The sequence below is a fragment of the Arsukibacterium sp. genome (assembly GCF_033721375.1).
In the GTDB taxonomy this organism is placed as follows: Bacteria; Pseudomonadota; Gammaproteobacteria; order Enterobacterales; family Alteromonadaceae; genus Alishewanella.
Map to the genome: position 1 here is coordinate 230,137 of NZ_JAWWAP010000006.1, position 57,671 is coordinate 287,807.

Genomic DNA, 57,671 nt, shown 5'->3' on the forward strand with positions numbered 1-57,671 from the left:
GCATTCAGGCTGGATGATACCAGTATCAGCAGCGCCCGCTTCGCCGATGCCAGCAATGTTATCAGTGTTGATGCCGCCAGCTATAGCTTGCAGGTTACCGAAACCGGTGGTAGCAGCCCGCTGCTGTCTGACGATATCACGCTGAACCCGGATCAGAAGCACCTGTTTATCCTGACCAGTGCCGATGAGCAGTTCGATTATCTGAGCCTGAGTTTTGCGCGCGAGAAAGAACTGGAAGATAAGTTTGATTTGTATCTGACTAACCTGGCAGCCAGCCAGCCACTACTGGATATTTATCTTAGCGCCGCGACAGAAACCTTTGCTGATGCCACCCTGCTCGACAGTGTCGCGTTGCACGAAATCAGCAGCGAAGCCAGCCGCAACGCTACTGGCAACTATAACGTGTATCTGGCTGAAGCGGGCGCTGATAGCCCGCTTTTTATAGGCAAAAACCTCAATTTTGCTTATGAGAATACCTATGTACTGGTGGTACGTGATCAGCACGGCCCCATTGCCGGCCAGTTAGCAGTCGATGTCATTTTAAATTCCAGCAGCGTTGCCCGCCACACCCATCAGGACGCTCAGGCGCAGTTTCGTTTATATAACAGCTGGTCACAGCCGGTGCAGGTAGCATTGGATAACAGCACGGTCACCATGCTGGCAGCAGGTAGCCTTGGCAACTACCACACTCTGACTAAAGGCGACTACAGCTTGTCAGTGCGCGATACCGATGGCCAGCTATTGCTTAACAGTGCCTTGCTGACCGCCACGGCCGGTGAGAGTCAGTTGGTTCTGTTATATCAGACCGAAGATAACCTGCTGCAAGCCCTGGCTATTAAAGAAAGTGACAAGCCGCAGCTGCAGGCGAACGATGTTATTGTCAGCAACTTAGTTGCTGACTTTGCCCGGCTGAATATTTATTTTGTGCTTCAGGACGAAACCATTGCTACTGCCAGACACCATGTTAAAAACCTGGAATTTAAGAAACAGCAAAACCTGAATTTACCAAAAAACTACTATAGTATTGCTCTGGTGCATGTCGCTGATAACGGCAGCACAACCTTACTGGACAAAACAGACAGCCTGATGCTGCAGCCAGGCGAGCGCTATCTGCTTAGTGCCGAAAAAGACGATTCAGCCCCTTCTGGCTACCGTCTTAACCTGACATTCTGATGTCATATCCCCCCGGCAGATTGCCGGGGGTGTCACCAAAAAGCTGACAAAGCCCTTTTTTTAGTAAATACTTAGCCGTTTACCGAACTCATATTCAAGTAAGGTATTGCGAATACTTATGGCTTTATTAAAATCAGCAATCTGCTTTATCATTTTCAACAGTATTGTAGTTGCCTCAGGGATATCCGCTGACAAGCCGCAACTGCTGCAGGGCGGCGTTGTTCAGTCCTTCCCGGGGATCAGCGTTATTGACGGTAACATCCAACCAGAGCCCTTCTATGGTCATGCTGAAATAATTACCTGTATTGAATCTGCGCTGGACGCGACAATTGTCTGGCAAAGTCTGCCGACCGATCGCCTGCTGAAATTAACCAGAGAAAATCAACTGGATATAATCTATCCGATGGGATACACCCTCGAGCGCGACAGCTATCTGCAAGCCAGCGTCTGGTTGACCAAAGATGATGACTATTTTGTGTTTAAATCAACCGTGTTGCAACCCGACATGCTCCGGCAGGAACAGGGTAAAAGTAAATTTGTTGGGGTAAAGCGTGGTTCCCCGCAACTGCATTATCTGCAAAGCAACGGTTACCAGCATATCCATCAGGTTTATGATTATCAGCAGTTATTGCCGTTGCTTAAAATGGATCGGGTAGAGATGCTGGCCGTTCCGCAACCATTAGCAGAACAGTTGCAGGCAGAAATGCTGGCAGATCCGATGACAGGTAATTTACAGCTGTATAATTACTTCACCCGCGACGCCGGCTTTTATCTGTCACCGGCCTTCGCCAGCAAGCATCTCGATCAAATGAATTCAGCAGTGGCTGACTGTCGCCGCCACACCAAAACAGCAACAGCTATAAAGTAGAAAGCTGACTTTTCGTCAGCTTTTCAGTCACTATTAATCAGCTGCTATGCTCAGGCACTGCCTATCATCCTGCGCAATACATAGTGTAAAATACCGCCGTGCTGGTAATAAGCCAACTCATTACCGGTGTCTATCCGGCAAAGCATCTCTATTTTCTGTTGGTCGCCATCGGCATAAGTTATCATCACTGCCACTTTTTGTTTTGGCCGCAGATTATTCAAACCACTGATAGTAAAGGTCTCTTCACCGGTTAAACTTAAGTGCTTACGATCAACCCCAGCCAGAAACTGCAACGGCAACACGCCCATGCCAATCAGATTAGAGCGGTGGATCCGCTCATAGGATTCCGCCAGCACCGCCCGGACTCCCAGTAACAGGGTACCTTTGGCTGCCCAGTCCCGGGACGACCCGGTACCGTATTCCTTACCAGCAACCACCACCAATGGCGTTTGCTGCTGCCGGTAGCGCTCTGCAGCATCATAAATATCCATCTGCTCTTTTGAAGGCTGATGCAAGGTCACGCCCCCCTCTGTGCCCGGCACCATTTCATTACGGATCCGCACATTGGCGAAGGTACCGCGCACCATGACTTCATGATTACCGCGGCGCGAGCCATATGAATTAAAATCAGCCTGGCTGATACCCAGCTCTTTCAGATAACGTCCTGCCGGACTACTGGCTTTAATACTGCCTGCTGGTGAAATATGATCGGTAGTCACCGAATCACCCAGTAATGCAAGTACCCTGGCCTCTTGAATGTCCTGCACCGGCTCAGGCTCCCGGCCCATGCCCTGAAAAAAGCTGGGCTGGCGGATATAGCTCGACTCCGGCCAGGTATAGGTTTTGTCCTTTGGTACCTCAATATTCTGCCAGGTCTCATCGCCACTGAACACATCGGCATATTCGCTTTTAAACATGCTGCTTTGTACTTTGGCAACTTCATCAGCGATCTGCTGATTATCCGGCCAGATATCCTGCAAATAAACCGGATTACCGTCTTTATCTTCACCAATAGCGTCTTTGCTTAAATCAATGTTGACCGTGCCCGCCAACGCAAAAGCCACGACTAACGGCGGCGATGCCAGCCAGTTCGATTGCACCAGCGGATGGATCCGGCCTTCAAAATTACGATTACCGGACAGCACTGCTGACACGTTTAAATTATTTTCACTGATCGCTTGCTCTAACTGTTTTGCCAGCGGCCCGGAGTTGCCAATACAAGTGGTACAGCCGTAGCCGACCAGATGAAAACCCAGTTTTTCCAGCGGGTCCATCAAGCCGGCTTTTTCCAGATAACGGGTTACCACTTTAGAGCCAGGGGCCAGCGAACTCTTCACCCAGGGTTTGCGGCTCAGGCCCTTAGCCAGGGCATTTCTAGCGAGTAAGCCCGCTGCCATCAGCACACTCGGGTTAGAGGTATTAGTACATGAAGTAATTGCAGCAATCACCACCGCATGATGATCAAGCTTAATTCGCTGACCGTTCAGGTCCATATGGTCATCATTATCCTCCGGCTGCGGCTGACCACCACCTTCTTCAACCATTTTTGCTTCACGCTCTGACGCTGATTTACGTTCCAGGGCCAGCATATCGTCGCAGTGCTGCTTCAGTTCACCCAGACTGACTTTATCCTGTGGCCGTTTCGGCCCCGCCAGTGACGGCACCACTTTTGCCAGATCCAGATGTAATACATCGGTGTAAATTGCTTTATGGCCGGGTTTGCGCCACAGACCCTGCGCCTGGCAATACGCTTTCACTCTGGCAATAACGCTGTCATCCCGACCGGTTAACGCCATGTAATCCAGGGTAACCTGGTCTACCGGGAAAAAACCACAGGTGGCGCCATATTCAGGCGCCATATTGGCGATAGTCGCCCGATCAGCCAGGCTCAGATGATCCAGACCGTCACCAAAGAACTCGACAAACTTACCGACCACGCCGTGCTTCCGCAGCAGCTCGGTTACCGTTAACACTAAATCAGTTGCGGTAATGCCGGCAGTAAGCTTGCCGGTAAATTCCAGCCCGACCACTTCCGGGATCAGCATCGATACCGGCTGGCCCAGCATAGCGGCTTCGGCTTCAATGCCGCCAACCCCCCAGCCTAACACTCCCAGCGCATTAATCATGGTGGTATGGGAATCGGTGCCCACCAGCGTGTCGGGATAAGCCTCGGTGCCATTATCGGTTTCTCGTGCCCAGACACTTTGCCCCAGATATTCAAGATTGACCTGATGGCAGATACCGGTACCCGGTGGCACTACTTTAAAGTTAGCGAAGGCTTGCTGGCCCCAGCGCAAAAAAGTATAGCGCTCAAAATTGCGCTCCATTTCGATCTCTACATTCTGCTTAAAAGCGTCATCAGTGGCGAAATGGTCCACCATCACCGAATGGTCAATCACCAGATCGACCGGTGACAACGGATTAATCTTTTGCGGATCTTCCCCAAGCTCGGCTACCGCAGCGCGCATTGCGGCCAGGTCAACCACTGCCGGTACCCCGGTAAAATCCTGCATCAGCACCCGGGCTGGCCGAAAGGCAATTTCCCGATCAGCATGGCCATGCTTCTGCCAGTCAATCAGTGCCTGAATATCCTGCTCGGTTACGGTGTCAGCATCAAGATTGCGCAGCAGGTTTTCCAGCAACACTTTTAAGCAGAACGGTAAACGGTCAACGGTGCCATGGGTGGTTGCAGCTTTTGCCAAACTGAAGATTTGATATTGCTGATCAGCGACTTTCAGCTTGTCTGCATAGGGGTTGTTCTGGCTCATAACATTCCTCGTTGATTACGTATTCTCCAAGTGTAGTGCATCGGGGCGCAGATGCGAAAATGCAAGGCGAGGCTTTTTACAATTTTAGCCGGAAGCGGTTACCAGAACGAAAAAGCCCAAAACGAAAAAGACCGCACAACGGCGGTCTGTTTACAGCGGATACAGCAGGTCAGAAAACGATTTTACTCCAGGGTTACCCGGGCGAACTTGCGTTTACCCACCTGGTAAATCTCTGTGCTGCCATTGGCAATTTCCAGTTTGCTATCATCAATTCTGGTCTCACCGTTCAGTTTTACCGCCCCTTGCTTAATCATCCGCAGTGCTTCGGACGTGCTGGCAACCAATCCAGCTTCTTTTAACAGGTTGGCGATTGGCATAGCACTGCCGTTACATTGCAGCGTCAGTTCAGGGATATCATCCGGCAGCGCATTTTTGCTGAAGCGCTGAATAAAATCCTGATGTGCCGCTTCTGCTGCTGCAGTATCATGAAAGCGAGCGATAATTTCCTTGGCCAGCGTTATTTTAATATCACGCGGGTTGGCACCTTCAGCCATCTGCTGCTTTAATGCGGCAATCTCAGCCAGTGGTCTGAAGCTGAGTAAATCGTAGTAGCGCCACATTAATTCATCTGAAATCGACATGATTTTGCCAAACATCTCAGTCGGCGCATCGGTAATACCGACGTAGTTACCCAACGACTTTGACATCTTTTGCACACCGTCAAGCCCTTCCAGTAACGGCACCATCATTACCGTTTGTGGCCGCTGGCCTTCATCTTTTTGCAACTCGCGGCCCATCAGCAGATTAAACCGCTGATCGGTACCACCCATTTCGATGTCGGCCTCAAGCGCGACCGAATCCCAACCCTGCACCAATGGATAAAGGAACTCATGAATGGCAATCGACTGATTGTTGGCAAAACGCTTTTTAAAATCATCCCGCTCCAGCATCCGGGCTACAGTCTGGCGCGACGCCAGCTTAATCATCCCGGCAGCACCAAGCTCGCCCATCCACTCCGAGTTAAAGGCTACCCGGGTTTTCGCCGGATCAAGAATTTTAAAAACCTGTTCTTTATAGGTTTCTGCATTGGCCAGCACATCTTCCCGGCTCAGCGGTTTGCGGGTGACATTTTTGCCACTGGGGTCGCCTATCATGCCGGTAAAATCACCAATTAAGAAAATAACCTCATGGCCAAGCTGCTGAAAAGTGCGTAATTTGTTGATCAGTACGGTATGACCTAAATGCAAATCAGGCGCCGTTGGATCGAAGCCAGCCTTCACTTTCAGTGGCTTGCCTGTTTTTAACTTGGCAATTAGCTCATCTTCCAGCAAGATTTCCTCGCAGCCGCGTTTTAATTCAGCTAACGCCTGTGCCCAATCGGCCATTTTAAACTCCTGACTTAGTGCAAATTTGTGTAAACAACCGCCATTCTATAGCATGTTCCAGCCAGGGGAAACGCACAAAACTCTGGTATCTTCGAAAAAAAACGTTTATGCTCGGTTTTTGTGCGTTTCCAACAGATGACGGGGCTTATGCGGCAACTGGTAGCAAAAATTCCTTCTCAACACCGGGCATTGATCCTTGGCGTGTCGGTATGTTTAGCCATTATTTTGTTACTTCCATCCGAGCAGGCCGCGGCTTCCAAAAGCAGCAACACGAGCGCGCTGGAAGTAGGCAAGCGTTACAGTCTTGATATTCCTCAGAATGAACAACAGTTTAGTGAAGATTTAGCCAGTGAAGCTTTGGAACCTGAATTCAACGATGAATTTGCGGTTGATGACACGCTGCAATGGTCAAGCCTGCAGGTACAACGTGGCGATGTGCTGTCTAATTTATTTAAAAAAGCCAACGTCAGCCAGCAAACCATGCTGGCCATTCTGGCGTTGGGTGACAGCACTAAAACCCTGACCCGCCTTTTCCCCGGTGAAATCCTGGAGTTCGGTCTGGACCAACAGGGCGAGCTTACTGAATTACGTTACGCTATCAATAAATTAAAAACATTAAAAATCAGTCGTGATCAGACAGGCAATTTTGTCGCCGCAGAGCTGGAAAAAACAGTAGAACATCGTCAGCAGTTTGCCAGTGCAGAAATAAAATCCAGTTTCTGGAGTGCCGGTATTGAAGCAGGGTTATCGGAAGCGCAGATCATGAATCTCGCCGGTATCTTTGGCTGGGATATCGACTTTGGCCTTGACCTGCGGGCCGGTGACAGTTTCAGCGTGCTGTATCAGGCGAATTATGTGGACGGTGATTTTGTTGGCTATGGCACCATCATCGCTGCCCAATTCCAGAATCAAGGCCAGATTATTCAGGCAGTGCGCCATACCGATGGTAACTATTACAAACCTGATGGTGCCAGTATGCGGCAGGCCTTTTTGCGGGCGCCGGTTAGTTTTCAGTATGTCAGCTCCAATTTTAATCCGCGGCGGTTGCATCCGGTTTTAGGTAAAGTGCGGGCGCATAACGGCGTAGACTACGTCGCGCCGGTAGGTACGCCGATTATGGCTGCCGGTGATGGCAAAGTAACGCACTCTGGCTACAACAACCTTAATGGCAACTATGTGTTTATTAAACACGCCAATAATATAGTGACTAAGTATCTGCATTTGTCTCGCCGCAATGTCAAAATTGGCGACAGAGTAAAACAGGGTGAGACCATTGGCCGGCTTGGTGCGACCGGCCGGGTAACCGGTGCTCACCTGCACTATGAGTTTTTATTAAATGGCGTGCATCGCAACCCGCGCACCGTCAAACTGCCGCAGGCTACGCCTTTACTGGGTGAAGAGCGCGATTTATTTATCGCCAGCGCCAGCCCTGTGCTGGCCGAGCTGCAGACAAAAGAACGGGTGTTATTAGCAAAAGCCGCGCCCTAAGGCAGCAATCTGATGTATTACATTGGCATTATGTCCGGCACCAGCCTTGATGGCATAGATCTGGTGCTGGTAAGCTTCAGCCCCCAGCCGAAACTTATCTGCAGTCAGTTACATCCTTTCCCGCCAGCCCTTAAACTGCAACTTCAGCAACTTTGCCAACCCGGCGATAACGAAATTGAATTGCTTGGCCCTGTCGAGCAGCAACTGGCGCAGTGTTATGCCGCCGGCGTAACCACATTACTTGCCAAAGCAGGGGTGGCAGCCAGTTCGGTTGCCGCTATCGGCTGCCATGGCCAGACTATCCGCCACCGGCCGGATGGCCGTTTCCCTTTTACCTTGCAAATTGGCGATATGCATAAGCTGGCAATGCTTTGTCAAATTCCGGTCATTGCTGACTTTCGGCGCAAAGATATTGCATACGGCGGCCAGGGCGCGCCGTTAGTGCCCGCTTTTCACCGGGCAGTATTCCGACAGGATGGCAGGCAGCGGGCTATTGTCAATATCGGTGGTATTGCTAATGTTACGGTACTGGCAGCGGACTCAGCGGTAACCGGTTTTGATACCGGCCCGGGTAATGCTTTGCTGGATAACTGGGTAATGCACTGTCATGGCCAGCCTTTTGACCATAATGGCGGGTTGTGCAGCCAGGGTCAGCTGTTACCTGAACTGCTGACAGCAATGCTGGCCGATCCTTATTTCGCCAGGCCGGCGCCAAAAAGCACCGGTCGAGAATATTTCAATTTTGAGTGGCTGCAACAGTTTAAGCCAGATCAATACCAGCCGGCAGATGTCCAGCGCACCCTGTGCCGTTTAACGGCACGAACCATCACCGACGCCCTGAGTACCTTTGAAGTGGAGCAGTTGTTTGTCTGTGGCGGTGGTGGGCATAACCCGGTATTGATGCAGGATTTAGCCTCATTATTACCCGAATGCAGTGTCAGCATTACCGATACACTGGGGGTAGACGCAGATTGGGTGGAAGCGATGGCCTTTGCCTGGCTGGCCTGGGCGTATCAGCATCAGGTAACCGGTAACCTGCCAGAGGTTACCGGTGCCAGTAAAGCCTGTGTGTTAGGGGTTGCTTACCTGCCTTAACCAGGCAAATAACTGCCCCCTGTCCTGCAGCTACTTTGCTAGCCAACCAGCGCCAGCAGAATACCGGCAGCGACGGCTGAGCCGATAACACCGGCCACATTAGGCCCCATTGCATGCATTAACAGGAAGTTATGAGGGTTCGCCTGCAACCCGACTTTATTAACTACCCGGGCCGCCATTGGCACTGCAGACACCCCAGCCGCCCCAATTAACGGGTTAATCGGCTGTTTTGAGAATTTAGCCATCAGCTTAGCCATTAATACCCCGGTAGCTGTGCCTATAGCAAACGCTATTGCCCCCAACACCAGAATGCCCAGGGTCTGGGTGGTTAAAAACTTATCGGCGCTGAGCTTGGAACCCACAGCCAGACCAAGGAAAATGGTCACAATATTAATCAGCTCATTCTGTGCTGTTTTACTTAAACGCTCTACCACCCCGGCTTCACGCATCAGGTTACCTAAGCAAAACATACCAATCAGCGGGGCGGCAGTTGGTAACAATAAAATGGTCAGTAGTACCAGCATTAACGGAAACAGCACTTTTTCCCGCTTACCAACGGACCGAAGCTGGGTCATTTGAATTTCACGCTCAGCTTTACTGGTCAGCGCCTTCATAATGGGCGGCTGAATAATAGGAACAAGCGCCATATAAGAATAGGCCGCAACCGCTATTGCCCCCAACAGATCGGGTGCCAGCTTTGACGCCAGGAAAATCGCGGTCGGACCATCCGCCCCGCCAATAATGGCGATAGCTGAAGCTTCTTTCAGGGTAAAACTTAACCCTGGCACCCAGTTCAGGGCAATGGCGCCAAATAGGGTAGCAAAAATTCCAAACTGGGCCGCGGCGCCCAGTAACAACATTCTGGGATTGGCTATCAGCGCACTGAAGTCGGTCATCGCCCCTACCCCCATAAAAATGAGTAAAGGGAAAATGCCGGTACCAATGCCGACTTCATAAATCATATACAGCAAGCCACCTGGCTCACCCATTCCCGCCAGCGGAATATTGGTTAAAATGGCACCAAAACCGATGGGCAGCAATAAAAGTGGCTCAAAGCCACGGGCAATGGCCAGATACAGCAGCAGGAAACCCACCAGCATCATCACTACCTGACCCACAGTAAAATGCACTATGCCGGTCGAAGCAATCAGGGTATTAAGCTCGTCCATCAAAATTCCTTAAGCCGGTAGTACTACTCAAAACTAATCAGTACGTCACCGGTACTGACCGCATCACCTGCCGCAACATGAATGTTAGCGATAGTGCCGTCAGCAACTGCCCGCACCTCGGTTTCCATTTTCATCGCTTCCATAATGATGACGACATCACCCCGTTTAACGGTTGCGCCCACTTTCGTGGTAATTTTCCAGATATTTCCTGCCAATGGTGCATTTAAGGTCGCACCACCGGTTACTGAGGCACTGCCCGGAATATTCTCTGATACCACCGGCTTTATACTATTAAGCTCGCCGCTGGGGGCGACTTCCACTTCAAAGGCTTTGCCATCTACCCGCACACTGTAAGCAACCGGACCACTGGTTGGTGTCCGGGTTTTGGTTTTCGCGGTTGAGCTTTCATCTTCATTGTCATCGGGTGCCGGCTCAAACGCTGCAGGATTATTGCGGTTTTTCAGAAACTTCAGACCAACCTGCGGAAATAACGCATAGGTCAGCACATCGTCGATGGTATCTTTTGCTAAGTCTATCGATTCAGCTTTGGCGATATCCAGCAATTCGCTGTTTAGTTTATCCATCTCTGGCTCGAGCAAATCAGCCGGCCGGCAGGTTATCGGTTCAGCGCCGTCCAGCACCTTTAGCTGCAACTCGCGGTTAACCGCCGCCGGGGTCGCGCCGTACTCGCCTTTTAATACACCGGCAGTTTCTTTGGTAATACTTTTATAACGCTCACCGGTAAGGATATTCAGCACGGCCTGGGTACCGACAATTTGTGAGGTTGGGGTAACCAGCGGTAAAAAGCCCAGATCTTCGCGCACCCTGGGGATTTCCTTTAACACCTCATCCAGCTTATCCAGTGCGCCCTGCTCTTTTAACTGGCTTTCCATGTTGGTCAGCATGCCGCCGGGTACCTGGGCCAGTAAAATCCGGGCGTCGACCCCTTTTAATGAGCCTTCAAAGCGGGCATATTTTTTCCGGACATCGCGGAAATAGGCCGCGATTTCGGCCAGCAACTCCAGGTTAAGGCCGGTATCCCGTTCAGTGCCTTCTGTAATCGCTACCATGGTTTCAGTCGCACTATGGCCATAGGTCATACTCATTGACGAAATGGCGGTATCCAGCATATCGATACCGGCGTCAATCGACTTCTGGTAGGTGGCGGTACTGAGCCCCGTGGTCGCGTGACATTGCATCGCCAGTGGAATATTGGTGGCTTCTTTGATCCGGGTCACCAGCTCTTCTGCCACATAGGGTTTAAGCAGGCCGGCCATGTCTTTAATAAAAATTGAGTCGCAGCCCATATCTTCCAGCTGCCGGGCCATATCGACCCACATATCAATGGTGTGCACCGGACTGACGGTATACGAAATGGTGCCCTGGGCATGCGCGCCAACACTGATCGCAGCCTGCACTGCGGTTTGCAGGTTGCGGATATCATTCATCGCATCAAAAATCCGGAACACGTCCACGCCATTGGCGTGGGCCCGCTCGACAAAGGCTTTTACCACATCGTCTGCATAATGGCGGTAACCGAGTAAATTCTGACCGCGCAACAACATTTGTTGTTTGGTGTTTGGCATCGCTTTTTTAAGCTCACGGATCCGATGCCACGGGTCCTCGCCCAGATAACGAATACAAGAATCAAAGGTGGCGCCACCCCACGACTCCATCGACCAATAACCCACCTGATCAAGCTTGCCGGCGATGGGTAACATATCTTCCAGACGCAGGCGGGTTGCCAGTAATGACTGGTGCGCATCGCGCAACACTAACTCAGTTAATAATAAAGGCTTCGTCATGCCAGCTTCCTCTTATTTATGTTGTTGGCGATACTGGTGTACTGCAGCACTGATGGCGGCGACGACAGCAGGTGACACGCCGTTGCCCGCGACATCAGTTTTCGTGGTTTTGTCAGCAACTTTCACCGGCGCATAACGCTTTAATAAGCCACTCATCACCGTCATTAATAACACCAGCAGTAACAGAAACGTAAACACACTTATCATGCCTATCAGCATTAACGACGCCGACTCGAGCAATAAATCAGATACCATCTGTGTGTTCTCCTTTACTTGTCTGAGTTTTCAGACAACCAGTGTTTCATGACAACAAAACCAATGCAAACAGCATAGTTTACCAATGGCGGCGCTGCCGGGCTAATTCAGGCATTATGGAGGCAGAAGCGCCGGCTGAATAATAAAACTGAGTGATGCCAGTCATTTCGGTGGCGAATCACCAAAGACTTATTAACGTCTAGCCGTCCAGAAAGATAACGTGAAGCGGGGTTAATTACAAGTCCCGCTGGTTAATATCGGTAATCAGCTCGCTGATTAATTGCTGCAAGCCTGTGCTTAGCGCACTAACCAGCGCCGGGTAACCATCAGCAGTCAACGGTTGCTGATAGCTAAACGCATGGCTTGTCTGCTCACTGCCTGCGCCTAACGTATAGTAACCACTGATAATAGCCACGCCATTAGCCTGCGCATGAAAGCGGTCGATAGTCAGCTGCAATTGCCGATCAGCAGCGCTATGGCCCCGGACCAGCTGAAATGCCGGCAATCTGGCTTGTAACTGCTCGGCTAACAGCCGGTATAGTTGCTGATCAAGCGCATCAGCCCACAAATGACGAGAGGCAATCAGCAGTTCGACATCTGAGCGTTGCATCACCAGGCCTGAGCCATTTAAATAGTTAGCCACCCTGACAGGCTGCAGTTGCAACGTCCTGGTTGGCTGTACCTGTTCAGCCCGATCTGGCCGGGCCGGCATTGGTATCGCCAGTTGGTAATAGCTTACCGGCGGCGGACTGCTGCACGCCGTTAAACCAATGGCAAAAACAATGGCAAGTGATATCAGTAACTTCATAATCTGGCTTTCCTTGGTTCAGCTTCTGGTTGATCACTGGCATTAAAAATTAATGAATTGCTTTGCTGATTCAGGGTTTTAATGACCGGTTGCAGTTCTCTCAGCACCTGCTCCAGCGCCTGCAAATTGGCGTTGACGCTGCTGTATGCCGCAGCATCCGGGCTAAAGCCCTGTAGCGTGGTACGAAGCTGCTGTAAACTCAGCTGAATGTCTGCCGGTAACTGTTGCAGCTGCGGCTGATCCATTAACGCCTGCATGCTCTGCACCAGCTGCTGGGCATTTTGCATTACTTCATTAGTCGCGGCCAGGGTTTGCTCACCTTGCGCCAGCATTGATTCAACGGGTAAATTATTAATTTTATCCAGGGCCATCAGCAGCTTTTGTTCCATATTACTAAAGCCACTGCGTGCCGAGGGCAACGCCGGATAACCAATCGAAGTACTTAGTTGGCGCTGCTCACTAAACAGTTGCTGTAACGCATTATCCTGGCGCCAGCTGCTATTCATATCCAGGTCGATATATAAGGCGCCGGTAATTAAATTGCCGGTTTTTAATACGGCATGCAGGCCGTCTTCAATTGCCTGCTGCAATTCGGTATCCAACTGTGTCAGATTTAATTTCTCATACAACCGGGCAGATTCAATCCGGATTAATACCGGCACGCCTTGTTGTAACGACACTTCAAACGGCTTATCAATGGCAAAGAAAAACGGCACTGTTGCCACTGTTCCAACCCGCACGCCACGATATTCAACCGGCGCACCGGCCTTCAGGCCACGTACCGACTCATCAAAAAATACCAGATATTCAATATACTGGCTGTATAACCCGTCCTGAATACTTTGTTTGTCCGGATACAGCTGAAACTCGGTGCCGTCTGCAGCCGGCTCCCCCGCCGGCCAGCCGTCCATTAAATCAAAACTGACGCCACCGGTTAACAAGGTGGTCGCCGAGCCAATATCAACACTTAAGCCCTCGGCCGATAAATCGAATGCCAAACCACTGCTTAACCAGAACCGGACATTGTCCGTCACCAGTTCATCATAGGGTTCGCGGATAAACAGCTGAAAGCGGGTACGCCGCTCAGACACGTTAAATTCACTGAGTTCTACCGTGCCAACTTCATAACCGCGGTACAACACCGGGTCGCCTACTGCCAGGCCGGTGGTATCGGCCGAATTTAACTTTACCCGCACCCCAGGCGCATCGGCCGGCGCAGCCGGTGGCGAATTTAATAGCGGATGGCTCAGCTGGGTCTCGCCATTGTCACCGGGCTGCAGCTCAATATAGACGCCTGACAGCAGGGTATTAAGTCCTGTTACGCCACCACGGCCAACCTGAGGTTTTACCACCCAGAATTGTGAGCCTTCATTTAACAGCGGTGTCATATTAGGTTTCATCCGAGCCTGAATTAACACCTTGGTTAAGTCTTCACTCAGTTCAACTGATACAACCTGCCCGACATCAACACTACGATTTTTGATCTGGGTTTTGCCGGCGACAATGCCCTCGGCATCTTCGGCTACCAGCAGCAACATTACGCCCTGATTCTGGAAGTGACTGAACAGCATCCACAGGCCAATTAAAACAGCAGCTATTGGCACTACCCAGATAGGTGACCACTGCTTTATTACTCTGACATTTGCTTTAGGCGCTGCCGACTCTGTCACGTTGTTACTCCTTCTGCTGTCCGGTTCGAAAAGCGGTTATCCCCCTGCTGGTTATCACCCTGTTGGTCATCCCTCTGCTGGTTATCCCCCTGCTGGTTATCCCATAGCAGTCGCGGATCAAAACTGACCGCCGCCAGCATAGTAGTGATAACGACCGCTGCAAACAGCACAGCGCCGATACCCGGATAGACGCTGGCCAGCAAACCAAACCTTACCAGCGCCGCCATAAAGGCGACCACCAGTACATCGACCATAGACCAGCGCCCGACCCAGTCAACCAGCCGGTATACATTACCACTATACTTGCCGCCAATCTGCCTGGTCGCACCAGCCAGATAACATAACCAGAACATTACAACAATTTTGACAATAGGAATAACCACACTGGCCAGAAAAATGACGATTGCAACCGGATACTCGCCATCCTGCCACATTAAAATAAAGCCACTGATAATCGTTGAATCTGTGACCTCACCAAACGACACTGTACGCATAATCGGCAAAATATTGGCCGGTATATAAAGCACGCAAGCGGTCACCAGCAACGCCAGGGTTTTCTGTAAACTTGCCGGTATACGGGCTGTTACCCGGGTATGACAACGACTACACTGACGCTGCTGTAACGGCACCACAGCGGTACAGCATTGGCATAACTTTAGCTGCTGTTGCAGGCCGGTACTGCCGGCATTAATTGGTGCTGCCGGCTGCGGGCTTGGCGCAATACTGGCCCACAGGGCATGCCGGTCCAGTACCTGAAAGGTCCGCAGATGCAACAGACAGAACAGACAAAAGGCCCAGAAACTCATACCCAGTGAGATTTCTGCCGTAGCGACCAGTTTGACAAAGCTTATAAGTAAGCCCATCAGGAATATATCAACCATACTCCAGGGTTTAAGCATATACAGCACCCTGGCCACCCAAATGCGGGCGGGTAAGGGATAACGCATACCCAGCTTTAAATAAATAACAGCCAGCATACAAAATGCCGGCACCGCCTGAATAAATAGCCAGATCAGAATGGCCAGCACTTGCTGATATTCAGTGAATAGCACTGCCGAGGTATCAAAAAAATGAATTTCACTGCGATTACCGGCAATCGCCATACTGACAAAGGGGAACAAATTTGCCAGTACTAACATCAGTAATGCCGATCCCGCATATAATGCCGGACGCATAACCGGGTTATGCTGGCGGGCGTCCAGCTGATGCTGACAACGCAGACAATGCGCTTCCTCGCCGGGTGCCAGTAACGGCAAATATTGCGATAAATCACAGTGCGGACACAGGACCAGCTCATCGCTACCGGTATTGGCAATGTGCCTGGAACAGCCAGTTTGCGGTGCTGCGGTGTCGGCAGTTTTATTCACGGGATACCCTAAGCTGCAGTGTAAAGGTAGAAGGTGGCGCCAGCTGCCTTAACGTCAGCTGCGTTACAGAAAGTTACCTTATATAATCAGCAGTATATATCACTTTAAAGATAAGCCGCTGCTGAACAGCAAAGAAAATATTATCAGGAAAAGCAAAAACCCGCTAAGGCATTAACCGTAGCGGGTTCTTCGTATGTGGTGGACGCAGGAGGATTGCAGGCGGCTTTCCTGCCGCCTGCCCTGCGGGTCAGCTGACGCTGCGCCAATTTGCTCCCGGCAAATTGGTCGAACCTGACGGAGCTTCTCACCCCCAGCGTCTGTTCAGCATATAGCATTTAAGCAAAAACCCGCTAAGGCATTAACCGTAGCGGGTTCTTCGTATGTGGTGGACGCAGGAGGATTCGAACCTCCGACCGCTCGGTTCGTAGCCGAGTACTCTATCCAGCTGAGCTATGCGTCCGCTCTATAAAAAATGGCGGAGAAAGAGGGATTCGAACCCTCGATAGAGTTTCCCCTATACACCCTTAGCAGGGGTGCGCCTTCAGCCACTCGGCCATTTCTCCGCTCTGTGTTGCGGCGTGTATATTAATGTCTCAGGAAAATAAGTCAAACAATTTTTAGGACAGTAAAGTCTGTTTGCCGACCTTTTAAACAATTCGTTCAATATTTACCGGCTATTGTTTAAAACAGGCAATTTGGTAACCAGCATCCTGCCGGTTATTTTTATTCGGCTTCGTTAAAGCCGCCACCAGAGGTATCTTTCTCAGCCTGGATCCGCATATAAATTTCTTCACGATGGACTGATACTTCTTTTGGTGCATTCACACCGATCCGCACCTGATTTCCTTTCACCCCTAACACAGTCACAGTGACTTCGTCACCGATCATCAGAGTCTCACCAACCCGACGGGTAAGAATTAGCATTCGCTTGCTCCTTTTCCTTGCATTTACAGTGACCTTTCACCGTTGTTTTCGATAAAACGCCGTATAGTAACTCAGCTGGCCCCTGCTTGAAAAGCCAACACCTGATATTTATAAAACAGCCGACACCTGTTCCTGGCAAAGTGTAGCAACTTTGCCACTGGCCCGGGTAATTTCGCGATATAACACAGCTTTCAGACGGCGAAGCGGCGCTATGCTAAATTTACGCCGCAAGCGCCTTGTGCGATCAGCTGTTCAGTTGCTCGCTGATATGTGACTGAGCGCTGCTAAGTACGGCAGGTAAAGCACTGGCATCAGTTCCCCCGGCCTGGGCCATATCAGGCCGGCCGCCGCCTTTGCCGCCCAGCTGCTGTGCCGCCCAGGCAACCAGTTGCCCGGCATGAACCTTAGCGGTCAGCTCACTACTGACACCCGCTATTAAACTAACTTTAGCATCATTCACAGTAGCCAGCAGAATAACCGCCGGGCTCAGTTTATTTTTCAGCTCATCGAGCATGGTTCTTAAGCTTTTCGGATCAGCCTGCTCAACGGCGCTGATTAACACATTAACACCAGCTATCTGCTGTACCTGGCTTTCCAGTGACGATCCCGCCTGACTGGCCAGCTTCGCCTTCAGTTGTTCAATATCTTTCTCCAGGCCACGGCTTTTATCCAGCGCTTGCTGTACTTTATCGGCCAGACTGAACAAATCGCCTCTTAACAGCGCAGCGGCCTGAGCCGCCTGTTGCTCAAGCTGCTGAATATACTGCAGTGCACCGTTGCCGCTGACAGCTTCAATCCGCCGGATACCAGAGGCAATACCGGCCTCGGCCACGATTTTAAATAGCCCGATATCACCGGTTCGGCTGACATGCGTGCCACCGCACAGTTCAATCGAGAAATCGCCCATGGTCAGCACCCGGACTTCTTCATCATACTTTTCGCCGAACAGCGCCATCGCCCCTTCGGCTTTCGCTTGCTCTACCGGCATTAACCGGGTTTGCAACGCGTGGTTCAGCTGAATTTGCTGGTTCACCAGCAGTTCAATTTGCCGCAGTTCGTCAGCGGTAACCGCTTCAAAATGACTGAAATCAAAGCGTAACCGATCCGGCCCGACCAGAGAGCCTTTCTGGGTCACATGCTCACCTAATATCTGGCGCAGTGCAGCATGCAATAAATGGGTGGCCGAATGGTTTTGTTTAATGGCTGCACGGCGCTCACTGTCAATCCGGGCGGCAACTTTATCGCCGACTCTTAAATCAGCGGTGGCCTGGCCCTTATGAGCAAAAGCTTTACCCAGTTTAATGGTGTCGCTAACGTCAAACTCACCACCCTTTGCCAGCAGTAACTTTCCGCTATCACCCATCTGGCCGCCTGACTCCGCATAAAACGGGGTTTGATCCAGCACCACTAAACCACTGGCGCCTGCAGATAGGCTGTCAACCGCCTGGCCTTCACTGAAAATTTCCACCACAGTGGCATCGCCAAATTCATGCTCATAGCCGGTAAAGGCTGTCTGCTGATGTGAGCTTAAGGTCGCATTATAATCCGCACCGAAATTAGACGCCTGCTGTGCCCGCTTCCGCTGGGCCGCCATTGCCGCTTCAAAACCCGCCTGATCAATGGTCAGATTGCGCTCGCGCGCCACATCATTGGTTAAATCGACCGGAAAACCATAAGTGTCGTATAACTTAAATACAACGTCGCCCGGGATCACGGTGCCGGTTAAGCTGGCCAGCTCATCATCCAGAATCGTCAGGCCGCGCTCCAGCGTTTTGCCAAACTGCTCTTCTTCCAGGCGCAGCGCTTTTTCAATCACCGCCTGTTTTTCTGCCAGTTCGGGATAGGCTTCGCCCATTTGCTCTACCAGGGCACGGACCAGCTTGTAGAAAAACGGGCCCTTTGCCCCGAGTTTATTACCATGACGTACTGCCCGGCGAATAATCCGGCGCAGCACATAGCCCCTGCCCTCATTAGCAGGCAACACACCATCGACAATTAAAAACGCACAGCTGCGAATATGATCACTGACTACCCGCAGCGACTTATCATTTAAGTCGGTGGCGCCGGTAATCTCTGCGGCGGCTTTGATCAGTGCGGCAAAGGTATCAATTTCATAGTTGCTGTGTACGCCCTGTAAAATAGCGGCGATCCGCTCCAGCCCCATGCCGGTGTCAATACTGGGTTTTGCCAGCGGCTGCATGTCGCCATTAGCCTGGCGATTAAACTGCATAAAAACGATGTTCCAGATCTCGATAAAACGATCACCGTCTTCTTCCGCTGAACCCGGCGGCCCGCCCCAGATATGCTCGCCATGATCGTAAAAAATTTCAGTACAGGGGCCGCACGGGCCGGTATCACCCATCGCCCAGAAATTATCTGACGCATAAGGTGCGCCTTTGTTGTCACCAATCCGGACGATTCGTTCAGCCGGCACCCCAATTTCGTTCTGCCAGATATCGTATGCTTCATCATCGGTGGCATACACTGTTACCAGCAGTTTTTCTTTTGGCAGCTTGACCACTTCAGTTAAAAACTGCCAGGCATAGCCAATGGCTTCGCGCTTAAAATAATCGCCAAAACTGAAGTTACCCAGCATTTCAAAAAAGGTGTGATGGCGGGCGGTATAACCGACATTTTCCAGATCGTTATGCTTACCACCGGCCCGAACACAGCGCTGGGCAGAGACTGCCCGGCTGTAGCTGCGCTTGTCCTGGCCTAAAAACACATCTTTAAACTGCACCATACCGGCATTGGTAAACAATAAGGTGGCATCATTACCCGGGATCAGCGAGCTGCTGGCAACTACCTGATGTTGTTTACTGGCGAAATAATCAAAAAAAGCCTGTCTGATCTTGGCCGAAGTCATGGTCATGAAACTATCCTGTCCGCTTGGGTTGGTTCGTTAATTCAGTAAAGACCGCCTTAATCTGCTCGCTGCTGAAACCGCGGCGTTGCAAAAAGGCCATCCGTTTAGTTTTTTCTTTATAATCAGCTATCGGGCTGTCGCCATATTTCTTCTGGTAGGCCTCAGTAGCCAGCGCCCACCAGTCAATATTCAGCGCAGCGATACAGGCATTTAGTTGTTCTGGCCTGATGTTCTGCGCCCGGCATTGCTGTAGCAGGTAATTGTAGCCATAGCCCTGGCGCGCCCTGCTGCGTACCAGCATACTTAAAAAACGGCTTTCATCAAGATACTGCTGGGCTTTGCACCAGCTGATGACTTCTGCCAGCTGCTCTGGCAACGCCCCTTTCTGCCGCAGTTTCTGGCTTAACTGGGCTTCGCTGTAATCACGCCGGCTAAGCCAGTTTAATGCGTTTTTTTTCAGCCCGGCGATGTCAGCCATCATTACACCTCTAATACTCCGTCATCTGCTGCATTCACCTGCAGCGCAAACACGTCGTTAAACGACAGAAAAAATGCAATTTGCAACAGCGGAGCCACCACAATGATACCCAATCCCAGGGTCGGCAAGGTTAATAACAACAGTGCCATACTGATTAGGCCGTACAGCAGCAGCGCGCCAATATTGCGCCAGCAGGCAATAAAGCTGGTTTGTAATACCACCAGAAAGCGATGCTCTTTTAAAAAGTAGGCAATGGCTACGGCATAGGCAAATAACATCAGCACCAGGGTAAATAATGCCACCATCGCCAGCAATTGCAGCATAACGCTTGTTTCGATGCCAGCTTGCGCCTCTAACGCAGCCGACATCGTTGTTTGCAGCTGTTCAGCAAAAGCAAGCAGTGGCGTAAACATAACAAATTTAACGGCGCCAATTGTCATCAGAATCAACCGGCAGGACGGTTCTGTCAGCGGTTGAAACAGCCAGTCGATGCCCACCTTCTGTTGTTGCTGTACGCCAACAATGGTTTTATAAAACCCGGCTGTTAAAAACGGACTGAGAAATACCCAGATAAGCGTTGTCAGCTGATGCTGTTGTAATAAAAAGCTGATAATGGCCATTAAACAAAACATAGCAATAAACAGCAATGGCAGCCGTTTAAACAGTTGCCAGGCGCCAGAGAGCCATTGCAGCGCAGCGGTGAATTTAACCCGCCTGATAATCAGTTTCAGTTGAAACGGCTTTTCCACACTTTCCCCTTGCCGACATCAGCAGCCATAGCGGCTTTTAAAGGCCGCTATCATACTGCAAAACCCGTTAAAATAAGAGAGCTGAGGCAAAACTTCAGCTGCTGGTACAAAAAATGGCCAATTACCGGCGTTCAGACTTGCTTTGCAGCAGACCGGCCGCATAATAGCAGCATCATATTTGTGAGGCTGTGCTATGGAAAAGTTTGTCGAAAATCTTATTTACTCTGCCCGTTGGATAATGGCGCCGATTTATCTGGGCCTCAGCCTGGCCCTGATTGCCCTGGCGATTAAATTTTTTCAGGAAATCATTCATATCGTTCCGATTATCTTTAGCATGAAAGAAGTCGAATTAATTTTAGTGGTGTTGTCGTTAATTGATATTGCCCTGGTCGGCGGCCTGTTAGTCATGGTGATGTTTTCCGGTTACGAAAACTTTGTTTCAAGGCTCGATCTGGAGGGCAACGACGATAAGTTAAGCTGGCTGGGTAAACTCGATGCAGGTTCGCTGAAAAATAAAGTGGCAGCGTCAATAGTGGCGATTTCATCAATCCATTTACTGAAAGTGTTTATGAACACTGAAGTGATCGCCAATGACAAAATAAAGTGGTATCTGCTTATCCATATTACCTTCGTCCTGTCTGCGTTTGCGATGGGCTATCTGGATAAACTGTTGCGGGACGAAAAAGCCAAGGCACTTTAATCATCTTCACATAGCAGGCTGTGCTGCAGGGTCTGGTTTACTTCACCAAAATATTTGCGTTGCAAACGCAGGTACCAGCTGTCCAGCATAACACTGAGCAACGCGCGGTCAAATGCGCGCTGTATCGCCGCATCCCGGAATGCGGCCCGGTAAAGGGTGGTATCGAACAAAGCATGAACCGCCAGCTCATCGTTACTATCTTGCTGTAACCGGTAATGATTAAAAATATTACGATCCATGACCACTACCTGTACCCGACGTGACAATAACATTTTCAGTTGCGCCTGCTGGTCGACCGTTTCCCGGTAATCAGCCGAGATCCTCGCCATATCGGTAAAATCAGGCCCCAGCACGGTGCGGGCATTTTGAAACGCCAATACCGGATAGCGGCCCAGATCACTGCTGTGGCTGATCATCAACTCATCAGCTGCCCGACTAACCGCAATGTTCTGATAGCGAATATAGGGGTCAGAATAAAATAATCCTGTTTCATTGGTGGTTACAGGCTGCAAACTGGCAATATCTCCCTCGCCCTGCTCCAGCAACGGTTTAATCCGGGCATTCGGGACAAAGACAAACACCGGCTCATACCCCATCCGGTTCACTACCTCTGCCAACAGCTCAACCTCATAACCCGAAATATTGGCCGTATTGATATAAGGCGGCTTCTGCTGACCGACCAGCACCGTTAACGGCGCCGCCGTCACCAGAGTACTGGCCAGCAGCAACAACAGACTGACTATCCAAATTTGCCGCATCTGTTCTCATCCTCAACCCGCTTTGTATTCAGCATAACGGTTTTTCCAAAAACTGACAGGAAATATTGTTAACATTCTATGCGCTTAGCAGCTGCAATGGTGCCTGGGGGCATTTTACGCCTGCCAGAGAAGCAGAATGCTTGGCCGGCACCGAGACAGCGGTTAAGATGGTCTGCTCGTCAGTCTGCCAGCAACGAAATGGAGTTCACTGTGTCCGACGTTATTATGTTCTTCGCCCGCAACTATCGTCTTGCGGGCGTCGTTATGCTGTTAAGTACTGTAGTCGCGCTGCAGCTGCCTGCGCTGGCGGCAACTTTTGAGCATGGTATGCCGATGCTGCATAACCTGAAACCGAAAGACTACCATGCCGGCACCCAGAACTGGGCATTACTGCAGGATCAGCGTGGGGTGTTATACGTTGGTAACAATGTCGGTGTGCTGGAATATGATGGCCATAACTGGCGCACGCTGCAAACCAGCAATAAATCGGTTGCCCGTTCACTTGCCCTGGCAGACGATGGTCGGGTCTATGTCGGCGCGAAAGGTGATATTGGCTACATCGATCACAGTGCAGGCCAATCCCGTTTTCAATCTCTACTGCACCTGGTCCCCGCCAGCTTTCGTGACTTTCGTGACGTCAGACAAACCTTTGTCAGCGGCGACAGTGTGTACTTTGCCAGTCGCGATTATGTTTTCCGGCTGCGCAATGAAAAAATCGATGTCTGGCGCAGCAACAGTAGTTTTTTAAAGGCATTCTGGGTTAATCAGCAGCTTTACATCCGCGAAGAAGGCACCGGCTTACTGGTGCTGCAGCAGGACAATTTTCAGTTGGTTCCCGGTGGCGAACATTTTGCCAATGAAAGTCTGTTTGTGCTGGAGCCATTTGACGACAATACCTTACTGGCCGGCAGCCGGGAAACCGGCTTGTATCTGCTTAACAATAAAGGCGTGCAGCGCTTTGCTACCGCTTATGATCAGCAACTACAAGAGGCAGTTCTTTACAGTGGCCTGACCCTGAATAACGGTGATATTGCCGTTGGCACCGTGCAAAACGGCGTTTTTATTCTCAGTAAACAGGGCAAGCTGGTTGGCCATTATAATCGCAATTCAGGCTTACTTGATCAGAATGTCAGAGCCCTGTATCAGGATCATCAGGGCGGACTCTGGCTCGGTCTGGATCATGGGCTGGCCCGGATCGCATTACATTCTGCTATCACTGCCCACCACCGGGCCAGCGGTCTGGCTGGCAATGTGCTGGCACTAACCCGCTATCAGCAGCAACTTTATGCCGGGACCAGTCTGGGATTATTCCGGCTGCAGTCCGGGGAAGACGGCACCGGGCAATTTGTAAAGATGGCACCGCTGCAAAAACAAACCTGGGGCTTTGCTGATTTCCAGGATCGTTTGCTGATTGCCAATAACGAAGGGGTTTATCAGCTGGCAAACGGCCAGCTTAGCCTGATCCGACCGTCAAACCTGGCCAGCAAGATTTTACAGGTGTCGGCCCTCGACCCCAGCCGGGTGTATGTCGGGCTGCAGGACGGCCTGGCAACAATGCGCTATATAAATGGCCAGTGGCAGGATGAAGGCCGGGTGCCGGGCGTTGAAGGAAACTTAAACAGTATTGTCGAACTGGCCAATGGTCAACTGTGGTTAGGTACCCTGGCGCATGGCGTCTACCAGCTGCAATTGCCGGCCGCCTGGCAGGGCGGTGCCTCAGTACCGCTGGCAATTACCCGCTTTAGCAAAGAGCAGGGCTTACCCAGCCTGAACAGAAATTCTGTTCACCTGTTTGAGCAGCAACTGATTATTGCCTCTGTTCGCGGCATCCTCAGTTACAACAGCGCTTCGCAGCAATTTGAACTGGCCCCCGCCTTTAAAAACCTGTTCAGCGGTGAGCAACCCTGGGTGCGAAATCCCACCATCGATCAGCAAGGCCGGGTCTGGATGCTATTGTGGGATAACGTCACCGGCAAACGCTCAGCCGGTGTGGCGCAAGCCGATGCCAGCGGCCAGTATCAATGGCACGGCAACGCGTTGCAGCCCTTAGCCGACATCCCGCTGGATACGATGCTGGTTGAGCTGCCACTGGTCTGGTTTGGCGGGGCTGAGGGCATTTTCCGCTTTGCTGATGATCAGTATCAGCAGCACCGGCCCAAACCGCCGTTGCTTAGAAAAGTGCTGGTTGATCAGCAGCAAGCCGTCTACTCCGGTGGCGACTTACCGGAATTAATTCAACTTGGCAGTGAGCAACGAAACCTGCGTTTTCAGTTCAGTAGCCCAAATTATAACCCGCTGCAACCCGATTTGTTGCAGGTGCGGCTGCTTGGCCACGATAAGGACTGGTCCAGCTGGCGGCATGAACATTATCGCGACTACACCAACCTGCAAAGTGGCCACTATCAGTTTCAGCTCAGGGCGAAAAGTGTTACCGGCCAGATAAGTAGCGCAGACACCCTGCATTTTCAGATTGCCAGCCCCTGGTACTGGCACTGGAGCATGCTGCTTAGCTACCTGCTGCTGAGTATCACCCTGCTGTACTTACTGCACCGCTGGCGGATGCACAGCGCCATTGTCGAGCAACAGCGGCTGAGCCAGCAGGTCACTTTGCGCACAGCGCACCTGGAGCAGGCGATGCAACAATTGCAGCAGGCCCGCCAGACAGCAGAAGATGCCACTAAGGCCAAAGCACAATTTCTGGCCAATATGAGCCATGAATTACGCACGCCACTGAATGCGGTGCTGGGCTTCGCCGAGCTGGCCGAGGGCACCCCCGGCATAAAGGAAAAACAGCACTATCTGCAAAAAATCCGCTCTGCCGGAAAAATATTACTCAGCATTATTAATGACATTCTGGATTTTTCTAAAATTGAAGCCGGTAAACTGGAACTGGAACACACTGCCTTTTCGCTGCGCGAGACGCTCAGTCAGGTTGAAGATCTGTTCAGTAATCAGATTGCCGCCAAAGGCCTTAGTTATCAACGCGTGCTGGCCGCCGATATCGCCGACTGGCGCTGCGGCGATCCGCTGCGCTGCAGTCAGGTTTTAATGAACCTGCTAAGCAATGCGATTAAATTCACCGAACAAGGCAGTATCCGGCTGCAAATCACCGCGCCCGCCGCCGATAAGTTGCATTTCGCCATATCGGATACCGGTATTGGCATCAGTGCCGCCGGGCAAGCCCAGCTGTTTCAGCCGTTCCAGCAAGCTGATAATTCTGTCAGCCGCAAATATGGTGGCACTGGCCTTGGTCTGACAATCTGCCAGCGTCTGCTACAGATTATGGGCTCAGAGCTTACATTAAGCAGTGAACCTGGCGTCGGCAGTACCTTCAGCTTCAGCCTGACGCTACCGCTGGCTGACAGCCAGCAGCCGGTCTCATCAGCGTCAGCGTCGCTACCAGAGCCGCTACTATCACCACAGCCAGAGCCGCTGCCAAAGCAGCCGGCAGCATCGGCCTCTGCCGCCGCAAGCACTGGTACGCCGGAGCGCCGTCGCCAACCGCAGCAAATTTTAGTGGTTGATGACAATTATTTTAATCAGAATCTGCTGAAACTAATGCTGGAAAAACTCGGCTATCTGGCGCATGTGGAAAGCAGTGGCCAGTTGGCGCTGGACTGGCTGGAGCAGCAGCATCCGGCGCTAATTTTACTGGATATTGAAATGCCCGGCATCAACGGTTTTGCCACGCTTAAGGCAATCCGGCAGCGTCCGGAACTGGCTCAGGTGCCGGTCGTCGCCCTGACTGCCCATAATTCGTCAGATCTGCTTAACCAGATCCAGCAAAGCGGCTTTAACACTACCCTGATCAAACCGATAGAATTGGCAGGCCTGGCCGCTACCCTGCAGCAGCTATTGCCGTAAAGCGAAGCCGGCATCACAACTGCCGGCAAGCTGCTACTGCCAACAGTGCAGTGCCGCTCAGCGAATATTGGGTGCCAGCCAGCTTTCTGCCTCAGTGCGGCTCCAGTCTTTTTTGGCGGCATACTCGGTAAGTTGATCTTCAGCAATTTTGCTGACCGCAAAATATTTGCTGTCAGGATGGCCAAAATACCAGCCACTTACCGCGGCGCCCGGCCACATCGCATAACTTTCGGTAAGAGTAATACCGGTTTGCGCTTCAACATCCAGCAGCTGCCATAAAGTGCCTTTTTCAGTATGCTCCGGGCAGGCCGGATAGCCCGGTGCGGGCCGGATCCCCTGATACAGCTCACGGATCAGCTGCTCGTTACTCAAGTCTTCAGTGGCGGCATAGCCCCAGAACTCGCGCCGCACTTTTAAATGCAGGTATTCGGCCAGGGCTTCCGCTAAGCGGTCAGCCAGTGCTTTTACCATGATGCTGTTGTAATCATCATGCTCGGCGGCAAATTTGGCAGCCAGTTCATCGGCACCAAAACCGGTGCTAACGGCAAAAGCGCCAATGTAATCTTTTACGCCGCTCTCCAACGGCGCAATAAAATCGGCCAGGCTGCAATTAGGCGCATTGTTTCTAAGCTGTAATTGCTGGCGCAGGTTATATAAACGGGCTTTTTCGACCTGTCGCGATTCGTCGGTGTACACCACAATATCGTCACCGTCACTGTTGGCCGGAAATAAACCAAACACCGCTTTGCCTTTAACATGGCCGTCGTTAATCATGGTATCGAGCATGGCATTGGCGTCTTTAAATAATTTGCGCGCCTCTATGCCCACTTCGGCATGGTTTAAAATAGCCGGGTATTTGCCCGATAGCTGCCAGGTTAAGAAAAACGGCGTCCAGTCGATATAGTCACGCAGCAGGTTTAAGTCGACATCCTGCCATAAGTGCACGCCGGGCTGCTTCGGCGCGGGGGCGACTTTCGTTAAATCAAGCTGAAATTTATTGGCTTTCGCCTCAGCGAAACTGAGCAGCTTTTCACCGGGCCGCGAACGGGCATGCTGCTCGCGCGCCACCACATATTCATTTTTAATCCGGCCTAAATAATCCGCTTTGCTGTCCGGGGTAATTAAAGACTGCACCACTGACACACTGCGCGAGGCATTCGGCACATACACCACGCCGTTGGCGTAATTGGGCTCAATTTTTACCGCCGTGTGCGCTTTTGAGGTAGTGGCACCACCAATTAACAATGGCTGAGTAAAGCCTAGCCGGGTCATCTCTTTGGCGACATGAACCATTTCATCTAAAGAAGGGGTAATCAGACCGGATAAACCGATAACATCAACGTCGCGCTCTTTGGCTACCCTGAGCAGTTCAGCGCACGGCACCATTACGCCTAAATCGATGACTTCAAAGTTATTGCACTGCAGCACCACCCCGACAATATTTTTGCCGATATCGTGCACGTCGCCTTTTACCGTTGCCAGCAGCACCTTACCCTGGGCGCGGCCGCCTTCCTTTTCCTGCTCAATAAAAGGCTGTAAATAAGCCACCGCTTTTTTCATTACCCGGGCCGATTTAACCACCTGCGGCAGGAACATTTTGCCTTCGCCGAATAAATCGCCGACCACATTCATGCCGTCCATTAACGGCCCTTCAATCACATGCAGCGGTTTTGCTGCGTGCTGCCGTGCTTCTTCGGTGTCCGATTCGATAAAGTCGGTAATGCCTTTTACTAAGGCATGTTCCAGCCGTTTATTGACCGGCAGGCTGCGCCAGGCATCATCCATTTTCTCGGCGACGCTGCCATCACCTTTAAACTGGGCAGCAATTTCCAGCAGCCGCTCGGTGGCATCATCACGCCGGTTTAAAATAACATCTTCTACCCGCTCTTTTAACAGCGGCGGAATATCGTCATAGACGGTAAGCTGGCCGGCATTAACAATACCCATATCCATGCCGGCTGCAATGGCATGGTATAAAAATACTGAGTGAATGGCCTCGCGCACGGCGTCATTGCCGCGAAATGAGAACGACACATTAGACACGCCGCCGGAAATTTTCGCATGAGGGCATAAGCGTTTTATCTCACGGGTAGCTTCAATAAAATCGACCGCGTAATTGTTGTGCTCTTCAATACCGGTGGCGACCGCAAAGATATTCGGGTCAAAAATAATGTCTTGTGGCGGAAAACCGATTTGCTCAGTCAGAATTTTATAAGCACGCTGGCATATTTCGACTTTACGGGTTTTAGTATCGGCCTGGCCCTGTTCATCAAAGGCCATTACCACTACCGCAGCGCCATAGCGGCGCAGTAACCGCGCCTGCTGTAAAAACGGGGTTTCGCCTTCTTTTAGCGAAATAGAGTTAACCACCGCCTTGCCCTGAATGCACTTCAGCGCCGCTTCAATAACCTCCCATTTCGACGAGTCGACCATAATTGGCACCCGCGAAATATCCGGTTCAGAGGCCAGCAAGGTTAAATAACGCACCATGGCAGCTTTGCTGTCGAGCATCGCCTCATCCATATTGATATCGATGATCTGGGCGCCGTTTTCTACCTGCTGGCGGGCAACATCAAGCGCGGCCTCATAGTCGCCGTTTAAAATCAGTTTTTTAAATCTGGCCGAGCCGGTAACATTTGTCCGCTCGCCTACGTTAATAAATCGGGCCTGTTGCTGCATTACCACTCCAGAGAAAAGGCTTCAAGGCCGGCTAAATGAAAACTGTGGCCCGGCGCTTTGGGCTGACGGGCCGGCGCCTGTTTTACCGCATTATAAATCGCTTTAATATGCTCGGGCGTAGTGCCACAGCAGCCGCCGACAATATTTAAAAAGCCCTGCGCGGCCCAATCGGCAATTTCTGCTGCCATCTCTTCGGCGCCCAAATCATACTCACCAAACTCATTGGGCAAGCCGGCATTGGGGTGCACCGAGACATAAGCTTCAGATATACCCGACAAGGTTTCAACATAAGGGCGCAGTAAATCGGGCCCAAGCGCACAGTTAAGGCCAAAACACACCGGCTCAATATGGGCCAGGCTATGATAAAACGCCTCGGTTGTCTGGCCGGATAATGTCCGGCCGGAGGCATCGGTGATGGTACCGGAGATCATTACCGGCAGCTTAAAGCCCACTTCATCAAAGACCTGCAGTACGGCAAAAGCGGCAGCCTTGGCGTTTAACGTATCAAAAATGGTTTCCAGCATAATAATGTCGGCGCCACCCTCGATTAACGCATGGGTTGACTCGGTGTAAGCATTTACTAACTCATCAAAACTGACATTGCGAAAGCCCGGGTCATTAACATCAGGCGATATCGACGCAGTGCGGTTAGTGGGGCCAAGCACGCCGGCAACAAAGCGCGGTTTATCTGGCTCAAGCGCGGTTATCTCATCGCATACTTTACGGGCCAGCGCCGCCGCTTCACGGTTAATCCGGGCTGACAAGCCTTCCATCTGATAATCCGCCATCGCTATGCTGGTCGCATTAAAGCTGTTGGTTTCAACAATATCAGCGCCGGCCAGCAGATACTGACGGTGAATATCGGCAATTAAATCGGGCTGGGTCAGCACCAGTAAGTCGTTATTGCCTTTGACATCACTCGGCCAGTTGGCAAATTCGCTGCCGCGATAGTCAGCTTCTTCTAACCGGTGCTGCTGGATCATCGTGCCCATGGCGCCATCGAGGATAAAAATGCGCTCAGCGAGCAGTTTACGAAAATGGTCCGGAGTCAGTCTTGCGCTCATAAAGTACTCTTAATAGTTTGCAATAGCCTAAACGATATTTCGGGATAGCCTAAACGTTGCGGCCAATCTGGCTCAGCTCAAACGGCGTTGCCTGGTACACATAATAGTTCAGCCAGTTGCTGAACAATAAAAAGGCATGGCTTTGCCACAGTTTTTGCGGCCCCTGCAACGGGTCGTTATTGCGAAAATAGTTTTCCGGCAGCTTAGGCGCCGCGCCAGCGGCCAGATCGCGCTGATATTCTTCATCCAGCGTGGTTAAATCGTATTCCGGGTGGCCGGTCACAAACACCCGGCTGCCACTGCTGTTCTGCAGTAAATAAGCACCGGTCACATCGGCTTCGGCCAGAATATGTAAATCGTCATGCTGCTGGTACTTTTGCTTCGGCACCTGAGCATAGCGTGAGTGCGGTACTAAAAACTGATCATCAAAGCCGCGCACCAGCGGGCACAGTGGCTGGGTAACCTGTTGCCAGTAAACACCGGATAATTTTTCGCCGCGGATTTCCCGCTGCAGCCCATAGTGCTGATACAGCGCAGCATGGGCGGCCCAGCATAAATACAAGGTCGAGGTAACATTGTTATCGGCCCAGCGCAGAATATCGCCAAACTGATTCCAGTAGGTAACATCTTCATAATCGACCAGCCCCAGCGGCGCGCCGGTAATAATTAAGCCATCGTACTTTTGCTGCTGCACTTCTGAGAAATAGCGGTAAAAGCAGTTTAAATGACTCGGCGGGGTATTTTTGCTGACATGATCATCAATCCGCAGTAAATCGACATCCACCTGCAATGGGCTATTGGCCAGTAAACGCAGCAGCTGCACTTCGGTCGCTATTTTATTGGGCATTAAATTTAAGATAGCGATTTTCAGCGGCCGGATATCCTGCGACTGCGCCCGGCTCTCGGTCATCACAAACACGTTTTCGGCCGACAGCGCTTCCACCGCCGGCAACTGATCGATCACTTTAATAGGCATAGCCACACCCGGTTAACTGACATAGTGGCTATGTTGCGTAAAACCACCGGCAATGTCAACTTCTATACGTTTAGATGGCTAAATAAACTGACGGGTTTTGCTGTATTATTAAAATACGAACGCCAATTGCGCGCCTATCGTTGTCCGGCTCAACCGGCGGTTTTCAGCGTAGTTAGTTATGTTTCCCGGTTTAATCAGGTCGTAATGCCACTTATATCTTAAGTTGTACCAATTGCCATACAGGTCAAGCCGGATATTGTCATGTAGTTTAAACTCCAATCCTGTTTTAAGCGTGGCATTACAACAAGACTGGTCTGTGTCATCAAACCACTGTTTAACACTGCCGTTCAGATCAATGCCAGCTTGAAAATAAGGGCTTATTTTCCAGTCCATACCAAGCCGTCCATACAAGAACAACGGTCTGATCCGGCCATCGGTATAATCAACCGGCTGCTGTGTTAATGTGATCCGCTGATAACTTAAACCAAGCTGCAGATAGAAATCATTTCTCTCCACTTTACGTAAACCAATAGCGAAACCGCTGGTTTCAGCTTTATCCCCTTGTTCTGTAAACACAGATAATACTTTCTGACTATCACTGAATACGGCCTGAGCGCTGGGTATAACTGTCATTCCGGCCAGCGCCACTGCTGCCGTAACTAATTTAAACATAGCTCACCTGCTATTTTTATTAACATAATTAACAAAGGACGCAGATATTACGGGAAAGGTTTAACTAAAGGAAGCAAAAGAGCCAGTGCAGCATTCCTGCAATCCACAAACTATGCATTTTTCTGGGCGTTATCGGCTGCGGTTGGTTCAGCATTTGGTTTGGGTTTATCTTTGCCATCCTGCAGCAGCATATTGATTTCAGAGCCTAGCAACAGCACTAAACCTGATATAAATAACCAGAGCATTAAACTGACCACAGCACCAATGCTGTCGTAGATTGCACTGTAATTAGCAAAATTCCCGGCGTACCAGGCAAACGCCAACGATGCCAGGATAAACAGCAAGACGCCGACCAGCCCGCCGGGCGTAATAAACCTGAATTTATGTTCTACATTAGGGCCATAGCAGTAAATAATGGCAAACCCCAGCAGCAGCACCACCACTATAGTTACCCAGCGAAACGCCGTAAACAGCAACACCAATACACTATCAAGACCAACATAATTGCCGAGCCAATCTTCAACAATGCCGCCCAGCACAATCAGGGTAAACGCACTGATAATAAGAATGCCAAACACCAGGCTAAGGGCTAAAGCAGTCAGCCTGGCCCGCAGGAAGCTACGGTTCTCGCCAGCGTTATAGGTAACATTCAACTGGCGCATTATTGCATACATACCGGTAGAGGTTGCCCAGACCGTAAACAGAATACTAAAAGACAGCAAGCCGCCACGCCGATCTTCAGTTACATCGTCCACCACCCCCGATACCAGGCTATAGGCTTCTTGCGGCAAAGCCCGGCTGAAGGTATCCATCATGGTTTGGCCAACATCACTGACTGGCAGGTAGGGAATAATGGTCATCATTAACGTCAGCGCCGGAAAAATCGCCAGCGTCAGATAAAAAGCCAGCGCCGCTGCCCCGTGAACCACATTGTCCTGCTGCAGATTGTCGTTTAACTCCACTATAAATTGCTTTGCCCGCTTCAGTTTAGCCCCTGGCATCGTAACTGGCCCCCACCATTGCTGAATTATCCAGACGCCTGCGTTCCGCGCCGGGCGTCTGTCGTTCCTTAACTATAGTCAGCACTCAGCGGATGTAAAAATACCGGATACAATGCTGTTCCTCACTCGCAGGCTCTTTCAAAAGAGGTTCTATCCTTTACTACACTTAGCTGTACCCATAAGTTATTGTAAATAAGCCAAAACCGATGTAACTTCATAAACATTGAATTTACAAAGCCAGAGAAGTCTGTGTTTAAATACGAAACTGCCCTTAGGGGTCAGCACCTCGATGGAGAGTCATTATGCTTAGCTGCTTGGCATGTATTTGACGTTAGATTGGCATACAAATGTCGTATTAAAATGAGGAGGTTGTGCCTTAAAGTCAAAGCTGACAATTCGAAAGGTGCTTAAAAATGGAAATGAAAATTAACTCTGAAATCATTGTAAATAAGAGAAAAGACAAAGCGTGGAGCCAGCAGCATCTAGCTGATGTCTGTGATGTAAGCTTAAGAACTATTCAACGAGCAGAAAATGATGGCAATGCTTCCTATGAGACACAAAAAGCCCTTTGCTCTGCCTTTGAAATAGATGTAAAAGACATTGCTTTTAGAGAAAAAAGAGACGACGGTAAAAATCGTCCTACAAAGAAGCCTCTCTTTATTCTGAGCTTTATATTTATACTGTTTGGTAGTGCTCTGGTAACTACAGTCTCAATCGCGTCTACAGGTGTTACAGTTCAAGCAGAATCTGTAGTGGTATCGCGGGATCAAAACACCGTAACTTATTCTGGTGATGTTACTGTGTTCATTCCTGAAGAAGAGCCTTTCGAAATGTCCCTTTTAAAAAGTGATAACGTTACGGATGGGCCTAATCAATTCAATTTGAGAATCGTCAATAATAAAATGGTGTTACTGGTCGCAGACCCCAAAATAACAAAGGTAGACAAGAAAATTAAGATTACCACTTCAAAGTTACAAACAACTCGTCTTTAAAATTTTGGAGCTACCGCAAGCCCTCAGGCTCAGGTATTGTCTTTTAACTTCGGGGCGGGTGGCAAAAAGAAAAACCTGACCATGAGGTACTAAGTGGGGCATTAAAAGGGAGCCTTAGCTCCCTGATTGGATTAGGTTATATTTAAGACCTTCTGAATCGGAACATAGCAATAAGCAGTAGGCACATTAAGCTAAGAGTTGTAGGCTCGGATACTTGTATAGTTTCAAATTGAATAAAATCGAACTCAAGTGTTTCAACTGAATCAACACTAAAAGAAAGTGATGAAATGTTTACGTCTGAGATACCGAAGAACCCAGCCGTTACAGAATTATTGCTTGGAAATATATTAGTAAAGCTATTTCCTTCGCTATCTGAATAATCAAGCGAACTCCGCGAACTTTCTAATGACGACCAATCTATTCCAAACGCTGAAATATTTTCCAAAAAACTAAATGTCAAAACAGCCGAAGAGGAAAAACCAAGTGCATTATTGCCCTCAGTTCGAGTTGACGGGTTTGCACCAGAAAATTGCATTAGGGAAGGTCCACCTGAAATACTGACGATGAAACTACCAAAATCGATACTATTCGAGACAGTAAAAGCCCCTTCAAAACCTTCAGTTATTAGTGAATTCAGACCGGAGGCCCAGATGGCTCTTTCTGCTTGCAATGTCGGAACCCCTCCAGGCATATCAACTTCAACAGTGTTGATCAGAGTTGCATGAGCAGCATAATTAACACTACAAAGTAGCGCTCCAATGACTAAGTATTTAAATTTCATTGCACGATTCCTTTTGCAAACTTGATTGATATTAAATTTTATATTGACTATTTTTGATAGTGAAGCAATGCTTAAAGCAAGGATTATGCCACGCATTTTTTTCATAAATTTCAGCGGCGTATGGAAAAGTTAAACTCCGGAAAATTTAAAGTGTAAAAAAACCTGATACCAAAAAGTAGGTTTATGCTTAAAAAAACAGTTAATAAAGAGCCAGCACCTCGCTTCCTTGAGGTTGCTTACCCCCATTGAAGAAAAAATTGCCCTCAGGGTCATGACCCTCAGGTACAGTTGCCTTACGGCAGGGGCTCAGACGCTCCCCGGCTCTTTCAAAAGCGGTTCTATTCTTTACTGACCTTAGCTGTACCCACAAGTTATTGTAAGTAAGCCAAAACCGATGTAACTTCATAAACATCGAATTTACAAAGGTGGAAAACTCCGTTTTTACATACTGATCTTTCCGCCCAAGAAATGTTATGAGTTTAAAGCATGAGCAATGATCTTGAGTTTCACAATAGCTGGCTCGGCGGAGAGAAACTTGAAGCCGTAAAGTTTCTCCACAACGATTACGTTCATGTAATTTCGGCGAAATATTTTGGAGAGCAGGGAACGGTCGTATCAATTGTAAAGATTGAACCAAACCCTTCATACATCGTGGAAACCGAATCCGGAAAAGACATTGAGGTCAAGGAAAGTGAAATTGCAAACGTCAACAATTAACCCAGTGCATCAATTCGCTAGAGCCCTCAGGGTCGCGCGCATACGAACGGCGTTATGCAGTTTGATGCATTGTCAGTGGTATCAGGAATAACTACAGTGACACAAGGAAAGTAAATGTCAGTTTTTCTTAAGTTTCGACTGCTCATTTTAGCTTGCTTAAGTTTTATTCTTTCGGGCTGTGTTACTTTGCCTGGGCACAGGCAAACTATTGATGAAGATAATTTTTTCTTGCATATCAGCGCCCCCAATCTTGCGATAAAAAACGAGATTCGTTTTAACGCTGAAAAAACAGAACTCTTGTTTCTACCTGAAAATGCTCAGATTGAGTTAGTTGTTGCAGATACCATCGGAAAGCATCAGCTCATGATGGAAAAATACCAGGAATCTGTTGTTTATAACTACAGGTTAAATGGTCGTAAAATGACGTTTGGAAATAAAGAGAAAGAGTGGTTTGCATCGCAAATACCTATAATCATTGATAAAGCTGGTCTTAAATATGGTCCGGGCTAGGAGAAACACCCTCAGGGTGGGTGGCAAAAAGCAAGACTTGACCCTGAGATATGTTGTGACCCTGAGATATGTTGGATAACTCATGTAGTAAGTGGTATAGATGTTGAAAGCATCCTACAACAATCGCAGCTTATCGGACTGTCACTATATTAGAAAATTTACAAAATTTTTGAAGAGTGCTATTCACCTTAGAAACTCGCTCATCCAACGTACCGCTAACTAAAAAATATGGTACTTTTCTTTCTGCAAGGTCTCCCACAATCTGCTCTTGAAACCATTTCCTTTTTTGATCTCCACTTCGATCCCATGTATCAGCATACGGTATATCAATATCGCACAAGACGAAAAGGTCGTATCGTTTCTCAGCATCCTTCGCAAGTTGAGTTAGAACGGGTCCCGCGCAGCCATGATAGTCTTTGGCAAACATAAATGTGGTAATTGGGTTCGTGTCGCAGAATAAGTACTTCCGCGATTGCAGGGTAAGCGTCTCCTCGCGCTTATTGTGCTCGGGTCCTATCTGTTCAAACTGCTGCAGAGAGATCCTTCTATTAACCTGATGCTCTCTCCAGTATTCTGCACCATACTCCGGCATCCAAACTGTGTTGTGCCATTCGGCCAAGGTTCTGGCGAGAGTCGTCTTTCCAGTTGAAGGTGCACCCAGAAAGCATATTTTTATGATGAGATCTTTATAGACCAACGGGTCAAGGTATTCCCGTCCGGCGAAATAGTTTTCACGGAGTTTTGTCCCGCTAATTGGCTCTTTGACACGAGCCTCATCAACCCGCCTATCAACCGCACCAAGTGCCTTGCTGACATGATCACCATAAAATTCGCTGGAGTAGAAATGAGTTATTCGAAGGCCATCCAGTTTATGCAGGATGTAGGATTCCTGTTCGCTTCGTATTTCAGGGGTGTCACCATATCCAGATGGGCCATCCCAAGCTTCAATAATTTTGACCGAAGGATACAGTTTTTGTATCCATCCAGCACGAATTTGTAGCGGTATTTCAGTGACATCAGTGGCGTAAACCATCACGATAAGTTCATCCATTTCCGCTAATGCCGTCTCTATCAACATCTGATGACCGCGGTGAAAAGGAGCAAATTTGCCTAGTGTCAGCCCACGTCGCATGCTGCCCGCTCCGTCTTCGCTGCAATAGTGGTGATTGCGCTTTTATTTGCTCCAATATGCCACCGCCAATATCCGAAAATTGCGTTTAACAAGAACAAGGACCACATCAACACCATTAAGTCGCCAGATTCACTATGGTCAAGTGCACGCAAAGCCCACATAACGATGCTGACAATATTGATGCCGATGTAAAGAAGCCATTGCTCCTTATACCGCCACATCATAAGGAAAGTAGCCACAACAGATAACACATTCGTAAAAGCGTCAATAAATGGCGTATTCTGTTTAGCGTTGAGGCCTAATAATAATCCAAGACCGAGTATGCAAATGACACATAAGATTGCAATAACAAATCGCATTAACCAATTAAGTTTTCTCATGGTCACCGTCTTGTTTTCCAAAGAGTGGCGCCGCCACATTACATAGCCAATAACGCCTGTCGGCACAAAGAAAAAAAGGTTCAGGTACACTTCTCCGTAAAGACCGTTATTGTAGGACAGTACCGAGTATGACGCACTCGCATAAAGGCCAATTAAGTACCCTTCACGACGACCAATCGCAATAAGCGCTACACACAAAATGCCGGAAAGGAAAACTGTCATATCAAAAATGGTTGTCGCCAGAATCGCGCTTAAAGCGCTTCCGATAAGGACCATCAATGTTAGCCATATGCCATCAATCTTATTGATCTGAGATACTCCTACTATCATATGTTGTCCTTCAAGTGAACGTTGCTGGCCATAATACTCATTTATGGCGGATAACCTGCCACTCGCTATGTTCATTTATATCGAGGATAAAAATAACTACATTAAAGCTTAATTAGCGAAACTGGCTAAATGCTCAAATTTCTCTCGAAATTAACAATATTGGCATCTGGCTTCAGGGAATATAACTGCGCAAGACGCCCCCCTGAAGAAATTTTTTCATTGCTTATTTCAAACATTTCAGAGGCTTCAATTCGACGCATCAGGCTTTTACGCTGTACTCGCTTTTCAATAATAGTTTCAATAACTACCATCAGTTGTCCGATTGTAAACTTCTGTGGCAGGCAAAACACGGGAAGCATCGAGTATAGAGTTTTTTGCTTCAGTCGTTGCCGCGCAAGTTCAATTATTTGCCTATGATCGAATGCAGTTGTTAACTCTTTAAGTTCGCTTATTGGCATCCAGCATGCCATTTCAACACTATCGATATGTGAAGCAACCGATTGATGAGCTACTAAGGCGAAATAAGCCAGCGTGACGCTAAACCCACGAGGATCTCTATCTGGCCCGGAAATAACCTGCAACTGCTCTAAATAGTTGGGTGTGAAACCGGTTTTGTCGGCCAATTTGCGTCGAGCAGTCATATCCGTATTTTGATCGAGGTCGATATCGATAAAACCGCCTGGCAAACCCCAAGCCCCTTTAAAAGGCTGCTGAGCGCGCTTGACCATTAACACCTTCAGTGTGTCCTCATGAACTGTAAATAACACGCTATCGACAGTAAACAACGGTTTTTTGATTGTTTCTTGACTTACCATTTCATTCTCTACTTTATGTCTCTAGGACAATTCCTTTATAGCATAAAAATCACTTTAACTATGAACTTGATAAATCCAACTTGACATAGTGTCGCAAAGACATTATGTTTTAGTTGTGGTTGGGATACACATTGTAAATCACACATAGGCAATGGTTATCCAACTTGACTCACTCAGGCTCTGGTTACTTTTAGAAGGTCAAATTATGACAAGTTCAAGTTTAGCAATTAGCCGCTATTCCTTACCAAATGGGCAGCATGAAGATGGTTTGTTAAAGCTATTTCAATTTGGCAGCGGTGAAAACCACGTTCAGATTGCACCACCTGCGAACGAGCACGTTGAAATTCTATTTCGCTACCAGGGCGATCAATCAATAATACAATTATTGCTGTTGACTGATGCATTACGTCGTCATGGTGCCCAAAAAATTGACTTATTAGTCCCGTATTTTCCTGGTGCGCGTCAAGACCGAGTGTGTAACTCAGGTGAGGCGCTTTCTGTAAAAGTTTATGCCGATTTAATCAATCAGCAAGGGTACACCAAAGTATGCCTGTTTGATCCACATAGTGATGTCGTGGTGGCGTTACTCAACAATGTGCAAGTGATAAAAAACCATAGTTTTATCCAGGGTGTGATCAACGAAACAGGCTCTGATCTCGTGCTGGTTTCCCCGGATGCAGGTTCGAATAAAAAGATCTTTGATTTATCAAGCCAGCTAGGCGGCCTACCAGTGGTTCGAGCTGACAAAATACGTGATGTACGCAATGGCGACATCATTGGAACTGAAGTGTTCAGTGATGATTTAAGAGGTAAAACGGCGCTCATAGTTGATGATATTTGTGCTGGAGGCCGGACATTTATTGAGTTAGCAAAAAAACTCAAATTGAAAGGCTGCAAAAGAATCGTGTTGGCTGTTTCGCATTACGAAGGCAGCGCCGATGTCGCCAAATTAGCCGAAAGTGGTATTGATACGGTTTATACCACCAATAGCCTTAAAGACTGGGCTGCAAGTGAGTTTCTTAACATTAAAAACATCTGGCGCTTTATGCCAACGCAAGGAGAAGCAAAATGAAGTTGAATCCCGTAACCGCGATTGATGGCTACAAAGTCGATCACCGCCGTCAGTACCCAGATAATACGGAAGTCATCTTTAGTAATCTGACAGCTCGTAATACAAGGCGTGACTATACCGATCATATGGTATTTTTTGGACTCCAATATTTTGTTAAAAGCTTTTTGATCAAAAGTTGGACTGAAGACTTTTTTCAGCAGCCAAAGGAAGAAGTGATCCGTCGGTTCTCACGTCGGATTAATAACTATCTTGGCCCAAATAATGTTGGTACCGAGCATATTGCCGATCTGCATGACCTCGGTTACTTACCTATCAAAATCATGGCGTTGCCAGAAGGTTCGGTCTATTCACTGAAAGTGCCATGCCTGGTTATTTTTAATACCGACGAACGTTTTTTCTGGTTGACCAATTATCTTGAAACCATTCTGTCCACAAGTGTGTGGGGGATGTGCACGAGTGCAACAACAGCCAACGAATACAAAAAAATACTCACCGCTTATGCACTTCAAACTGATGGCAATACAGAATTTGTTAACTGGCAAGGTCACGATTTCAGTTTCAGGGGAATGTTCGGAGCTGAAGCAGCAGCAATGAGTGGTGCAGCGCATCTACTAAGTTTCACGGGAACAGATACCATTCCTGCGATTGATTTTCTGGAAGATTATTACAATGCGAACAGCGATTTAGAACTTGTCGGCGGCAGTGTTGCGGCAACTGAGCACTCAGTCATGTGCGCAGGAGGCATGGAGAATGAATTAGAAACATTCCGCCGCCTTATCCAGGATATTTATCCGTCTGGTATTGTGAGTATTGTGTCGGATTCATGGGACTTTTGGCAGGTCATGACTGACTTTACAGTAAAACTCAAAGCACAAATACTGGCACGGGACGGCAAAGTGGTCTTCCGTCCAGATACTGGTTGTCCAGTTAAAATGATTTGTGGTGACGAAGATGCTGAGAAAGACACACCAGAGCACAAAGGTGCGATTGAATGTTTGTGGGACGTATTCGGTGGCACTTTCAGCCAAACGGGTTATAAAGTTCTCGATCCACACGTTGGTTTGATTTATGGCGACTCCATCACCATTGAGCGTGCAAAAGCAATTTGCGAAGGCCTTAAAGCTAAAGGTTTTGCTACAACGAATGTCGTGTTTGGTATTGGTAGTTATACCTATCAGTACGTCACCCGCGACACAGATGGCTTTGCTGTCAAAGCTACGTTTGCCAAGATTGCCGGCGAAGATCGTGAGATTTTCAAAGCCCCAAAAACTGGAGATGGGACCAAAAATTCAGCAAAAGGTTTGGTTGCTGTGTTCAAAGATGAGCAAGGTGATTTTTACCTCAAAGACCAGGCCAGTTGGGGCGAAGTAAATAATTGCGAATTTATCGAAGTATTTGAAAATGGGAAATTACTTTGCGATGTAAGCCTTGCAGAAATCAGGGCTAGGTTAGCTGCAGCCCTATAATCTGAATAATGCCAACTGGTTACGTACGGCTGGCATATTTAAAACCTAGATTCATTAGTTCACAGGACTCAAAAAATGATTATTTACATAGATATGGATGATGTTCTGTGCGACTTTTCGGGCGCAAAAGCCTCTGCTATCGCAGAGCATCCCGGAATTGCGTTTCCTCAATCACAATATGGTTTTTACCTGAAATTATCACCTTTAAAAGGCGCAGTTGAGACGGTACTTGAACTGTATCGTTCTGATAAATATACGCCGTACATTTTAACAGCACCTTCGACTATGAATCCTTTTTCGTACACCGAGAAAAGAGTATGGATTGAGGATAAATTAGGCTTTTGTTTTATAGATCGTTTAATTATCTGCTCCCACAAAGGGCTACTCAAGGGAGACATATTAATTGACGACAATAACTCAGGCCGTGGCCAAGAATATTTCGATGGTAAGCTTATCCATTTTGGAACCAACCACTACCCGGATTGGGCCTCGGTTCGACGAGAATTAAAACTTGATGGTTAGTAAGCTAGCAAAAACAGCTCAGCCTATGACTTAGACAAACTGACCTAAATCTATGAGAAGAAATTTCTAAAAAGGCGAATGCCCGCAGTTAAGGTTAAGGCATGGCAGACGTTTTTTTGCAAGCCCTGCTCTGGATCACCGCAATAAAGTCTATGCCTTCTGCTACACCGAGGAAGTTACCTGCTAATTCCATGCACGTTACGGTTATCTATGCTAATCCCCTCATGCACAATTTCAATAGTTTCAATTGCCACCTCATTGCCATCGGACTTCAAATCAGTACCGGTGATTTTGCTGGGCCAGGCATTAGTTAGCGTCCATACCATTGTCGCTGCGCCGGTTTCATCCAGCAAACTGATGGTGACAGGCAACCGTTTAATGGTGTTCATCTTAATCTGGCTAAACCAGTCCCGGAACTTGTTGTCCGATTGCTTGTTATCCGATTTATAGACGCCTCTTTTCAGCGTAATATTGCCGGGCTTTTTCAGCCCCGGCATCCTGGTGGCAGAGAACACCGGGCCATTATCCTGAGAGGGGGCGCCAGCGCGATATTCGATTATTTGCGCCTCGACATCCAGGCCGGACACTTCCTGAAACAACATAACTGCTAAATCCCATTTCACCTCAAAACAGAACTTTGCTAAGGGCCAGGCCGATGTGGCCTGGCTTGAACCGTTATCAGCCATTATTAAGCCCCCTAAATAGCATGTTCATGGTTTATCAGGATTTCTGCATCTGCTGCTGAAAACTAATTTCAATAAACTCGGCCGGCCGGCTCAGCGTCACCAATACTGTTACCCGCAAAATGCCTGCGAGAATATCGTCTGATGTCATGGTTTCACCCAACCCCACGCTGACGCTGAAGGCGTCTTCCGGTGAAGCGCCGGCTAAACCGCCGCGCTGCCAGATCCCGGTGAGGAAATTACTAATCATGCTTTTAACGGTGACCCAGGTGCTGGCGGTATTGGTTTCAAATACATAGGCCTTAGTGGCCAGCCGAATGGATTGTTCCAGCATAATCATGGTGCGCCGCACATTGATGTAGCGCCAGTCCAGGCTGTTGCCATCCAGCGTGCGGGCGCCCCACACCAGGGTGCCCTCGCCAGCAAAGCTACGAATAGCGTTAACCGATTTCCCCTGGGGACTGACGTTTAAATCTTGCTGTTCATCATGGCTGATAGCTACCGCCGGTGACACTACCGCGCTTAAACTAACATTGGCTGGCGCTTTCCATACTCCCCTGGTGTTATCTACCATGGTATAAATGCCGGCCATTGCTGCGGCCGGTGGCAGTAAATTCAGCATGGACCGCATCTGGCTGAGCAACTGGCCATACAATGGGCTGGTGGCTTTTAAGCTATTATGCAGCAGCAGTTGCTTTGCCAGCCGCTCAGCACTTTGCAGTGTGCTCCAGTCGGCACTGATTTCAGCGATGGCGTTCAGTTGCTGCTGCAATTTCAGCCGGGTGGCTTTATCAGCAGCGGTAGCGGTGTCTGGCAATTCCGGCAGCTGATCATGTAGATTACATTCCTGCTGTAACAGTTGCTGCAGCAATTCAGCCGGTGCCAGATTCTGATAACTCAGCTCGTGCTCCTGCACTATGCTGGTATTCAGCCATGGATAATAAGCGCTAGCAAAATCAAGGTAGTTATTGCCGAGCTTATTGCGAAAGTTGTTGATGCAGTCACCTGTCGGATGCTGGCGTGGCTTATAACCCTGCCAGATATCTAAAATGGCGACCCGGTTGCGCATTTTGCCACAGTGGGTAAGCGCTGCCTGCTGCACCGAAGTGCAGTCGTCTTCGGTCAGCAATACCGCGTCGGGGATCAGCAACATCGTTGGCTCTTGCTCTTTAAGCAGCTGGTCGATACCGGCTATTAATTTTGCGCCTGTCACGTCATCGGCGTAACTGCCGACCGAGACAATATAGCAAAGACCGCCGCCGTTCTGGTAAAACAACATCATGGCGTAATACAGCAGGTTTTTGCCGCTATCGTGACTAAGCTGATAGCACTTTGCAGCAACCCTGAAGCTGTTGTCAACTGCTGGGGCCGCTTCGGTTATTCCAAATAGTGGTATCGGCGCATTACCAAAATAATTTTGAAACTCTGCCATTGAACTGATACGCATCGGCTGATTAGTCAGTGACTTAGTGCCATTCAGTGCTTTTTCGGTATAGCCGATAAACGCCGGCACTGCCGTTGCCACTTCCACCACCGAATTAGGAAAGGCATTTTTTTCTTCAATATAAACCCCGGGCGTCTTCATCGTTAAGCCTCATTAATGTCACGCCTGTTCCGGCCGTAAACATTGAGTAAGTTAAGCAGCTCTGTAACAATAGCTGTATTTGATATACGTAGTACTTATTTCCATGCAGATCATCCGATTTACCGCTTTAATCTCAAGAATAAGGGGTCGGAGCTAATAATCACTGTTGATTATTAATGCACTGAAATACATAGGATTAATTTTCTATGTCGTAAAATGTCCGCGGCCTCTTTTTTACAAAATAACGGGCTATAGGGGAAGCAGTTTATGTGTGGTAGACTGAATGTTATCGACGATCCAGGCGTGATAGAACTGTGCGAAGGTTTGCAAATAAGTTTATTTGCGGATCAGCCCATTTTCAGTCGGTTTATCCGAGCCACTCAACCTGTCAGTATCGTTCGTCAGCAACAAGGTGTGCGCCGGATGGATACTGCAACCTGGTGGTTACTACTCGATAAAACGGATACCGGCTTTAAACCCTCTAAATACACCTCGTTTAATACCCGTTGCGACAAACTCAATGTGAAAAACTCAGCAGGTTATCTGGCATTCCGGCATAGCCGCTGCGTAATACCGGTCAAAGGATTTGGCGAGTCTGAATATGTAAATGGTAAACCCCTTCATTATCACGACATGGTTGCCAAACATGGTGGCTTACTGATGGGAGGTTTATGTCGTGAGTGGTTTAACTCAGAAACAGGTGAGAGCGCTTTATCCTGCTCGGTGATCACCTTACCGCCACACCCGAAGCTAAAAAACATTCACTCTAAATCGATGCCAATGATTCTGCCACCACAATCAGACCTTGTTAATGCCTGGCTCAATGAGAACATCACCAGCCCAACGATGTTTGATGACTTGTTAAAACCCAGAATACCGGTGAATTTAATTGCACAGCAAATCGATAAACCAGGTATCCATCAATCAGTAGCACCAGAGTTTGAAATTTCTGCGGATAACTAACAAAAATGGATCAAGCCATTTGGAAGGGATCAGATACAGACACAAGAACGCCCGGCATATCACCGGGCGCTTCATTTTAACAGCCTAATTCTGTTTTTAGCCCGCCTACCTGGCCTTCAACTGCAGGCTCTTTGTAAGAAGGGAGAGACGGCATAATATTCAGTCCACTGCGGCTTTCCACCTCATTAATGGTTACCTCACGTGGACAGAAGCTTGCTGAGCGACTCAGGTTTTGCTCCATGATGTAAGCAGAAGCCTCAACCCAGCCGCCATTATCTGTAATCACTACTTTAAAATAACCGGACGGAATGGTGTGGCCCTCGTTAGCGCGGGGCAAAGTACCAAAATACCACTCATACAGCGGGCCAGTCACTACATAAACATCCTCTCCGGTACGGGCCAAATTGCGAACGGCTGTCTCCAGCTTTACCCAGGCACCTTGGTTCAGGCTCGCAGTTTGCGGAGTAATATTGGACAAATAATTTGTCATCGCCCAATAAGGGGTGTTACTAAATGCGGCCAATGGCACCTGATGACCGCGGTCTGTGCCCAGCACTGCAGCAGCATCAGTATAGTCTGACGGTTCCAACGTATATGCTGAATTAATATTCGGATCAGCTTTCCATGTTCGAGTGCGGCTTGGGCCATCAATTGTATTCTTGGTCACCTTGTACGCCACCCAATTGGCAAATTTTGTGCTGCTGTTGTTATGTAGCGTATAAATCGGCCTTTCAATAGTTTGACCTGATTTACCAGTTGGGCAGCTATAGGCACAATTAGCAGCGTTTGCTGCAGCGCCAAACAGCAGGAATGTCAGGGTAAGCGTTATATAGGCTATTGTCTTCATGGTGATGCTCTTGTTGTTGAATTAGCAGCATCGTGGCTTATGAAAGTTACAGAGATATGAATAAGATTGAGGTGTAAGCATCCGTTAAACTAGGTGCATTTCCGATTAGAGTTCTCCAGAGTAAACGTTGAGTAAATTAATCAGCTCTGCAACAATAGCTATATTCACTATACGCGGTGGGCTATTTTCATGCAGATCATCCGATTTACCGCTTTAATCTCCTTTTTTCTGCTGATCAGTGGTGTTTTATGCAGTAATGCCCTGGCGCAGTGGCACCGCCTGCCCTTCCAAACGATGGGCACCCAGGCTTATGTCGAGCTGTGGGCGGAGGATGATAATTTGGGTAAAGACTTGTTGATTGCCGTACAAACTGAGTTTGAGCGGATTAACCAGCTGATGAGCCCGTATATCGACAGCAGTGAACTGAGCTTGCTTAACCGGGATGCAGCCAGCCGGCCGGTTAGCGTGAGTAGCGAGCTTTACCAGTTGCTGCAGCAGGCAGAGCAGTTAGCCAGGCTCAGTGATGGTGCTTTTGATATCAGCTTTGCCTCGGTAGGCTTTAGTTATGATTACCGCCAGCATATTAAACCCAGTGCAGTTGAGCTGGATAAGCAACGGTCATTAATTAATTACCGGCATATTCAGTTACTGGCGGATAACCAGGTGAAATTTAGCCTGCCCGGGCTGAAAATTGATTTAGGCGGTATCGCCAAAGGTTATGCCGTTGAGCAAGCCATTAGCCTGCTGGCAAAAGCCGGTATTAAGCATGCGTTGGTGACCGCCGGTGGTGATACCCGTTTACTCGGCGATAAGCGCGGCCGGCCCTGGCTGGTGGCGATTAAACACCCGCGTAAAGAAGACGGTATTGTGGCGCAGCTGCCGTTAACCGACAGTGCCATCAGCACCTCTGGTGACTATGAGCGGTTTTTTATTGAAGATGGCGTGCGTTATCATCATATTCTCGACCCGAAAAGTGGCCAGAGCCCGTCCGGTTTAATGAGTGTAACGGTGCTCGGGCCTGACAGCACCCGCACTGACGCGATGTCGACCACCTTATTTGTGATGGGGCTTGAGCGGGGTATGGCGTTTATTGAACAACAGGCGGAATTTGAAGCCATTTTTATCAGCAGTGAGCATCAGCTGTATTTTTCTTCCGGTCTGGAGCAGTAGGTAACTTTGGAAAATTAGCAGTACCTTATTGGCACAAAGCACTTTATACTGCCGTTATTGCTTAAAATTCAAACAAACCGGCTAAGCTTAACCACGCTGGTTTGGTTGAAAATAATAATAACCGGACAGCCGATGCAAAGGACAGTATTAAAGTTTATTGTTGCTATCGTGGTGCTGCCATCCTTCTGGCTGTCTCAGGCAATAGCCTGTCAGCTGCGGCTGGGTGTCGAAACCCATTTCCCCCCTCATATTATTCAGACAGAACAAGGCTGGAGTGGCCTTAGTATAGAGCTGATGCAGCGCCTGGCCCGAGAAATAAAGTGTGACGTAGTGCTGGTTGAAAGCCCGTGGCTGCGAGCCATGCGCCAGATTGATCAGGGCGAACTGGATGTTATCAGCCACCTGACCTTCAGCCCGGAGCGCCAGCAGCGTTTTGCCTTTATTGGCCCGCATCATCTGGAGCAGATTTATCTGGTGGCCGATCCTGCTGTCATTCCGGCATTAACAACCATTGAACAATTGACCGAAGACGTTGATCTTACCGCTATAGCGATGCTGGAAGGGGCTTACTACGGCGAAGAGTTTGCCAGATTACAACGCCAGCCCGGTCTGAAACGACAGCTGGTTTATATTGCTAACAATCTCGATAAAATGGCGTTGTTAAACGCCGGCAGAGTTAATGCAGTACTGGAGGATATCTCGGTGCTGCGCTACTGGCAGAGTGAACACAGCAGCACATCGATGCGTTATCAACCGTTACTGGCCATTCATAAAGGCCCGGTTTATTTTGGTTTTAATAAAAAAACCCTGTCAGAAGAACAGCTTAAACAACTTAATACCGCCTGGCAGAAACTGCACAGCAATGGCGAGCTGGCGGCCATTGTAGCCCATTATCAGCAACGTGATAACGCGCTACAGGTACCGCCTCCCCAACCACAGTATTAAGCCTGCGCCCGCATTCAGACAATAGGCGCAAAGGCCGTCAGCCGGTCCTGACTGGCGGCATTACCCAGGCCATGAAACGGGGCCACTTCAGTTAACCGGCCCTGCTCACCATGTAATGCCAGATAATTCAGCATCACGGTCTGCACCAGTAAATTAACGTTATTGGCCGCCATTGATGAGCCGGTTTCTACCGAGGCGTCGGGGCGCATAAAGCCAATTTGCTGATGACGGGCCTGCTCAGTGGTCGTGCCGCCCAACAGGGACGGCCGGCCATTCGGGCTGTACACCAGAATAGCAGAGGCGGCGGTGGATGAGTTATCACCGGTCCACTCGCCTTTACCCCGGCCATTTTCACTGTCGTCAATCCGGCCGTTACTGGCCACTGAACCATCAGAGTATAAGTAAATCATTAACGGCTGGTTGCGTCTGGCCGCATACTCCAGGCAAGCGCCAATACAGCGGCCGGCCCGTAAATCGCGCAGCTCGCCGGTGCCGCGCTCGCCGGTATGATAGTCATAGCCGCCGATAGTGACCGTGCCGGCGCCGGCAAAGCCGTTAACCACCAGCTTCATTACCGAGGCGGTTTTACGAAACTCAGCATCGCCGTTAAATTCAGCAGTGCTGAAAATACCGCCGTCGCCGACAATATCCGGATCAGCCGCCGGGTCGAGCGTAGCCGGATTACCAAAACGATCGGCTAAATCGGCGCTTTTAACATAGCCACAGCGCACCAGATCTTTAATCACCGCATCGCGGCTGATCCCGGTGCTGACATTGCTCAGCTTGTTATCGCTTAAGCGCTGGATAGACTCCATTACCGCGACAGCATCATCCTGATTTAACAGGCCGAATAAATCACCTACGTCGACTAAACCTGTGACATCACTGGGCCGGTCAATTTTGGTTGGCCGCCATTCCGGGTTATAAAACTCGGCCGGGGCCATTGAATTGGCGCCGGAATCAGAGTTGCGTGAGCCAATCAGCGGCATTAACGAGCCATTCGCCCCTGCTTTGGCAATGGCATACATCGGGTTATGCGGGTTGTTGCCGGTGTCGTTCTCTGAACGTGATGGCATCACCGCGCCATTCGTCATGGCCTGGGTGGCCATGCTGGTGCGCTCCAGAATACCGGCCAGCATTTGCGAATCGCTATGAAACGCCAGGCCCAGCTGATCGTTAACAAAGCCGCCGGCCGGATTGGCGGCATTTACCGCGGTTGGTACCATATCGGCCGGTAACCCCAGCTTGCTGTAACCCTGGGTAGACAGAAAATCGAGCTGACCACCGGCGCCCCCGACCAGAATATTTGAACCGGCAATATTGGCACCACCGGCCAGGTCGAAACAAATAAACGGAATTTTACCGGCACCTTCGACATTAATGCCGCACTGGTTTTTCAGCAACTCCAGATCGGGCGACAAATCGGCAAACGCCTTGGTCGGGTTGGCAAATAAGCTGAAGACCGAGCCGGTGGTCAGGATACCTGCGCCCACGCTGAGACCACAGGCGATAAAATCGCGCCGGCTTACCGGCCGGCTGTGGCAGGCGTGTAACAGGGGCGCATCCGGGTGTAACGCTTTTTTTAATTTCATCAGTGAGCTCCTTGGCATACCAGCATTAGTACACCAGCATCTGAGCGCTGGCCAGCACGGCGGTGCAGGCTGCTTTGGCAATAGTTTGAGTACGCTGGCTATCACAACTGCCGTCGCACTGGCTTAAGCGGTCTATCAGGTTATTCAGTTCAGTCCGGGCAGCGCTGTTATCCAGCGCTGTTGCTGGTTGCAGCGGGGCAAACCGGTCCAGGAGCGGGCTAATCAGCGCATCCCGGTTAGCCGGGCTTAAGGCATCTGCCGGGCCGGCATTAAAGTTAAGGTCCGGAAACCACTGGCTGCGCAGCACTGAATTGCTGATTGCCGCATTACAATAGGCAATGCCCAGTTGGGTAATCGCCATTTGCTGAGCAGAAATAAAGGTTTCAATATTACTCAGCGCCGGCAGCTGGCGTGTAATGGTCTGATAGGTCTCAGCCACCGCCGGTGTTGCCTGAGCAACCCCGGTCAACCTGCTCATACTGGCATGAATAGCGGCAAAAGGCCGGATGCCAATATCGCTGCTGACCGTATTAGTCTGGCTGATTTGTTGCAGCGGAAATGTTGGCTGGGTGCGGACATTACTGTACTGACCTATCTGGCCAAACGACAGGAAAAACTCATCGCTGGCTGCGCCGGCTTCTGCCGCAATAATGGTACCCAGTTCAGACATTGGCACGGCTTCACTAAGATCTGTGCCACTATCAAAGCTGAATTGCTGACGGGTCCAGGCCTGACCTGAGCTCACCTCGCGACCGTTAATCGCCAGTGCCATCTCGCTGATATTAAGATCGGCCGGTAACACCGCGCCATCCAGGTTAATCAGGTAAGGCTGACTAAACAGATAGGAGTAATTATCAAACTGCGCCACTTCAAACACAATGTAGCTTGCTGGCAAATCAATTAAATGGCCAATCGCAAACGGCAGGTAGAATTTCTGGCCGACGCCGATACTGAAGTTCTGGGCAATTTGCTCAGCGGTCAGCGCCCGGTTGTGGATCGCCAGCAAACGGATACTGCCCTGCCATTGCCGGCTGCCGTCCGCTTCGTTACCCAGCATCAGCGCAAAACTGTCATCCCAGTTACTGATAGCATCAGCCTCGCCCTGCACCCCACTGTCCTGACCATTAACATAAATACGCTGGCCGTTGACCGGATCCTGGGTCAGCACCACATGCTGCAGACTGGCCTGCAGCAATTCGTCGGCATCGGCCGTACTGAGTGCCGGCATCCCGGCAAAATCACTGCCGGCGCGGCGCAGTAAAAAGTCGTAATTATACTGGGTCTGGCCCAGGGTGAAGTTACGGCTGATGGCGCTGCCGGCATAACTGATGATTGCTGCCGGCCCTTCCTGCACCACGTTGGCCGGGATCACCCAGGCTTCAATGGTCATCTCGCCGGTGGCACCAATCAGCTGTGCCAGCTTAGCACTGCTTTGGGTTGACGCCTGCGCCCGGCCACTGTTAATTTGCAGCCCCCAGCCGGTCAGCCAGGCAAAGTCGCCCTGCAGGGTTAAATTCGCGGCAGGCTCGATGCCGGAGGTATCAAAAGCCTGATTACCCTCACCTTCTTTAAACTGATAAAACGCTATCTGATTACTCTCGTAGCGGCCACCACTGGAGGCAACGACACCATCTGCCAGCCGCAGTGCTTTTGACGGCACCAGCTGCGGATCCAGCTCAGTAACCGGCACCGCATCACTAATTGCCATCACCGCCGCCAGCATTACCGCTGCATCGCTACTGCAATCTGACCAGCAGTTATGAAACTCGCCACCTAAGCGGGCCACCAGCCTCGATAACTCCGGCAGGTCCAGATTGATTAAATTACGACTGGCCTGATACGCCGCATCGACATCGGCGGCGGCAAAAAACGGTGCCTGGGCGACGCTGGCATCCGGCGCATGACAACCGGCACAATGCTGGCGCACCAGCGGGTACACACCATTTGCAAATAGCGCCGAACTTTCCGGCAGCGCTTTACTGGCTCCCGGATCACGGATCACCGGCGCCACCAGGGTAACAGCGGCCTGCTCGGCACCGGTGGTATTGCCCCAGTTACGCAGCCACTGGGTTATCGTATCGGCACAGGCGGTATTGCTGCTCAGCCAGCAGTTATGGCCACCGGCCACTTTCTGCACCATGGCCGACTGCGCCGGATCGGCTAAATTAACCAGCGGCAATACTGCGGCATACGCCAGATTAATATCGTCGCGGCGGACAAAAAATGGCGACGTGTTGCCCTGCTGGTGGCAGCTGCCACAGCGGTTATCGGCTACCAGGTTATCCCACAGGTTTAACTTAAACTGCTGGACATCAGCGGTTTGTGGTGCCGGGCCGGTATAATTATTTGAGTTATCCTGCACCGGCGGTGGTGGGTTCTGTTCAACCTCAGCGCCACCACAAGCCGTTAATAAGATACTCAGCATAACCAGAAGTAATATTCTCATGGCTAGTCTCCCATACAGTAAGTGGCAGTGTCGGCGAACACCTGTTTTAAGTTATAACCGCTCTGACTGAACCGCTCGCTGGTTTGCTGAATAAGGTTGACGTCTGCCAGAGTTTCCGCCGGGCGCAGACAGGTGGTCTCAAACGCTTTTTTAACCTGACACTGGGCAAAAGCCACCGAGTGCGCCAGCTCCTGGCCTAAACTCTTGGCACCATACCCTTCGCCGGGTAGACTGCTGTCCCAGCCCAATGCCTGATTGCGGCCCTCGCGCCAGTAGTTTTGCCAGTGATCATCTTCAGTTTTATAGCCAAATGGAAAGTTACCGGAGTTGATATGATATTTCGGCTGTACCCGGCTGCCGGTCTGACTGTTGCTGCTGCCGCTTTGCTGATAGAACAGCCGGCCATTGTCGCCGTTTTCATCGCTGAACTGATAGTCGTAATAAGCAAAAGCCTGGGCTAACGGGTCCATCCCGGCATGGCAGCCAATACAGCGGTTATGAAATATCCGGCTATCGCCACCCGGGCTGCGGCTGACATCCTGACGGATCCGATGTGCCGGGGTGCTGGTGTCTTTTAACGGCTCCAGATCGGTGCAAAGCTGGCTCATTAAAGTAAAGCGCAACATGGCACGGTTAGTTCCGAGATAGAAAAACGCTTTGGCGCCGGCCCGGCTGGTCATCACTCCGGCACTGGCTTCAGTCGGAATACCCAGTAAGCTGCTTTGCGATCTGGGCTCCAGATGTTGCTGCAAATCAATACCCTGCTGATCAAGCGCCAGATAATGGGCATTATTATCAGCAGCATAGGGCGGCAGACCTAAACTGTCGGCGCCGACATACAGTACGTCAGTTTGCAGAATTTGCCGAAAATCAGCATTGTCCCTGACCAGACCGATAATGGTGGCACTGTAATCGTTTAACGGCTCAAAAACATCTAAGTCGCGGTTAGTGGCTGGGGTGGCAAACAGCTTCAGGGTGGTCCGGTAAAAATCCGGATGCGCCATCGCCAGCTCTGCCGCTGCCTGGGCGTTGCCCTCGCCAATTAAATCGGCCATTTGCTGCAGTGTTGCCGCATCTGCCGGCACACCGGTCAGCCGGTCGTGCAAGCGTTTAGCCTGCTCCAGCGGCCCGGCGGCGAGCACCCCACTAAATCCTATTGCCGCTACCGCAACCAGCAGGCGTGCCGCCAACAGCTTTATCTCGCTTTGCATATCTCTCTCCTGCCCGGCTAACCGGGTAAAAACGCAATAGTCCACCTGGAACGGGTTGGCTTAACTTCGGCCGCGCCGAAATTTACTGCCTGCAGGCGCAACGTTAACTGTCGCTCCAGCCGTTCATCATTTAATTCACTTTCGACAATATTGACTTGTTGCAGGCTACCGTCGGGGTTAATGATCAACTCAAACACTACCTTGCCTTTTAACAACGGGTTCGCCCGCAACGCCCGGTTATACAGGGTATATAAACTGCTTTTATTTGCTTCCAGCGTTTGGCGTATACTGGCCTCGGAGCGGCCACCGGCCGTGGCGGCATCATTGCTGCTGGCACTGCCGCTATTAGCAGAAGCCGGCGCCGATGCTGCCAGGCCACGCAGCTCACCTTCGGCCAGGGTGGTATTCTCAGCACGATTCAGATCAGCTCTGGCGACATCAGCACTGACTGCTGCCGCTGCTTTGGCGGCAGTTTTGGCCAGCTCAGGGTTGGTGATCCGATCCGGCTCCGCTGTCTCGGCTGCTTGCTGGCCATCACGCTGTAATTGAGGTGCCTGCTGATTAACGGTAAAGGTCTGGCGCAGCGCGGCCAGTTCATCCTGCATGGCGAGCAGCCCCGCTTGTTGGGCTTGTGCTCTGGCCGTCTCTGGGGTAACCGGGCTGGCCTCAACCACCTGTTGCTCGGGCTCAGGTTCAGGCTCCGGCGCAGGTTCAGGCTCAGGTTCCGGCAGTTCAATCGGTTCTGGTGGCGTTATCTCCCGCTGCTCTAATAACACCCGCGCTAATTGCGGCGGTAATTGCTCCCGTTGTTGCCGGCTGCGCTCAGGTACCTGATACAGCGGTACCGCAATCGACAACAACAACAGCAAGATCAAACCGCCAGTCACTGCTTTGCTGAAAAACTGATCTTCCTGCTGCCAGCCTGGGCCAGCGTGCCAGCTTAACGTCGTCATGGCGTAGCCTCCAATGCACTGCTACGCTGCTCTACCGCCAGCGATACATCGCGGTATTCGGTGGCGGCACTAATGGCCATCAGCCGGCGCAACACCGCATAGGGGGTTGCGGCGTCAGCCAGAATCGTCAGCGGCCGGCCCAGCGGCTGTTGCTCAGCCGTTAATGGCGCAGCGCGGCCCGCCAGATAGCTCAGTTCCTGCTGCACCGCTGTTGCCAGCGGTTCCTGCCATTGCTCGGGTGGCTGCTGCCAGTCACCGCGCCATACCGGTTTACCCTGCACTAATACGCCGTTAGCGGTAACCGTTAACAATACCTGCTCGCGCGGTAATTGCTCTGACACCGATTGCGGCAGACTCATCTCTTTATTGCTGGGTAGTACCACCACATCAGACTGATTTACCATCAGGAAAAACACCAGAATGGTAAAAATATCCATCAGCGCAACCAGGTTTAGTTTCGAGCTTTGCGCCAGCCGCTGGTTTTGCTTCAACATACGTTTGGCACGAGATGACTGTTTCATTCAGGCCCCCCGCTGACGTCGGCCGGTAACTGACCAAGTGAAATTACCGGAAATAACTCTGCATCCACCACCGAAGCTGCGACCACGGTTTTAAAAGCCCGGACGGTGTCCATGGCACTGACCAGGGTCTGGTAGTCCAGGGTTTCCGGCGCCAGAATACTGATATCCCGCTTGCTGATATTTTGCTGCTGCCAGGTTAGCTTTAAATCCTGTAAAAAAGCCGATAACGCCGCAAAATCAGGCTGGCCCTGCTCGTTATGGCTAAATTCCCGCAGCAACTGGCCGGCCGGGTAGTTCAACCGCAGCCGGTCATCCCGCAGTTCCAGCTCGAGAATTTGCGGGTTATCCTGCTCCTGCTGCATCAACTGCTCGGTCTGCGGCGGCAGCTGAATATTCAGCACCCGGATCTGAGTAAACACCAGGCTTAGCAACAATACCGGCACCAGTACGATCATCAGATTCATAAAGGAGGTAATGTCGAGTTCAGCCTCGCTCTGGCTGACTTTATGCTTTCTGATCATCCCGGCCACCCGTAAAACGTTGTCCGATACTATTCATTAATTTAATACCCGCCATTTCCATGGTATCGACAATACTGGCGGTTTTACTTTGTAACAGGGCGTGGACAAACACCAGCGGAATAGCGGTCATCAGGCCAAAGGCGGTGGTATTCATCGCCACTGAAATACTGGAAGACAATAAGCTGGCTTTTTCCGACGGGTCGGCGTTGGCCACAGCCGAGAACGCGGCGATTAAGCCGACAATAGTACCGAGCAGACCCAGTAAGGTCGCGACATTTGCCAGCGTGGCCAGAAAAGGCGTGCGCTTTTGCAGGCGCAGGCTGTATTCCAGCACGACTTCTTCCATCGCATATTCCATATCTTCGCGCCGGTGGGATGAGGCTAACCGGTTTACCCCGCTGGCCAGCATTAAACTAAGCGGTGTTTGATCTTTATCAGCATGTTGCACAATAGCCTTGGTATCTGCCGCCGCGATGGCCGGTTGCAGCTGACGATAAGCCCGCTGATTGCTGGCATAGACCGAGCGTAAAAACCACCAACGCTCAATGGTAATGGCAATACCTAAAATCAGAATAAAAGCGATGGGGAAAATAAAATAACCACCTTCCTGCAAAAACCGCACTATGCTATTGACGAAATCCATGCTGTAAACCTCTTAATTATTTTCTGTTGATGCTGTACTGGCAGGTTGCTGCTGGAGCGACTGTGCCTCTATAAAACGTAAAAACTGCTGGCGGTCCAGCGGCTGTATCGGTGGTGGCGCCACATTAAGCTCCGGGGCCGGAATACGGATCTGAGCTATGCTGTCCTGCCATGGCAGCACATACAAGGTGCGGGGTTGCTCCTGATTACCGCTGATGGTAGTGCTGATATTCACCTGCACCGTGTCAGCTGAACGCGGATTAACCGCAGCCCTGTTGCTGGCTGCGCTGCCAGCTTGCTCTGGTTGTGCTGGTTGTGCTGTTTGTTCTGATTGCACTGCTTGCTCTGCTTGCTGCGCCAACGTCAGACTGCTTAGCAACAACATACTCAGGCTAACCGTTATGATGCTGATATGTTTCATCGCTTACTCCTGCTGCTCAAGCAAGCTGAGCCAGGCTTCTGCCATCGGATCACTGCTAAGCTGCTGGTATTGCTGATAGTGATAGCGGGCCTGCTCAGGCTGCGCCAGATAAAGCTCATATAAAAACCCCAGATTTTTATGGGCTTTGGCAAAATCACTGCGCGTTGCTAGTGCGTCCAGCCAGTAACGCCGCGCCTGATTAAAATCACCTGCCTGGCGGGCAATCACACCCAGTAAATTGGCTGCTTCAACATAGTCAGGCTGGCGCGCAAGTATCGCGCTCAACTGCACCCGGGCCTGCTCTGTTTGCTGCAACTGCCAATAACATACCGCCAGATTGTAATGAATTCCCGGGGCGTCTGGCAGCGCCAGTGCCAGCGGTTCAAGCAGGCTCAGTGCTGCCTGATAATCCTGCTGTCGCAGCAACTCTTTAGCCTGGGTAAACTGCTGCTGCAGCTCTGGCGCCAGCACCGGCCTGGCTGCAACCGGCAATGAGTCACTACCGCTGGCAACGTCCGGCGTTCGCGCCTGCTCAGTTGCAGGCTGCTGCTCTGCCGCGGGTTGCTGTGCTGGCTGCGGCTCGCTGTTTTGTGCAGTTTCGCTCTGACGCGCCGGATCATCAGTGGTGGAGAACTGAGCACAATGACTCAGTGACAACAGCAACAGCACCGCAACAGCAAGTCTGCTGCCAACGAGCTTTTCGCGGCCAGTAAAACGGGTGTCAGTAAGCTTCATCGGCGAGCTCCAGGTAAACTGCTGGTTTACGGTAACGGGCCGGCGATAACTCAGCCAGCTTGCTGAAACTGGCGGCTACCCATTTGTCATACAGCGGCTGGCTGACCAGCGCGGCATTTTGCTGATAAATTTCAATCGCCAGCTCTTCAAACGGGTAGGCCTGTTCTTCAAGCAGTAAGTCATATTGCTCCAGCGCCATTGCATCCAGCCCTTTTGGCCGTTCAGAATTCAGCAATGCCGAGGCCATTTGCTGGTACAGTTCGCCAATCTGGTACTGAGCCTGACTGTAAAAATCGGCCACCTGCCAGCTCATACTGGTTTGCAGCAACTTTATCGCCGCGGTCATATGGCCCTGTTTTTTCTTTAAATTGTCACGCAGAGGCTGGCGTAAGCTTACGCCATTGAATAATGCGCTGTTATGCAGCCCCAGTTGCAGCGCCGCTTCCGCAGCCAGATAGCGGCTGCGCTGATTGCCGCTTTGTTGCTGCCCGGCACTTTGCTTATCCGCATTTTGCTGTTCGGCATTAACAATCCGCTGATACCAGAAATTACGCCGGCTGATGTCATTCTGCGCCTGATATAACTGAACCAGCCGGGAACGGGCTTCCTGCGCCTGCAAATGAGGCTCAGGATACTGATTGGCATAACTGCGATAGGCCAGCCGTGCCGCCTCGCTGTTACCGGCCTGCCAGTAATAACCTGCTGCTTTATACAACAGCGCCTGCTGCTCGGCGCCGGCATTTAGCGTGGCAACCTGCTGACTAAGTAAATCAGCTGCACTTTGCCAGTCTTCTAATTGCTCATAGCTGTTTAACATTGCCCGGCTAATGGCTGGCAGCTCGGCACTATTGGGATAGCGTTGCTGATAGGCCTGCATCAGGCTGATCGCTTGTGGCAATGCCTGCTGCTCCAGTAACAGGCTGATTTGCTGATAAGCAGCACTTTGGTGATATTCCGATACCGGCAGTTGCAATAACCGCTCGATATGCTGCAGCCGCTGCGCAATTGTTATGCCGGTTTGCTGCGCCTGCTGATAAACCGCTGACGCCCGCTGCTCAGTCAGCAACTGGTAGCGCTTAGCAACAACACTGCTGGCGGCAGTTGCGGCTGCGTTTAAACTGGCATCGGCGGCATAAA

50 protein-coding genes and 2 tRNA genes (2 of these 52 only partly in view) are annotated in these 57,671 nt (G+C 50.1%); 15 read left to right on the top strand and 37 right to left on the bottom strand.

Annotated elements, in window-relative coordinates; genetic code table 11:
* A protein-coding gene (locus R3187_RS11215; protein WP_318967133.1) for a hypothetical protein crosses the window boundary here: on the top strand, positions 1–1,173 show its 3' portion. Its footprint begins 171 nt before the window's first position; 1,173 of the gene's 1,344 nt are visible here — the last part of the coding sequence; its start codon lies off the left edge, out of view; the stop codon is at positions 1,171–1,173.
* 118 nt (positions 1,174–1,291) lie between these two features.
* Complete coding sequence (locus R3187_RS11220; protein WP_318967134.1) at positions 1,292–2,041, top strand: transporter substrate-binding domain-containing protein; 750 nt, start codon at positions 1,292–1,294, stop codon at positions 2,039–2,041.
* 50 nt (positions 2,042–2,091) lie between these two features.
* On the opposite strand, the gene acnA is transcribed toward R3187_RS11220, so the two are convergent.
* Together acnA and tyrS are read right to left on the bottom strand one after the other, a co-directional pair.
* Positions 2,092–4,809 (bottom strand): aconitate hydratase AcnA, encoded by a 2,718-nt coding sequence (gene acnA / locus R3187_RS11225; RefSeq protein ID WP_318967135.1) that lies wholly within the window; start codon positions 4,807–4,809, stop codon positions 2,092–2,094.
* A 182-nt stretch (positions 4,810–4,991) separates the two neighbouring features.
* On the bottom strand, positions 4,992–6,194 hold the full coding sequence (tyrS, locus tag R3187_RS11230; protein ID WP_318967136.1) for a tyrosine--tRNA ligase: 1,203 nt from the start codon (positions 6,192–6,194) through the stop codon (positions 4,992–4,994).
* A 147-nt stretch (positions 6,195–6,341) separates the two neighbouring features.
* Here tyrS and R3187_RS11235 point away from each other — a divergent pair, with 147 nt between their 5' ends.
* On the top strand, positions 6,342–7,682 hold the full coding sequence (locus tag R3187_RS11235; RefSeq protein WP_318967137.1) for a peptidoglycan DD-metalloendopeptidase family protein: 1,341 nt from the start codon (positions 6,342–6,344) through the stop codon (positions 7,680–7,682).
* Positions 7,683–7,694: 12 nt separating this feature from the next.
* Complete coding sequence (locus R3187_RS11240; protein WP_318967138.1) at positions 7,695–8,777, top strand: anhydro-N-acetylmuramic acid kinase; 1,083 nt, start codon at positions 7,695–7,697, stop codon at positions 8,775–8,777.
* Positions 8,778–8,815: 38 nt separating this feature from the next.
* Here R3187_RS11240 and R3187_RS11245 read toward each other — a convergent pair whose 3' ends face one another.
* From R3187_RS11245 to R3187_RS11300, 12 genes are all read right to left on the bottom strand, one after another.
* Positions 8,816–9,946 (bottom strand): sodium ion-translocating decarboxylase subunit beta, encoded by a 1,131-nt coding sequence (locus R3187_RS11245; protein ID WP_318967139.1) that lies wholly within the window; start codon positions 9,944–9,946, stop codon positions 8,816–8,818.
* Positions 9,947–9,969: 23 nt separating this feature from the next.
* Positions 9,970–11,751: a sodium-extruding oxaloacetate decarboxylase subunit alpha gene (gene oadA / locus R3187_RS11250; protein WP_318967140.1), complete on the bottom strand. Its 1,782-nt coding sequence runs from the start codon at positions 11,749–11,751 to the stop codon at positions 9,970–9,972.
* 12 nt (positions 11,752–11,763) lie between these two features.
* A complete protein-coding gene (locus R3187_RS11255) occupies positions 11,764–12,006 on the bottom strand; it encodes an OadG family transporter subunit (protein ID WP_318967141.1) in 243 nt (80 codons plus the stop codon).
* Positions 12,007–12,241: 235 nt separating this feature from the next.
* Entirely contained in the window at positions 12,242–12,814 is a 573-nt protein-coding gene (locus R3187_RS11260; protein WP_318967142.1) for a membrane integrity-associated transporter subunit PqiC, read from the bottom strand.
* Positions 12,811–14,484: an intermembrane transport protein PqiB gene (gene pqiB / locus R3187_RS11265; protein ID WP_318967143.1), complete on the bottom strand. Its 1,674-nt coding sequence runs from the start codon at positions 14,482–14,484 to the stop codon at positions 12,811–12,813. The genes R3187_RS11260 and pqiB overlap by 4 nt, the downstream gene beginning before the upstream one ends.
* Positions 14,481–15,851 (bottom strand): PqiA/YebS family transporter subunit, encoded by a 1,371-nt coding sequence (locus tag R3187_RS11270; protein WP_318967144.1) that lies wholly within the window; start codon positions 15,849–15,851, stop codon positions 14,481–14,483. Before R3187_RS11270 ends, pqiB begins: the two co-directional genes overlap by 4 nt.
* Before the next feature lie 383 nt (positions 15,852–16,234).
* Positions 16,235–16,311, bottom strand: a tRNA-Arg gene (locus tag R3187_RS11275).
* A gap of 13 nt (positions 16,312–16,324) precedes the next feature.
* Positions 16,325–16,414: transfer RNA gene (locus tag R3187_RS11280), tRNA-Ser, on the bottom strand.
* Positions 16,415–16,574: 160 nt separating this feature from the next.
* Entirely contained in the window at positions 16,575–16,775 is a 201-nt protein-coding gene (csrA, locus tag R3187_RS11285) for a carbon storage regulator CsrA (protein WP_318967145.1), read from the bottom strand.
* A gap of 244 nt (positions 16,776–17,019) precedes the next feature.
* The gene (alaS, locus tag R3187_RS11290; protein ID WP_413229025.1) at positions 17,020–19,641 is read right to left on the bottom strand and encodes an alanine--tRNA ligase; all 2,622 of its coding nucleotides are present in this window, start codon (positions 19,639–19,641) and stop codon (positions 17,020–17,022) included.
* 10 nt (positions 19,642–19,651) lie between these two features.
* A complete protein-coding gene (locus R3187_RS11295; RefSeq protein ID WP_318967147.1) occupies positions 19,652–20,122 on the bottom strand; it encodes a regulatory protein RecX in 471 nt (156 codons plus the stop codon).
* Positions 20,122–20,868 carry a hypothetical protein gene (locus R3187_RS11300; protein ID WP_318967148.1) on the bottom strand — a complete coding sequence of 249 codons (747 nt, stop codon included), beginning with the start codon at positions 20,866–20,868 and terminating at the stop codon, positions 20,122–20,124. Before R3187_RS11300 ends, R3187_RS11295 begins: the two co-directional genes overlap by 1 nt.
* 193 nt (positions 20,869–21,061) lie before the next feature.
* Between R3187_RS11300 and R3187_RS11305 the strand changes: the two genes are divergently transcribed.
* A complete protein-coding gene (locus R3187_RS11305; protein WP_318967149.1) occupies positions 21,062–21,568 on the top strand; it encodes a TIGR00645 family protein in 507 nt (168 codons plus the stop codon).
* On the opposite strand, the gene R3187_RS11310 is transcribed toward R3187_RS11305, so the two are convergent.
* The gene (locus tag R3187_RS11310) at positions 21,565–22,326 is read right to left on the bottom strand and encodes a substrate-binding periplasmic protein (RefSeq protein ID WP_318967150.1); all 762 of its coding nucleotides are present in this window, start codon (positions 22,324–22,326) and stop codon (positions 21,565–21,567) included. The genes R3187_RS11305 and R3187_RS11310 overlap by 4 nt on opposite strands.
* 210 nt (positions 22,327–22,536) lie before the next feature.
* Here R3187_RS11310 and R3187_RS11315 point away from each other — a divergent pair, with 210 nt between their 5' ends.
* Complete coding sequence (locus tag R3187_RS11315; protein ID WP_318967151.1) at positions 22,537–26,190, top strand: ATP-binding protein; 3,654 nt, start codon at positions 22,537–22,539, stop codon at positions 26,188–26,190.
* Positions 26,191–26,247: 57 nt separating this feature from the next.
* Here R3187_RS11315 and metH read toward each other — a convergent pair whose 3' ends face one another.
* The 5 genes from metH to R3187_RS11340 form a co-directional block, all read right to left on the bottom strand.
* The gene (metH, locus tag R3187_RS11320) at positions 26,248–28,869 is read right to left on the bottom strand and encodes a methionine synthase (RefSeq protein WP_318967152.1); all 2,622 of its coding nucleotides are present in this window, start codon (positions 28,867–28,869) and stop codon (positions 26,248–26,250) included.
* Positions 28,869–29,933 (bottom strand): homocysteine S-methyltransferase family protein, encoded by a 1,065-nt coding sequence (locus R3187_RS11325; RefSeq protein WP_318967153.1) that lies wholly within the window; start codon positions 29,931–29,933, stop codon positions 28,869–28,871. Before R3187_RS11325 ends, metH begins: the two co-directional genes overlap by 1 nt.
* Positions 29,934–29,982: 49 nt before the next feature.
* On the bottom strand, positions 29,983–30,909 hold the full coding sequence (locus R3187_RS11330; RefSeq protein ID WP_318967154.1) for a homoserine O-acetyltransferase/O-succinyltransferase family protein: 927 nt from the start codon (positions 30,907–30,909) through the stop codon (positions 29,983–29,985).
* Positions 30,910–31,017: 108 nt separating this feature from the next.
* Positions 31,018–31,581, bottom strand: a complete 564-nt coding sequence (locus tag R3187_RS11335) for a hypothetical protein (RefSeq protein ID WP_318967155.1) — start codon at positions 31,579–31,581, stop codon at positions 31,018–31,020.
* 110 nt (positions 31,582–31,691) lie between these two features.
* Positions 31,692–32,543 carry a YihY/virulence factor BrkB family protein gene (locus R3187_RS11340; protein ID WP_318967156.1) on the bottom strand — a complete coding sequence of 284 codons (852 nt, stop codon included), beginning with the start codon at positions 32,541–32,543 and terminating at the stop codon, positions 31,692–31,694.
* 452 nt (positions 32,544–32,995) lie between these two features.
* Here R3187_RS11340 and R3187_RS11345 point away from each other — a divergent pair, with 452 nt between their 5' ends.
* A complete protein-coding gene (locus tag R3187_RS11345) occupies positions 32,996–33,574 on the top strand; it encodes a helix-turn-helix transcriptional regulator (protein ID WP_318967157.1) in 579 nt (192 codons plus the stop codon).
* Between the two features lie 142 nt (positions 33,575–33,716).
* Here the strand turns inward: R3187_RS11345 and R3187_RS11350 are convergent, their stop codons facing one another.
* The gene (locus tag R3187_RS11350; protein WP_318967158.1) at positions 33,717–34,460 is read right to left on the bottom strand and encodes a hypothetical protein; all 744 of its coding nucleotides are present in this window, start codon (positions 34,458–34,460) and stop codon (positions 33,717–33,719) included.
* A 381-nt stretch (positions 34,461–34,841) separates the two neighbouring features.
* On the opposite strand from R3187_RS11350, the gene R3187_RS11355 reads away from it, so the two are divergent.
* Both R3187_RS11355 and R3187_RS11360 read left to right on the top strand, forming a co-directional pair.
* The gene (locus R3187_RS11355; RefSeq protein WP_318967159.1) at positions 34,842–35,072 is read left to right on the top strand and encodes a hypothetical protein; all 231 of its coding nucleotides are present in this window, start codon (positions 34,842–34,844) and stop codon (positions 35,070–35,072) included.
* Between the two features lie 114 nt (positions 35,073–35,186).
* Positions 35,187–35,582: a hypothetical protein gene (locus tag R3187_RS11360; protein ID WP_318967160.1), complete on the top strand. Its 396-nt coding sequence runs from the start codon at positions 35,187–35,189 to the stop codon at positions 35,580–35,582.
* Positions 35,583–35,712: 130 nt separating this feature from the next.
* Here the strand turns inward: R3187_RS11360 and R3187_RS11365 are convergent, their stop codons facing one another.
* The 3 genes from R3187_RS11365 to R3187_RS11375 form a co-directional block, all read right to left on the bottom strand.
* Positions 35,713–36,714, bottom strand: coding sequence for an AAA family ATPase (locus tag R3187_RS11365; RefSeq protein WP_318967161.1), 1,002 nt, complete (start codon positions 36,712–36,714; stop codon positions 35,713–35,715).
* On the bottom strand, positions 36,699–37,424 hold the full coding sequence (pnuC, locus tag R3187_RS11370; protein WP_318967162.1) for a nicotinamide riboside transporter PnuC: 726 nt from the start codon (positions 37,422–37,424) through the stop codon (positions 36,699–36,701). The genes R3187_RS11365 and pnuC overlap by 16 nt, the downstream gene beginning before the upstream one ends.
* Before the next feature lie 125 nt (positions 37,425–37,549).
* Complete coding sequence (locus R3187_RS11375) at positions 37,550–38,239, bottom strand: NUDIX domain-containing protein (RefSeq protein WP_318967163.1); 690 nt, start codon at positions 38,237–38,239, stop codon at positions 37,550–37,552.
* Positions 38,240–38,444: 205 nt separating this feature from the next.
* Here R3187_RS11375 and prs point away from each other — a divergent pair, with 205 nt between their 5' ends.
* The 3 genes from prs (at position 38,445) to R3187_RS11390 (ending at position 41,299) form a co-directional block, all read left to right on the top strand.
* Positions 38,445–39,311 carry a ribose-phosphate diphosphokinase gene (gene prs / locus R3187_RS11380; protein ID WP_318967164.1) on the top strand — a complete coding sequence of 289 codons (867 nt, stop codon included), beginning with the start codon at positions 38,445–38,447 and terminating at the stop codon, positions 39,309–39,311.
* Entirely contained in the window at positions 39,308–40,777 is a 1,470-nt protein-coding gene (locus R3187_RS11385) for a nicotinate phosphoribosyltransferase (protein ID WP_318967165.1), read from the top strand. Before prs ends, R3187_RS11385 begins: the two co-directional genes overlap by 4 nt.
* Positions 40,778–40,852: 75 nt before the next feature.
* A complete protein-coding gene (locus R3187_RS11390) occupies positions 40,853–41,299 on the top strand; it encodes a 5' nucleotidase, NT5C type (RefSeq protein ID WP_318967166.1) in 447 nt (148 codons plus the stop codon).
* 176 nt (positions 41,300–41,475) lie between these two features.
* Here the strand turns inward: R3187_RS11390 and R3187_RS11395 are convergent, their stop codons facing one another.
* Together R3187_RS11395 and R3187_RS11400 are read right to left on the bottom strand one after the other, a co-directional pair.
* Positions 41,476–41,985 (bottom strand): phage tail protein, encoded by a 510-nt coding sequence (locus R3187_RS11395; RefSeq protein WP_318967167.1) that lies wholly within the window; start codon positions 41,983–41,985, stop codon positions 41,476–41,478.
* A gap of 34 nt (positions 41,986–42,019) precedes the next feature.
* Positions 42,020–43,567, bottom strand: a complete 1,548-nt coding sequence (locus tag R3187_RS11400) for a phage tail sheath family protein (protein WP_318967168.1) — start codon at positions 43,565–43,567, stop codon at positions 42,020–42,022.
* Positions 43,568–43,834: 267 nt separating this feature from the next.
* On the opposite strand from R3187_RS11400, the gene R3187_RS11405 reads away from it, so the two are divergent.
* Positions 43,835–44,530, top strand: coding sequence for an SOS response-associated peptidase family protein (locus R3187_RS11405; protein WP_318967169.1), 696 nt, complete (start codon positions 43,835–43,837; stop codon positions 44,528–44,530).
* 76 nt (positions 44,531–44,606) lie between these two features.
* Here R3187_RS11405 and R3187_RS11410 read toward each other — a convergent pair whose 3' ends face one another.
* Positions 44,607–45,377, bottom strand: a complete 771-nt coding sequence (locus R3187_RS11410; protein ID WP_318967170.1) for a DNA/RNA non-specific endonuclease — start codon at positions 45,375–45,377, stop codon at positions 44,607–44,609.
* Between the two features lie 189 nt (positions 45,378–45,566).
* Here R3187_RS11410 and R3187_RS11415 point away from each other — a divergent pair, with 189 nt between their 5' ends.
* Positions 45,567–46,547: an FAD:protein FMN transferase gene (locus R3187_RS11415; protein ID WP_318967171.1), complete on the top strand. Its 981-nt coding sequence runs from the start codon at positions 45,567–45,569 to the stop codon at positions 46,545–46,547.
* Positions 46,548–46,679: 132 nt separating this feature from the next.
* On the top strand, positions 46,680–47,492 hold the full coding sequence (locus tag R3187_RS11420) for a substrate-binding periplasmic protein (protein WP_318967172.1): 813 nt from the start codon (positions 46,680–46,682) through the stop codon (positions 47,490–47,492).
* Positions 47,493–47,506: 14 nt separating this feature from the next.
* On the opposite strand, the gene R3187_RS11425 is transcribed toward R3187_RS11420, so the two are convergent.
* The 10 genes in view from R3187_RS11425 to R3187_RS11470 are tightly spaced (at most 25 nt apart) and all read right to left on the bottom strand, a layout consistent with a single transcriptional unit that may run on beyond the window.
* The gene (locus R3187_RS11425; RefSeq protein ID WP_318967173.1) at positions 47,507–49,084 is read right to left on the bottom strand and encodes a hypothetical protein; all 1,578 of its coding nucleotides are present in this window, start codon (positions 49,082–49,084) and stop codon (positions 47,507–47,509) included.
* Between the two features lie 25 nt (positions 49,085–49,109).
* Positions 49,110–51,530 carry a LamG domain-containing protein gene (locus R3187_RS11430; RefSeq protein ID WP_318967174.1) on the bottom strand — a complete coding sequence of 807 codons (2,421 nt, stop codon included), beginning with the start codon at positions 51,528–51,530 and terminating at the stop codon, positions 49,110–49,112.
* A 2-nt stretch (positions 51,531–51,532) separates the two neighbouring features.
* On the bottom strand, positions 51,533–52,741 hold the full coding sequence (locus tag R3187_RS11435) for a hypothetical protein (RefSeq protein WP_318967175.1): 1,209 nt from the start codon (positions 52,739–52,741) through the stop codon (positions 51,533–51,535).
* A 17-nt stretch (positions 52,742–52,758) separates the two neighbouring features.
* A complete protein-coding gene (locus tag R3187_RS11440; protein WP_318967176.1) occupies positions 52,759–53,694 on the bottom strand; it encodes an AgmX/PglI C-terminal domain-containing protein in 936 nt (311 codons plus the stop codon).
* On the bottom strand, positions 53,691–54,215 hold the full coding sequence (locus R3187_RS11445) for a biopolymer transporter ExbD (protein WP_318967177.1): 525 nt from the start codon (positions 54,213–54,215) through the stop codon (positions 53,691–53,693). Before R3187_RS11445 ends, R3187_RS11440 begins: the two co-directional genes overlap by 4 nt.
* Positions 54,212–54,736 (bottom strand): biopolymer transporter ExbD, encoded by a 525-nt coding sequence (locus R3187_RS11450; RefSeq protein ID WP_318967178.1) that lies wholly within the window; start codon positions 54,734–54,736, stop codon positions 54,212–54,214. The genes R3187_RS11445 and R3187_RS11450 overlap by 4 nt, the downstream gene beginning before the upstream one ends.
* Complete coding sequence (locus R3187_RS11455) at positions 54,720–55,379, bottom strand: MotA/TolQ/ExbB proton channel family protein (RefSeq protein ID WP_318967179.1); 660 nt, start codon at positions 55,377–55,379, stop codon at positions 54,720–54,722. Before R3187_RS11455 ends, R3187_RS11450 begins: the two co-directional genes overlap by 17 nt.
* A 12-nt stretch (positions 55,380–55,391) precedes the next feature.
* On the bottom strand, positions 55,392–55,799 hold the full coding sequence (locus R3187_RS11460) for a hypothetical protein (RefSeq protein WP_318967180.1): 408 nt from the start codon (positions 55,797–55,799) through the stop codon (positions 55,392–55,394).
* A gap of 3 nt (positions 55,800–55,802) precedes the next feature.
* A complete protein-coding gene (locus R3187_RS11465; RefSeq protein WP_318967181.1) occupies positions 55,803–56,534 on the bottom strand; it encodes a tetratricopeptide repeat protein in 732 nt (243 codons plus the stop codon).
* A protein-coding gene (locus tag R3187_RS11470; protein WP_318967182.1) for a tetratricopeptide repeat protein crosses the window boundary here: on the bottom strand, positions 56,521–57,671 show its end. The gene runs 1,753 nt beyond the window's last position; the window shows 1,151 of its 2,904 coding nt (coding positions 1,754–2,904); the start codon falls outside the window, past its right edge — the gene reads right to left on this strand; its stop codon occupies positions 56,521–56,523. Before R3187_RS11470 ends, R3187_RS11465 begins: the two co-directional genes overlap by 14 nt.

Coding starts and splice junctions, on each gene's coding strand:
- R3187_RS11220 (WP_318967134.1), top strand. CDS start 1,292: ATGGCTTTATTAAAATCAGCAATCTGCTTTATCATTTTCAACAGTATT.
- acnA (WP_318967135.1), bottom strand. CDS start 4,809: ATGAGCCAGAACAACCCCTATGCAGACAAGCTGAAAGTCGCTGATCAG.
- tyrS (WP_318967136.1), bottom strand. CDS start 6,194: ATGGCCGATTGGGCACAGGCGTTAGCTGAATTAAAACGCGGCTGCGAG.
- R3187_RS11235 (WP_318967137.1), top strand. CDS start 6,342: ATGCGGCAACTGGTAGCAAAAATTCCTTCTCAACACCGGGCATTGATC.
- R3187_RS11240 (WP_318967138.1), top strand. CDS start 7,695: ATGTATTACATTGGCATTATGTCCGGCACCAGCCTTGATGGCATAGAT.
- R3187_RS11245 (WP_318967139.1), bottom strand. CDS start 9,946: ATGGACGAGCTTAATACCCTGATTGCTTCGACCGGCATAGTGCATTTT.
- oadA (WP_318967140.1), bottom strand. CDS start 11,751: ATGACGAAGCCTTTATTATTAACTGAGTTAGTGTTGCGCGATGCGCAC.
- R3187_RS11255 (WP_318967141.1), bottom strand. CDS start 12,006: ATGGTATCTGATTTATTGCTCGAGTCGGCGTCGTTAATGCTGATAGGC.
- R3187_RS11260 (WP_318967142.1), bottom strand. CDS start 12,814: ATGAAGTTACTGATATCACTTGCCATTGTTTTTGCCATTGGTTTAACG.
- csrA (WP_318967145.1), bottom strand. CDS start 16,775: ATGCTAATTCTTACCCGTCGGGTTGGTGAGACTCTGATGATCGGTGAC.
- alaS (WP_413229025.1), bottom strand. CDS start 19,641: ATGACTTCGGCCAAGATCAGACAGGCTTTTTTTGATTATTTCGCCAGT.
- R3187_RS11295 (WP_318967147.1), bottom strand. CDS start 20,122: ATGATGGCTGACATCGCCGGGCTGAAAAAAAACGCATTAAACTGGCTT.
- R3187_RS11305 (WP_318967149.1), top strand. CDS start 21,062: ATGGAAAAGTTTGTCGAAAATCTTATTTACTCTGCCCGTTGGATAATG.
- R3187_RS11310 (WP_318967150.1), bottom strand. CDS start 22,326: ATGCGGCAAATTTGGATAGTCAGTCTGTTGTTGCTGCTGGCCAGTACT.
- metH (WP_318967152.1), bottom strand. CDS start 28,869: ATGCAGCAACAGGCCCGATTTATTAACGTAGGCGAGCGGACAAATGTT.
- R3187_RS11325 (WP_318967153.1), bottom strand. CDS start 29,933: ATGAGCGCAAGACTGACTCCGGACCATTTTCGTAAACTGCTCGCTGAG.
- R3187_RS11330 (WP_318967154.1), bottom strand. CDS start 30,909: ATGCCTATTAAAGTGATCGATCAGTTGCCGGCGGTGGAAGCGCTGTCG.
- R3187_RS11335 (WP_318967155.1), bottom strand. CDS start 31,581: ATGTTTAAATTAGTTACGGCAGCAGTGGCGCTGGCCGGAATGACAGTT.
- R3187_RS11345 (WP_318967157.1), top strand. CDS start 32,996: ATGGAAATGAAAATTAACTCTGAAATCATTGTAAATAAGAGAAAAGAC.
- R3187_RS11350 (WP_318967158.1), bottom strand. CDS start 34,460: ATGAAAAAAATGCGTGGCATAATCCTTGCTTTAAGCATTGCTTCACTA.
- R3187_RS11355 (WP_318967159.1), top strand. CDS start 34,842: ATGAGCAATGATCTTGAGTTTCACAATAGCTGGCTCGGCGGAGAGAAA.
- R3187_RS11360 (WP_318967160.1), top strand. CDS start 35,187: ATGTCAGTTTTTCTTAAGTTTCGACTGCTCATTTTAGCTTGCTTAAGT.
- R3187_RS11365 (WP_318967161.1), bottom strand. CDS start 36,714: ATGCGACGTGGGCTGACACTAGGCAAATTTGCTCCTTTTCACCGCGGT.
- pnuC (WP_318967162.1), bottom strand. CDS start 37,424: ATGATAGTAGGAGTATCTCAGATCAATAAGATTGATGGCATATGGCTA.
- R3187_RS11375 (WP_318967163.1), bottom strand. CDS start 38,239: ATGGTAAGTCAAGAAACAATCAAAAAACCGTTGTTTACTGTCGATAGC.
- prs (WP_318967164.1), top strand. CDS start 38,445: ATGACAAGTTCAAGTTTAGCAATTAGCCGCTATTCCTTACCAAATGGG.
- R3187_RS11385 (WP_318967165.1), top strand. CDS start 39,308: ATGAAGTTGAATCCCGTAACCGCGATTGATGGCTACAAAGTCGATCAC.
- R3187_RS11390 (WP_318967166.1), top strand. CDS start 40,853: ATGATTATTTACATAGATATGGATGATGTTCTGTGCGACTTTTCGGGC.
- R3187_RS11395 (WP_318967167.1), bottom strand. CDS start 41,985: ATGGCTGATAACGGTTCAAGCCAGGCCACATCGGCCTGGCCCTTAGCA.
- R3187_RS11400 (WP_318967168.1), bottom strand. CDS start 43,567: ATGAAGACGCCCGGGGTTTATATTGAAGAAAAAAATGCCTTTCCTAAT.
- R3187_RS11405 (WP_318967169.1), top strand. CDS start 43,835: ATGTGTGGTAGACTGAATGTTATCGACGATCCAGGCGTGATAGAACTG.
- R3187_RS11410 (WP_318967170.1), bottom strand. CDS start 45,377: ATGAAGACAATAGCCTATATAACGCTTACCCTGACATTCCTGCTGTTT.
- R3187_RS11415 (WP_318967171.1), top strand. CDS start 45,567: ATGCAGATCATCCGATTTACCGCTTTAATCTCCTTTTTTCTGCTGATC.
- R3187_RS11420 (WP_318967172.1), top strand. CDS start 46,680: ATGCAAAGGACAGTATTAAAGTTTATTGTTGCTATCGTGGTGCTGCCA.
- R3187_RS11425 (WP_318967173.1), bottom strand. CDS start 49,084: ATGAAATTAAAAAAAGCGTTACACCCGGATGCGCCCCTGTTACACGCC.
- R3187_RS11430 (WP_318967174.1), bottom strand. CDS start 51,530: ATGAGAATATTACTTCTGGTTATGCTGAGTATCTTATTAACGGCTTGT.
- R3187_RS11435 (WP_318967175.1), bottom strand. CDS start 52,741: ATGCAAAGCGAGATAAAGCTGTTGGCGGCACGCCTGCTGGTTGCGGTA.
- R3187_RS11440 (WP_318967176.1), bottom strand. CDS start 53,694: ATGACGACGTTAAGCTGGCACGCTGGCCCAGGCTGGCAGCAGGAAGAT.
- R3187_RS11445 (WP_318967177.1), bottom strand. CDS start 54,215: ATGAAACAGTCATCTCGTGCCAAACGTATGTTGAAGCAAAACCAGCGG.
- R3187_RS11450 (WP_318967178.1), bottom strand. CDS start 54,736: ATGATCAGAAAGCATAAAGTCAGCCAGAGCGAGGCTGAACTCGACATT.
- R3187_RS11455 (WP_318967179.1), bottom strand. CDS start 55,379: ATGGATTTCGTCAATAGCATAGTGCGGTTTTTGCAGGAAGGTGGTTAT.
- R3187_RS11460 (WP_318967180.1), bottom strand. CDS start 55,799: ATGAAACATATCAGCATCATAACGGTTAGCCTGAGTATGTTGTTGCTA.
- R3187_RS11465 (WP_318967181.1), bottom strand. CDS start 56,534: ATGAAGCTTACTGACACCCGTTTTACTGGCCGCGAAAAGCTCGTTGGC.